This is a genomic window from Verrucomicrobiota bacterium, from assembly GCA_016200005.1.
Lineage (GTDB): Bacteria > Verrucomicrobiota > Verrucomicrobiia > Limisphaerales > PALSA-1396 > PALSA-1396.
Genome location: JACQFP010000070.1, coordinates 1 through 40668, shown reverse-complemented (window position 1 = coordinate 40668; position 40668 = coordinate 1). Strand labels below are relative to the sequence as shown.

General features: G+C 57.9%; 33 protein-coding genes, 1 tRNA gene and 2 pseudogenes. 18 read left to right on the top strand and 18 right to left on the bottom strand.

Annotated features, from left to right (window positions below; all coding sequences use genetic code 11):
- A partial coding sequence (locus tag HY298_23880) for a UbiD family decarboxylase (GenBank protein ID MBI3853299.1) occupies positions 1 to 537 on the bottom strand: 537 nt, incomplete at its 3' end.
- A 299-nt stretch (positions 538 to 836) separates the two neighbouring features.
- Here HY298_23880 and HY298_23875 point away from each other — a divergent pair.
- Positions 837 to 1019, top strand: a pseudogene (locus HY298_23875) (type II secretion system protein).
- Between the two features lie 985 nt (positions 1020 to 2004).
- Positions 2005 to 5472: a DUF2339 domain-containing protein gene (locus HY298_23870; GenBank protein ID MBI3853298.1), complete on the top strand. Its 3468-nt coding sequence runs from the start codon at positions 2005 to 2007 to the stop codon at positions 5470 to 5472.
- Between the two features lie 45 nt (positions 5473 to 5517).
- Here the strand turns inward: HY298_23870 and HY298_23865 are convergent, their stop codons facing one another.
- Complete coding sequence (locus tag HY298_23865) at positions 5518 to 6570, bottom strand: low specificity L-threonine aldolase (protein MBI3853297.1); 1053 nt, start codon at positions 6568 to 6570, stop codon at positions 5518 to 5520.
- 306 nt (positions 6571 to 6876) lie between these two features.
- On the opposite strand from HY298_23865, the gene HY298_23860 reads away from it, so the two are divergent.
- A complete protein-coding gene (locus HY298_23860) occupies positions 6877 to 7953 on the top strand; it encodes a Gfo/Idh/MocA family oxidoreductase (protein ID MBI3853296.1) in 1077 nt (358 codons plus the stop codon).
- On the opposite strand, the gene HY298_23855 is transcribed toward HY298_23860, so the two are convergent.
- Positions 7950 to 8504 (bottom strand): hypothetical protein, encoded by a 555-nt coding sequence (locus HY298_23855; GenBank protein ID MBI3853295.1) that lies wholly within the window; start codon positions 8502 to 8504, stop codon positions 7950 to 7952. The two genes, HY298_23860 and HY298_23855, sit on opposite strands and share 4 nt — an antisense overlap.
- Before the next feature lie 147 nt (positions 8505 to 8651).
- Positions 8652 to 9420: pseudogene (locus HY298_23850) on the bottom strand (SDR family oxidoreductase).
- Positions 9421 to 9667: 247 nt separating this feature from the next.
- Here HY298_23850 and ruvX point away from each other — a divergent pair.
- From ruvX to HY298_23835, 3 genes are all read left to right on the top strand, one after another.
- Positions 9668 to 10093, top strand: a complete 426-nt coding sequence (gene ruvX, locus HY298_23845; GenBank protein ID MBI3853294.1) for a Holliday junction resolvase RuvX — start codon at positions 9668 to 9670, stop codon at positions 10091 to 10093.
- Positions 10083 to 10937 (top strand): tRNA pseudouridine(38-40) synthase TruA, encoded by an 855-nt coding sequence (truA, locus tag HY298_23840; GenBank protein MBI3853293.1) that lies wholly within the window; start codon positions 10083 to 10085, stop codon positions 10935 to 10937. Before ruvX ends, truA begins: the two co-directional genes overlap by 11 nt.
- 87 nt (positions 10938 to 11024) lie before the next feature.
- The gene (locus HY298_23835) at positions 11025 to 11489 is read left to right on the top strand and encodes a tRNA (cytidine(34)-2'-O)-methyltransferase (protein MBI3853292.1); all 465 of its coding nucleotides are present in this window, start codon (positions 11025 to 11027) and stop codon (positions 11487 to 11489) included.
- A gap of 44 nt (positions 11490 to 11533) precedes the next feature.
- Here HY298_23835 and HY298_23830 read toward each other — a convergent pair whose 3' ends face one another.
- Entirely contained in the window at positions 11534 to 12025 is a 492-nt protein-coding gene (locus HY298_23830) for a PTS sugar transporter subunit IIA (GenBank protein ID MBI3853291.1), read from the bottom strand.
- 93 nt (positions 12026 to 12118) lie between these two features.
- Here HY298_23830 and HY298_23825 point away from each other — a divergent pair.
- From HY298_23825 to HY298_23795, 7 genes are all read left to right on the top strand, one after another.
- A tRNA-Val gene (locus HY298_23825) sits at positions 12119 to 12194 on the top strand.
- A 45-nt stretch (positions 12195 to 12239) separates the two neighbouring features.
- A complete protein-coding gene (locus HY298_23820) occupies positions 12240 to 16292 on the top strand; it encodes a PAS domain-containing protein (protein MBI3853290.1) in 4053 nt (1350 codons plus the stop codon).
- 18 nt (positions 16293 to 16310) lie between these two features.
- Complete coding sequence (locus HY298_23815) at positions 16311 to 16964, top strand: response regulator transcription factor (GenBank protein ID MBI3853289.1); 654 nt, start codon at positions 16311 to 16313, stop codon at positions 16962 to 16964.
- A 424-nt stretch (positions 16965 to 17388) separates the two neighbouring features.
- Positions 17389 to 17790 (top strand): response regulator transcription factor, encoded by a 402-nt coding sequence (locus HY298_23810; GenBank protein ID MBI3853288.1) that lies wholly within the window; start codon positions 17389 to 17391, stop codon positions 17788 to 17790.
- Between the two features lie 307 nt (positions 17791 to 18097).
- Complete coding sequence (locus HY298_23805) at positions 18098 to 19381, top strand: hypothetical protein (GenBank protein MBI3853287.1); 1284 nt, start codon at positions 18098 to 18100, stop codon at positions 19379 to 19381.
- A gap of 12 nt (positions 19382 to 19393) precedes the next feature.
- The gene (locus tag HY298_23800) at positions 19394 to 19846 is read left to right on the top strand and encodes a response regulator (protein MBI3853286.1); all 453 of its coding nucleotides are present in this window, start codon (positions 19394 to 19396) and stop codon (positions 19844 to 19846) included.
- Positions 19843 to 22524: a PAS domain S-box protein gene (locus tag HY298_23795; protein ID MBI3853285.1), complete on the top strand. Its 2682-nt coding sequence runs from the start codon at positions 19843 to 19845 to the stop codon at positions 22522 to 22524. The genes HY298_23800 and HY298_23795 overlap by 4 nt, the downstream gene beginning before the upstream one ends.
- Before the next feature lie 407 nt (positions 22525 to 22931).
- Here HY298_23795 and HY298_23790 read toward each other — a convergent pair whose 3' ends face one another.
- The 4 genes from HY298_23790 to HY298_23775 all read right to left on the bottom strand — a co-directional run bounded on the left by HY298_23790 (position 22932) and on the right by HY298_23775 (position 28840).
- The gene (locus tag HY298_23790) at positions 22932 to 24110 is read right to left on the bottom strand and encodes a hypothetical protein (GenBank protein MBI3853284.1); all 1179 of its coding nucleotides are present in this window, start codon (positions 24108 to 24110) and stop codon (positions 22932 to 22934) included.
- Positions 24111 to 24271: 161 nt separating this feature from the next.
- Positions 24272 to 24646 carry a metallopeptidase family protein gene (locus HY298_23785; GenBank protein MBI3853283.1) on the bottom strand — a complete coding sequence of 125 codons (375 nt, stop codon included), beginning with the start codon at positions 24644 to 24646 and terminating at the stop codon, positions 24272 to 24274.
- Between the two features lie 240 nt (positions 24647 to 24886).
- Positions 24887 to 26371, bottom strand: coding sequence for a hypothetical protein (locus HY298_23780; GenBank protein MBI3853282.1), 1485 nt, complete (start codon positions 26369 to 26371; stop codon positions 24887 to 24889).
- A 78-nt stretch (positions 26372 to 26449) separates the two neighbouring features.
- Positions 26450 to 28840 carry a beta-galactosidase gene (locus HY298_23775; protein MBI3853281.1) on the bottom strand — a complete coding sequence of 797 codons (2391 nt, stop codon included), beginning with the start codon at positions 28838 to 28840 and terminating at the stop codon, positions 26450 to 26452.
- 264 nt (positions 28841 to 29104) lie between these two features.
- Between HY298_23775 and HY298_23770 the strand changes: the two genes are divergently transcribed.
- On the top strand, positions 29105 to 29815 hold the full coding sequence (locus HY298_23770; GenBank protein ID MBI3853280.1) for a sel1 repeat family protein: 711 nt from the start codon (positions 29105 to 29107) through the stop codon (positions 29813 to 29815).
- A gap of 52 nt (positions 29816 to 29867) precedes the next feature.
- On the opposite strand, the gene HY298_23765 is transcribed toward HY298_23770, so the two are convergent.
- Together HY298_23765 and HY298_23760 are read right to left on the bottom strand one after the other, a co-directional pair.
- The gene (locus tag HY298_23765; protein MBI3853279.1) at positions 29868 to 31193 is read right to left on the bottom strand and encodes an amidohydrolase; all 1326 of its coding nucleotides are present in this window, start codon (positions 31191 to 31193) and stop codon (positions 29868 to 29870) included.
- A 28-nt stretch (positions 31194 to 31221) separates the two neighbouring features.
- Positions 31222 to 31686 (bottom strand): GNAT family N-acetyltransferase, encoded by a 465-nt coding sequence (locus HY298_23760; protein MBI3853278.1) that lies wholly within the window; start codon positions 31684 to 31686, stop codon positions 31222 to 31224.
- 73 nt (positions 31687 to 31759) lie between these two features.
- Here HY298_23760 and HY298_23755 point away from each other — a divergent pair, with 73 nt between their 5' ends.
- Positions 31760 to 32038 carry a Smr/MutS family protein gene (locus HY298_23755; GenBank protein MBI3853277.1) on the top strand — a complete coding sequence of 93 codons (279 nt, stop codon included), beginning with the start codon at positions 31760 to 31762 and terminating at the stop codon, positions 32036 to 32038.
- Between the two features lie 2 nt (positions 32039 to 32040).
- On the opposite strand, the gene HY298_23750 is transcribed toward HY298_23755, so the two are convergent.
- Positions 32041 to 32700 (bottom strand): class I SAM-dependent methyltransferase, encoded by a 660-nt coding sequence (locus HY298_23750; GenBank protein MBI3853276.1) that lies wholly within the window; start codon positions 32698 to 32700, stop codon positions 32041 to 32043.
- A 12-nt stretch (positions 32701 to 32712) separates the two neighbouring features.
- Positions 32713 to 33276: a DNA-3-methyladenine glycosylase I gene (locus HY298_23745; protein MBI3853275.1), complete on the bottom strand. Its 564-nt coding sequence runs from the start codon at positions 33274 to 33276 to the stop codon at positions 32713 to 32715.
- An 880-nt stretch (positions 33277 to 34156) separates the two neighbouring features.
- Between HY298_23745 and nrdR the strand changes: the two genes are divergently transcribed.
- From nrdR to HY298_23730, 3 genes are read left to right on the top strand one after another with little or no spacing between them, the layout of a single operon-like run.
- The gene (nrdR, locus tag HY298_23740; GenBank protein MBI3853274.1) at positions 34157 to 34612 is read left to right on the top strand and encodes a transcriptional repressor NrdR; all 456 of its coding nucleotides are present in this window, start codon (positions 34157 to 34159) and stop codon (positions 34610 to 34612) included.
- Positions 34609 to 35166: a hypothetical protein gene (locus tag HY298_23735; protein MBI3853273.1), complete on the top strand. Its 558-nt coding sequence runs from the start codon at positions 34609 to 34611 to the stop codon at positions 35164 to 35166. The genes nrdR and HY298_23735 overlap by 4 nt, the downstream gene beginning before the upstream one ends.
- Positions 35167 to 35182: 16 nt before the next feature.
- On the top strand, positions 35183 to 35527 hold the full coding sequence (locus tag HY298_23730) for a histidine triad nucleotide-binding protein (GenBank protein MBI3853272.1): 345 nt from the start codon (positions 35183 to 35185) through the stop codon (positions 35525 to 35527).
- 17 nt (positions 35528 to 35544) lie between these two features.
- Here the strand turns inward: HY298_23730 and HY298_23725 are convergent, their stop codons facing one another.
- The 5 genes from HY298_23725 to HY298_23705 form a co-directional block, all read right to left on the bottom strand.
- On the bottom strand, positions 35545 to 36312 hold the full coding sequence (locus HY298_23725; protein ID MBI3853271.1) for a hypothetical protein: 768 nt from the start codon (positions 36310 to 36312) through the stop codon (positions 35545 to 35547).
- 6 nt (positions 36313 to 36318) lie between these two features.
- On the bottom strand, positions 36319 to 37212 hold the full coding sequence (locus tag HY298_23720; protein MBI3853270.1) for an alpha/beta hydrolase: 894 nt from the start codon (positions 37210 to 37212) through the stop codon (positions 36319 to 36321).
- A gap of 187 nt (positions 37213 to 37399) precedes the next feature.
- Positions 37400 to 38158, bottom strand: a complete 759-nt coding sequence (locus HY298_23715) for a hypothetical protein (GenBank protein ID MBI3853269.1) — start codon at positions 38156 to 38158, stop codon at positions 37400 to 37402.
- Between the two features lie 17 nt (positions 38159 to 38175).
- On the bottom strand, positions 38176 to 39411 hold the full coding sequence (locus tag HY298_23710) for a serpin family protein (protein ID MBI3853268.1): 1236 nt from the start codon (positions 39409 to 39411) through the stop codon (positions 38176 to 38178).
- A gap of 130 nt (positions 39412 to 39541) precedes the next feature.
- Entirely contained in the window at positions 39542 to 40459 is a 918-nt protein-coding gene (locus HY298_23705) for a transposase (GenBank protein ID MBI3853267.1), read from the bottom strand.
- Between the last annotated feature and the right edge of the window lie 209 nt (positions 40460 to 40668).

Sequence of the window (40668 nt, the reverse complement as noted above, 5' to 3'; positions counted from 1 at the left end):
GACCCTAACATCGGATGTCGGGGCTCGCCCACGCTCGGAGGGAGAAACGTTCGCCGTTGCGGGCGAGTTCGAAGCGTTGATATTTGGCGCTTTGGGCCACGGCTTGGTGCGGGTGGGCGGGGCGTCGAACTTGTGAATCACTTCCTTGCACGGGCCATCTTTCACGAGCTTTGGTTTGGCGTGGCGCAGATCCATTGCCTGACCAAGCAGCTTCATCGTTTCGCGTAGCGAAGTAGGCGGCTTGGCTTTCATTAGTGAGCCAAGCTCAGCGGCAGCTTCATCCATAGAATTAGTACCGAGGCTCATCGCCATTCGCTTGTGCGAACCCATCGTGTTGATCGCAACGGGAAACGGGGACAGGACGCCGTTCACCGTGGGCTGCTCAATCAACAGCGCCTTCCCGCCGCCGGGCGTCTTCATTTCGCGGTCGGCCAGTTCGGTGATTTCGAGTTCGGTGGCGACAGGTTGGGATATGCGTTTGAGTTCGCCCGCGCGGTCGAGTTGCTGAACGAAGTCACGGAAGGAATCGAATGCCATGCGGGCAGATTAACAAAATAAATTTGATGTCCAAGCTCAAGCTGACCTTGTGGCAGATTGGTGTTTGGGTCGAGCGATCGAGACGAGAGGTTGAAGCCAGGTTTGCGTGAGATTCACGCAAGTTGCGTGGAAATTTACACGCAGATGGCGTTGCCGGACACGTCGAGCTGCGATTTCAGGCCGAAAAACGTCATGGCATTGCGGCTGCTAATTTTTTCTCAAATCAGGTTGACAGAGCGGGCTGGTTCAATACAGTTCGCGGACTGCTGACCAAAAAAAAACAAACAACCATCGCGTTTATGAATAAAAATCGTAAGAACAAATCCGGGGCTTTCACTCTTATCGAGTTGTTAGTCGTCATTGCCATTATCGCCATTTTGGCGGGGTTACTGTTGCCGGCGCTGGCCAAGGCCAAAGCGAAAGCGCAACGCATCAAGTGCGTCAGTAACCTCAAGCAAGTCGGTCTTTCCTTCCGCCTTTGGGGAGGGGACAACGGCGATCGCTATCCCCAAAGCGTGGATATTGCCAACGGAGGGTCTTTGCCAGGCGCAGGTTGGACAACAGCTACTGTGGTCTCAAACTGGGTGACGTTTCAAGTCATGTCCAATGAGTTGAGCACGCCCAAGATTGCCATCTGTCCGAGCGACGAGCGTACGGAAAGAACCAATTTCTTTTCTGCGGATGTCGGAACGCAAAAGGCGGATTTCAAGGACAACCTCGCCATCTCATTTTTCGTGGGCAAAGATGCGGATGAGAGCAACCCTCAGATGCTGCTTTCGGGGGACCGCAATATTGGTGATTATACGGCCGTAAACGGCGTTCCGGTGGCCACCGGAAGTCCTTACGGTTATTCCCCAGCGAGTCCGAACAAGGCCGGAGCGTATAAACAGCTTGGCAACAACCCCACGATCACCCAGCCTTGGCCCGGTTGGACGGATAAAATGCACCAGCGGCAGGGCAACTTGGCGATCGCGGATGGTCACGTTGACCAGTTGACGACGCCCAGATTTCGGGAGGCGGTAAAAAATTCAGGCGACGCTGCCGCTACTTCTCCAACGGTCGGCAACATCCTCCTTTTCCCGTAAGCTCATTTTCCAATGAAGTCACAAAGGCATCCGCAAGGATGCCTTTTTTGTTTTAAGGCGACGCGACGATAATCATCAATGCCGAACCCGGCCAGTGCGTATCCGACCAGTGACTTCGTAGCGTAGGTTTCCAAACCGGCTGTATCGCCAATTTCCTAATCGGCAGCGCACTGAAACCTGAGCGCCCGTTTAGTCTTCCACGCTTCGCGGATTTAGAAATCCGCCACACCGCCGACTTGGAAGTCGTCGCCATGGGGGCAGTGTTAGGATGCGACTACCCGGCCATCCGGCCATCCAAGTCAAGGGACGGCTTGCGTTTTGCCGCTGAAAAGGCTAGTCACCTCGGAATCGGCCCGGACAATCCAAAACCTGACAGCACTTTATGCCCTTCTTGATTGCGGTTCTGGTCATTGTTGGGTTCGTCTGGCTATTGCAAAAAGTCAGCCGCCTCTCTGACCAGGTGGATACCCTGAGCCGGATGTTGAATTATGTGCAACTGGAGGCTCGACGTTTAAAGGAACGTCTCGACGAACTTCAAACTGGTGCCCCGCCGGCTGCTGCCGAATCGCCAACGCCGGAGTCCGGTGAGCAACTCTCAAGTAAACAGGCCGAAGCTGAAGCCGCAACCCTGCTTGCCTCCGCGCCGAATGTCCCGGTCCAGCAAGCCGTCGCGCCACCGTTGCCCTCGCCCGAAACGATCCCCGTCGCGCCGCCAATTCTGCAGGAAGTCAAACGAGCCGTGATCGAGCGCGTTGACATACCTCCCGTCGGTGAGACGCCACCGGTGATATCGTTCACCGCGCCATTTGCAGCCTCAACGACCGGACCCAAACCCGAGACAACCGAACCCGCGTCACCCACTCCACAGCGCGCACCGGCAAAAGGTTCGTTCGAAATGCGGCTGGGCACTTACTGGCTGGTGCGCGTGGGCATCGTGATGTTGCTGACGGGTCTGGTCTTCTTCGGCAATTACGCTTACCACAATTTCATCGGCAGAATTGGAGCGGCGGGAAAAGTTTCGCTGCTCTATTTGGCGAGCGCGTTGTTGCTTGGTGGCGGCGCGTGGTGGCAGCGCAAGGCGTCGAAAGAATCGCTGCGCAATTACGGGCAGGTGCTTTTCGCCGGCGGCCTGGCGTTCGTTTATTTCACCACTTACGCGGCGCATCACATTGACCGACTCCGGATCATTGAAAGTGCGGCGCTTGACGGTATGCTGCTGCTGGCGTGGGCGGGCTTCATGGTGTGGATTGCCGACCGCCGGAAATCCGAAGTGCTGGCGTTGTTCGCGGTCGGACTTGCGTATTACACCTCCGTCATCACACAGGTCGGCGACTTCACGCTTTACTCGAACCTCGTGCTGACGCTTGCCGCGGTGTTCTTCCTCGTCCGCAATCGCTGGGCGTGGCTCTCCTTCGCCAGTCTCGTGGCCACTTATGCCGCGTATGCGTTCTGGCGGTTTTTCCACGGCGGGGAATGGCGCTGGGCGACGCCCGAAGAGGGGCTGTGGCACGGCGCGTATTTTCTGATGAGCTACTGGGCGGTGTTCACGGCGGCGGTGTTTTTGTCGAAACACGAAAAGCTTGCGGGTCAAAACCGTGCCGCGTTTCTCACGTTCAACAACGGTGCGTTCTTCACGCTGTTTCTGCCGACCATGCTGCAGGTCCACTCGGGAAAATTCTGGCAGTTCTCGCTGATCTACGGCGCTGTGCTGCTCGCGTTGGTGGAAGTTTCGCGGAGAATTTTCCCCAATGAACCACTTACGAAACATTCCTATCTCACGCAAGGCCTGCTGCTGATCACGCTTGGTTTCATCACGAAATATTCCGGCCTGCAACTCGCGCTGGTGCTCGCGGCAGAAAGTGTCGTGCTGTTCGTTCTCGGCACGGCGCGCCGCAGTCTCATCCTGCAAATCGGCGCTTATCTCGCGGGCGCAATATCAATCGTCTGTGGCTTCGACGGCGTGGAGCGCTTCGACACTCACGGGCTTTGGTTGGGCGCGGCGCTCGGCGGCATGATGGTCGTCAACTCATTTTGGGCGCATCGTCAGGAGCCGGCAACAGAAGCCGCACCGGTTCGGTCCGTCCCTGTCTATTTCACCGCGCTGGCTTTGCTGGTCTGGTGTTTTACCACCTGGCAGAACACCACTCACGCCAACTTTGGACTGGTGCTGACCCTTGAAGCGCTGGTGATTGCACTTTCGATTTATCTGCTCCGTTTTCCGGAACTCGCGCTGATGGGACAGGCTTACATTGTCGTGGCCCAAGTGGCGTGGCAATTCGATGTCCCGAAATCCACCGCGCAATTGACCGCGCTCGTGCTGGCCGTTGAGTGCCTCGCGTTGTTGCGCGTGGGCTGGCAGCGAAACAATCAGGCGTGGCGAATCTGCGGTTACGTAGCGGCTGCGCTCGCCGTCGCGTGGGGGATCGAAGGCCTGGAAAGAAATCAGACAAGCGGTCTGCTCACCGGTGTGGCGCTCACTGCAAGCATGTTGCTTAGCGCGTTTCTCACTCACCGAAAGACGGACCAGGCCAACAAATCCACGTTACGACCGGAGCCAACCTATTTCAGCGCGCTGGTCGTGGTCCTTGCTGGGGCAACGACGTGGTTCAATACTGCGCAGGACAATTGCCCGCTCCTTTTTGCGGCCGAAGCCATCGTGTTGACCGCCTTGGTTTATTTCCTTCGTGTGCGCGAAGTCGCACTTGTGGGCCAGACGCTGCTGCTCGCGGCGCATTGCCTCTGGCAATTCAACCTGCTCGAACGCGGCACACCGCCGTGGTGGAATCCGGTGTTGTTGGTCGCGATGACGCTTGGCCTCGGGCACTGGTGGCAGAAACAAAGAATTGTGACGGTGGAGAAACGCTTGCCACTGGTCTTTCAATTGATGTTGTCGGTGCTGTTCGTTCTGCTGGTTTGCCGCTGGCTCGGAAGGGAATGTTCGGACGCAACCTGGCTCGCGCTTTCGTGTTTGCTGGCTGCGGCAGTCACGGCTTACGCGGTGGTCACGCGCGCGTGGTTGCTGGCGGCCTGCGCGCAACTTTTTCTGCTGCCCGGCGCTTGGTTGTTCGCGCAACAACTCCTTCATGACGGCGAACCACGTTTCGCGGCGCTCGCGCCCGTCGCTGCGCTGGCAGTGCTTTCGTTCGCCACTGTGCAGTGGTTCAAACGAAAGCCGGACGAACTTGTGCAGGACCCGCTGCTCAAGCTGGCCATGGCGTATCGCTGGGTTGCGCTGGCGATGTCGCTTTGGTGGGTGATGGAATACATCCCGAACCGCGAACAAATCTGGACGCTGATGTCGATTGGCCTGGCGGTGTTTGTGTTTGCGGGCTGGCGTAGGAACCGCGAAGCGTTGATGTTCGGCGCGGTGTTCACGGGACTCGCGCTGGTGTTGCTTTGGACGCGTGCTTACCAGCGGGGCTACGTTTATTTGCCCGATGCGCTGGCCATTCTGGCGCTCCTTGGCCAGCAGCAAATCGCCCAGCGCCTCCCCGCGCGCTATGCTCTGGATCAGCGGGCGCACGCCATCGTGATTGCATCGGGCGGATTGAGCTCATGGCTTTTCGTATCGCGGTGGGTCCTGCAGAGCGCCAGTGGATTTTATCTCACTGCAAGCTGGTCGGGTTTGGCCTTGATCCTTTTCGCCGGTGGAATGGCGCTGCGCGAGCGGATGTATCGCTGGCTCGGCCTCGTGGTGCTGGCCGGTGCGCTGGGCCGCGTGGTGGTGTTCGACGTGTGGAAACTGGAAACGCTTTACCGGATTCTGAGCTTCATGGCGCTGGGCATCGTGCTGCTGGTGCTGGGCTTCATCTACAACAAGTATCAGGAAAAAATAAAGGAATGGTTGTGATCCTGTCGTTGCATAATGTCCGGGATCAAACGTCACCAGGATGGATCAGGCAGGAGAGAGCAACGACTTCAAATCCGCTGCGAACTGATCCACATCCTCCGTCGTCGTGTCCCAACTGCACATCAGGCGGCAGTCATCCTGGCTGACGTGCGTGTAGAACTTCCAACCGCGCTGGTGCATCGCAGTGATGACCGGTTCAGGCAAACGCACGAACACCGAGTTGGTCTGACACGGGAATTGAATCTTCGCGCCGGGCAGCCCGCGAATGGCCGCCTCGAGACGACGTGCCATATCGTTCGCGTGCCGGGCGTGTCGCAGCCACGCGCCGTCCTGCAACATGCCCACCCACGGCGCCGCCAGAAACCGCATCTTGGAAGCCAGTTGCCCTGCTTGTTTGCAGCGGTAGTCGAACTCCCGCGCCAGTTCGAGATTGAAAAACACCACCGCCTCGCCAACGGCGATTCCATTTTTCGTGCCGCCGAAGCAAAGCACATCCACGCCCGCCTGCCAGGTGATTTCCTTGGGTTTCACACCGAGCGCAACGACAGCATTGGCGAACCGCGCTCCATCCATCTGGACGCGCAGACCAAACTGCCGCGCAGTGTCGGTCAGGGTCTTCAATTCATCAACGGAATAAACAGTTCCAACTTCGGTCGCCTGCGTCAGGCTGATGGCGCGGGGTTTTGGGTAGTGAATATCGGTGCGTTTGTTGACCATCCGGTCGATGGCCGTGGGATCAATCTTCCCATTTGCTCCCGGCATCAAAAGGACTTTAGTGCCGTTGGCAAAAAACTCCGGCGCCCCGCACTCGGCCACCTCGACGTGCGCCGTCTCGTGGCAGAGAATGCTGTGGTAAGACTGGCAGAGCGAAGCGAGCGAAAGGGAATTGGCCGCGGTGCCGTTGAAGACGAAGAACACCTCGCAGGGCGTTTCAAACACCTTGCGGATTAGATCAGCCGCCTTCTCAGTCCACGGATCGTCGCCGTAACTGACCGCGTGACCTTGATTCGCCTCGACCATCGCCGCGAACGCCTCCGGGCAGATACCCGCGTAGTTGTCGCTGGCGAACTGGCGTTTGTTTTGGATGACCGCTGTCATGTTTGATGGTTTTGCCTGTTGATGATTCGGATTAAAGCCAAAGGTGACGGAAAACAAAAGCTGGAATTGCATTTTATGGCGATGCACTTGATTCCCTTTTATGCATGCTGGGCCAACCTAAAGGTTGAACTCCAACGGAGCCGGCGTCGCGCGGTGTTGGAGTTCACGCTTTAGCGTGTTCGATGGGCCAAGGGGAATCAATAGGATGCCCCAATTGCATTTTGTGCTTTCGCGGCCAATCCAGCCGTGAAATGAATAGCCCGCAAATTCTACGGCACGCACAATGACGTCAACGAAAACGAACCCATGAAGAACGAAATCGGCGTGGCCATGATCGGCTGTGGTGGAATCGCTTTGGCAAACCATCTTCCAGGCCTGGCGCTTTGTCCAAATGCAAAAGTTGTCGCGCTGTGCGATAACGACCCGGCGGTTTTGCAACGCGCCAGTCAACAAACTGGCATCGCCACTACTTCCACCAAGTACAAAGAGATCGTGACGCGCGATGATGTTCATGCCGTCATCATTGCCACGCCGAATTCTGTTCACGCGCCGATTGCGCTGGCCGCCATCGCTGCCGGCAAACATGTGCTGTGCGAAAAGCCAATCGCCATGAACCACGCCGAGAGTCTGGCGATGTTGCGGTCAGCGGAAGAGGCCGGCGTCCGACACATGACGGCGTTCACCTATCGCTTTGTTCCGGCGATGCGTTACATGGCACATCTGGTGAAGCACGGCAACATCGGCCAGCCGTATCATTTTCGCTCGTGCCGGTTGCAGGACTGGGGAACGCGCGCCCTCGGCTGGCGGCAGGTTGCAAAGCTCGCGGGCACCGGCGAACTTGGCGATATGCTGTCGCACCGGATTGATTACGCGCACCTGTTGGTCGGCCAGATCAATCGCCTCGTCGCCGACAACCGCCGATTTCACGACGTTCGCGATGGGCAGGTTTCGGATTTGGAGGATTGGGTGACGATCCTCGCTGAGTTCGCCAACAACGCCACCGGAGTTTTGGAAAGCAGCAAAGTGGCGACCGGTCGGGGCGAAGGCGGACGCAGTCAGGACTATTGTGAAGTCAATGGCAGCGAAGGCACGATTGTCTTCCAACTCAAGCGCCCGCTCGAATTACAAATCGCCAAGCGCGGCGGCAAGAGTTTGCAAACGGTCCCATTGCCAGAAGACTATTTGAAATGGCCCGGTTCACCGCGCGACCCGCGCGAAGGCGATCCGCTCGTCACTTTCCGTTACGATCAAGACGTGGAATTCATCGACGCCATTCTGAACCAACGTCCATGCGTCCCGTCCTTTCTCGAAGGTGCGCAAGCGCAAGCAGTCATGGATGCGGCGGTGTTGTCCGTGATAGAGAAGCGTTGGGTTAAGTGTTAGTGGATAAGCCCTTTTCGAGGCTCGGCAACTGGTGGCAGATGTAATTCTTCCCTCTTTTGCTTTATGTAAGTTACACCCTTCTCGCCAATCTTTGTGTCAAAGCGGGTAAGTTCAAATCTTATTCGCCAATAGTCAGGCCAAGTCTTCCCTTCGAGAGCGGGGGGCGGAAGACCTTGTGCTTCGCGTTCAATTGCTGGATCTGTGGCACTTCTAAAACACTCCCATGCCGTCCGAAAATCGCGATTTATGATTTCTGGAATGTCAGGCAACCCCGCCTCACGACGCTGATCAACAATGTACTGAACGTATGGATCTCCCATTCCCTGACTGTGATAAACTTGTTCACAACGCCTGATCCAGAATGCTCGCCATGTTGGACTATTCCAAGGTTGTTCAGATTTCAATTCTGCTTTAATGTCCTGTTTGACCGAAATGGCAAACATGGTGTGGTAAGTCTTCTTTCGCTCGGAGGGAATCATGTCGGTCCAAAAAGCAGTAGTGCAGCCGGCGAGGCAAACGGCAATAAAAGGAACGAAACGTAGCGTTTTCATTTTGCGTAGCTGGAAAACTAAAACATGTCAGCCAATGGTATTGACATACTTATTCCCACAGTAATCTGCGCGACCGGGTTGCCGTAATTTCCCTACAACTTACCCAGCCGTTCGAATAAAATTTCAAGCGCCCGTTCGCCAATGTGCTTACTTTCCCGCACTCAAGCCGCCGTCGATAATGAACGCAGTGCCAGTAATGAACGCGGCTTCGTCACTCGCTAGATAAACGGCGGCGGCGGCGATTTCCTCCGGCTTGCCCATGCGGCCGAGGGCCTGGGAGTCCGCCATTTCTCGATACGCCTTTTGCGGGTCGGGATATTCCTTGAGCCGCGCGGTGACAAACGGAGTTTCCACCCGGCCCGGACAAAGGCAGTTGACGCGAATGCCGTCACGCGCGTGATCGAGCGCCATGCTTTTTGTCATACCGACGACCGCGAACTTGGTCGCGCAATAAGCGAGCCGATCTCGCAGGCCAACCACGCCACCGATGGAGGCGAGACTGAGGATCACGCCGGATTTGCGTCCGACCATTCCCGGCAGAAAAATCTTGGTCATGTTGAAAACGCCGCGCACATTGACGGCGTACAAACGGTCCAGATCGCCGCCGGTTGTGGTCAACATCGTGCCGACGTGGCCGATGCCGGCATTGTTGACGAGCACATCGAGGCGGCCTTGGCTCTGTTCGACCTGTTTGGCAACCTTGGCGCAATCACTTTCCTTCGACACATCAAGCGGGAGAAACTCAGCTTGACCGTTGCTGGCCTTGATTCTCGCTGCGGTTTCCCGCCCGCTTTTATCGTCGCGGTCGGTGACAAACACATGAGCGTTGGCTTGGGCAAAGGCTTCGGCGATGGCGGCGCCGATTTCCCGATCCAGCGCCCGTGACGAGGGCGATTTTATTTTGGAGGTTGAACATACGGGTTGATTTGTATCAGGAAGGGTTCGGCGAATAAAGTAGTTCTCGAAAATAATCTCCGGATGGCCTCTCACCCGGTCCCTCCCGGTGGACCTTGCAGCAGCAGACGTGAGTCCGCTCCATCAGAATTCGAGGAAAGTCAGAGCCGACTCACGTCGGCTGCCACGGTCCAGTGGTGATTGCGAGCTTGTTTCCAGTGATTTACTGCGACACAGTAAGGCGTTTGCGTTTGGACAAGGTAACCAGTATGCGCATTCTCGCCATAGACCATGGAACGAAACGGATCGGCATCGCCATCAGCGACGAGTTGAAGATGATTGCCCAGCCGTTGGAGTTCATTCCTGCGGAACCGTTCACCAAGTTTCTCGCGCGCTTGAAGGAACTCATGCGGGAAAAGGAGGTCGAGTTGATCCTGGTCGGTTTGCCGCGCAACATGGACGGCAGTTACGGACCGGCGGCGCTCAAGGTGCAGGAATTCGTGGCCGTGCTGAAGGATGCGGTGGCCATCCCCCTCAAGACGCTCGACGAACGGCTGACCACCGTGCAGGCGCAACGCTTTTTGATTCAAGGCAACGTCCGCCGTGACAAACGCAAGGAAAAGGTGGACAAGACCGCCGCGGCGATCTTGTTGCAGAGTTATCTGGACAGTTTAGGCGTAAAACGTGAAACGTGACCGGACCCTCTTCACGTTTCACGTTTCACGCACCACGATGATCAAATTCAAACTCACCATCGGCTACGACGGCACGGCCTATCAAGGCTGGCAGGTGCAGAAAACCGGCACGGGCGTGCAGGAAAAAATTGAGGCGGCGCTGGCGAAACTGTTCCCCAGCCGGCCGCGCGTCCACGGTTCGAGCCGCACGGACACGGGCGTTCACGCGCTGGGCATGGTGGCGCATTTTGAAGCGCCGCGCGCCGAGTTCCAGATGAGCAACGCCAAGCTCGCGCTCGCGCTCAACGCCTGGCTGCCGGCGGACATCCGGGTGATCTCCGCCCGCCGCACGCCCGCAGAATTCCACGCGCGCTTCGACGCCGCCGGCAAGCAATACCGCTACTTCGTCTGGAACCATCCCGCGATGAACCCGCTGCTGCGTCACACGGCGTGGCACTTGCCGCGCCCGTTGAATCTGGCGGCGATGCGCGCGGCGGCGCCGCTGTTTGTCGGGCGGCACGATTTCAAATCCTTCGCCGGCACTCGCAACTACACGATGGAATCCACCGTGCGGACGTTGACGCGTTGCGAGATCAGGAAGAGCGGCCCGCTGCTCACGTTTTTCATCGAGGGCGACGGGTTTCTCTACAAGATGTGCCGCGGCATCGTGGGAACGCTTGTGCAGGTGGGGCAAGGAAAGATTGCGGTGGATGACATAAAAAAAATCCTGGCCAGCAAAGATCGTCGCGCGGCAGGCATGACCGCACCGGCGAAGGGATTGGTGTTATGGAAAGTTTTCTATGGGGAAGCTCCAAAATCCAAGCACCAAGCACCAGAGAAATTCCAAACATCAACACTCAAATGAGCCGACGACAATCATCCGTTCTGAATTGGCAACTGGGAGCCTGGTTGTTCTCTGGAGCTTGAAGTTTGGAGCTTGGAATTTGAATTCATGCACATCGTCCTCGTCGAACCGGAAATTCCGCCGAACGCGGGCAACGTGGCGCGGCTCTGCGCCGCCAATACGACCACGCTGCATCTCATCGAACCGTTCGGCTTCAAGCTGGACGACGCGCAGCTCAAACGGGCCGGGATGGATTACTGGCAACACGTCGTGTGGCATCGCTGGGCGAACTGGAAGGTGTTCATGGAAAAGCTTCCGGCGACTGCGCGGCTTTGGTTCGTTGAATCGGGCGGGCCGAGACTTTACACGGACGCGCGATTTGCGCCGGATGATTTCCTTGTGTTCGGACGCGAGACGGCGGGACTGCCGACGAACCTGCTCACAGCAAACCAAGATCATTGGCTGCGGATTCCGATGTTTAATTCGAAGTCGCGCTCGCTGAATCTCTCCAACTGCGTGGCGCTGGTTTTGTTTGAAGCCTTGCGGCAACAGGGATTCAGGGGTGAAACGTGATGTGTGTCGCGTGTTGCGTAACTCAACCCAAACCGCTGCTCGTGTCACATTTTGGCCTCCGCTTCACGAATCAGGGAGAGGATTTTTTCCGGACGGTCGGCGGTGAGAAGATGCTGGCGGAGTTTGGGGTCGCGCAGCAGGCGGCTGAGGCGGGCGAGAATGGCCAGGTGCTGGGTAACGGTTGGGGCGACCAGCAGAAAAAACAGCCGAGCGGGAATGCCGTCGAGCGCGTCATACGGAATGCCATGAGGATGGCGGCCAAAGACAATCACCGGGTGGTCCACCAACCCGACGAGCGCGTTGCGCGCATGGGGCAGGGCGATGCCCTCGCCGATGCCGGTGCTGTGAAGTTGTTCGCGCTCCTGCAAGGCCCGCAACAAAGTCTCGCGCGCCTTCGGCTGGCGGGCGATTTCCGGGATTTGCGCGACCAGTTCGCCGAGCACCTCGTCCCGCTGCGTGCCGGTCAGGTTGAGTTGGATGGCCGAAAGCGAAAGCAATTCACTTAAAGCGATACGGCCCGGATGGTTGCTGCTCATGCACGCGCATGGTAAACCGCGGACAGGCGAGGTGAAGAAAAATGTTCGCCGTTGCCAAGCGCAGATGAAAATCATAACCTGCCGCGCAGGGTTGGGCGATTGGCGCAGTGGCTAGCGCATCTGCTTTACACGCAGTAGGTCGGGGGTTCGAGTCCCTCATCGCCCACCAGATTTCCGGCGGTGGAAGCAGTCCGGCCACAAATTGCAGCGAGCCATGCGTAAGAAGAAATCGGTGCCGAAAAACGTTGCCGCGACGGTCGCCAACCGCACCCCACGCGGCCCAACCCATTTGCGCGCAAGAAAAAGCCAGTGGTCCCTCAACGCCCCGCCGTCCCCATCCGCCACCGCCCGTCCACGCCCACCGCGGCTCGCCGCTCCCGGCAACGGCGAGGAGCCACCGGCGCAAAGCAGCCTCCGGCCCGGCGGGACGCGCCACCAGTCTGACCCGCCCTGTGGAGTAGGGCTGGAGACTCCACGGGCCGAGGAAACCGTCGAGCCGCCGGCGTGCGAACCGGCCGATGCCTTGGCCGACGCCCCCGTTAGTGTGCATTGGGTCGGGCCGGACGGAGTCATCCTGTCGGCGAATCAGGCGGCGTTGGAACTCTTCGGAGGCATGCGGGCGCAATTCGTCGGCCACCACATTTCCGAACTGTATGCCCCGACCCCGACAGCCGATGTCGGGGGCGGGGCGGATATGTTCCAACGATTGCGGTGCCGGGAACCGTTGCGCGATTATGAAACGCAACTGCGCTGCCCGGATGGCGCCCTGAAGCAGGTCTGCATCACGGCCGACGCGCACTGGGAGGACGACCGGTTCGTGCGCGCGCGTTGCTTCACCTGGAACATCAGCCCGACAGCCGGTGTCGGGGCGAGGGAAGAAGGGCTGAAAGCCCGCGCGCGCCAACACGCGGCGGTGGCCGAACTGGGGCAGCTCGCGCTGGCCGGCACCAACCTGTCCGCCTTGTTGCAGGAGGCAATTGCGCTTCTGGTGCAAACGCTTGGGGTGGAGTTCTGCAAATTTCTGGAACTGCTGCCGGCGGGCGATGAATTTATTTTACGGGCCGGCGCCGGTTGGAAAAGCGAAGTCGTAGGTCAGGCCAGAGTGGCTGCCGGAAACAACTCACAGGCGGGCTACACCTTGCAAGTCAATGAGCCGGTGGTGGTGGCGGATTTGCGGACGGAGACGCGGTTTGGCGCGCCGGCGTTATTGCTGGAACACGGAGTGATCAGCGGGATGACGGTCATTATTCCCGGCCGTAACCGGCCGTTGGGTGTTTTAGGAGTCCACACCGCGCGCCCGCGCCAGTTCACAACGGATGACGTCAACTTCCTCCAAGCCTTTGCCAATGTGCTGGCGCAGGCGATCGAGCGGAAGCGGGCGGAGACGGAGTTGCGGCGGGCGCGCACGGAACTGGAGCAGGCTTTGCAGGAGCGGAGGGCTGAGTTGCTGCGGGCCAACCGAGCCATGCAGATTGAAATCAGCCAGCGTCAGGAGGCGGAAGCGGAAATGAAGAGACGCGAAACGCAACTTAGAGAGGCGCAAAGGCTGACGCATGTGGGCAGTTGGGAGTGGGAGGTGACGACCAACAAACTCTGGTGTTCGGATGAGCTTTACCGGGTGTTGGGCCTCTCGCACAACCAATTCACCCCGACAGCGGTGGTCGGGGTTCAGATGACGTTTGAGGCGTTTCTGGGCCTGGTCCATCCCGAGGATCGGGCGCGGGTGAAAGAGAACGTGGAAAAGGCGCTTGTAGATCACGAGCCGTTCGTGTTTGAGCAGCGTATCGTGCGTCCCGATCGCGGCGTCAGAACCCTGCACACCCGGGGACACGTCGCATTGGATGCGGCGGGCCGGGCGGCCAAGATGCTGGGCGTGTGCCTGGACATCACCCAAGACAAACAGACGGAGGAGGAAATCAAGAAGCGCGAATTTCAACTGGTGGAGGCCCAGCGGCTCGCGCGCCTGGGAAGCTGGGAATGGCACATCGCGACGAACAAGGTAATCTGGTCGGCTGAACTGTGTCGGCTCTACGGAATCGAGTGGCAAGTGTTGCCAACCGACCTCGATGACTTTTTGCGTCGCGTGTATCCAAGCGATTACAGCGCCGTTCAGCGGACGATTGAACAGGCCTACCAGGACCAGCGACCGTTCGAACTCGAGTATCGCGTCCTGCTTCCCGACAACAATCTCCGCTGGCTTCACGGGTTGGGCCGAGTGGTGGCAGATGCAAGCGGCCGTCGATTGCGCATGCTCGGAACGGCCCAGGACATCACCGAGCGCAAGCAGGCGGAGGAGGCGCTGCGCGAAAATGAATCGCGCAAGAGCGCCATTCTGGAAGCCGCCTTGGATTGCGTCATCACCGCGGACCGGGAGGGACGGATCATTGATTTCAATCCCGCGGCCGAAAGAACGTTTGGTTACAAGCATTACGAAGTCGTGGGCGAAGAACTGGCGGCGAAACTCATCCCGCCCGCCTGGCGTGAGCGGCATCGCCAAGGTCTGGCGCGCTATCTGGCGACCGGGGAAACGACAATGCTGGGCAAGCGGATCGAAATCACCGCGATGCGTGCAGACGGTTCCATTTTTCCCGTGGAACTGTGCATTACACCCGTCCGTTTGAAAGGAAACACGGTGTTTATGGCCTGCCTGCGGGACATCACGGAGCGCAAGCGGGCCGAGGCCTGGGTCGCGGGACAGAAGCAGGTGCTCGAAATGATCACGACAGGTGCGACTCTTGCCGAAGTGCTGGAGACGCTGCTGCGAGCGGTCGAGGCCGAATCTCCGGGGATGACCTGTTCCGTTTTGCTGCTGGATGAAGATGGAAAACGTTTGCGGCATGGCGCGGCGCCAAGCCTCTCCGAAGCCTACAACCAGGCTGTCGATGGTCTGCCCATTGGTCCCCAGGCCGGATCGTGCGGCACGGCGGTCTATCGGCGTGAAACCGTGATCGTGGCCGACATCACGCGGGACCCGCTTTGGTCGGATTACCGGGAGCTGGCTGACTGTCATGGGTTGCGCGCGTGCTGGTCAACGCCCATCAAAACCACCCAAGGAAAAATATTGGGCACACTGGCCATGTTATACCACCAACCGCATACCCCCAGTGCGCGCGACCGGGAACTGATTGAGGTGGCCACGCACCTGGCCGGCATCGTCATCGAACGCCACCGCGCCGAGGAGGCGTTGCGCAAAAGTGAACTGGGGCTCGCGCGCGCGCAAAAGATAGCACATCTGGGAAATTGGGATTGGGATCTGGTCACCAATAAAGTGCGATGGTCAGATGAGATTTATCGCATCTTCGGTTTGACACCCGAGCAATTCGGCGCGACCTATGAGGCCTTTCTGAACAGCGTTCATCCGGACGACCGGTCAATCGTCAATGAAGCGGTGCAGGATGCGTTGAAACGAGGCCGACCCTACAACGTGGATCACCGGATCATTCGGCCGGACGGCGCGGTGCGTATCGTGAGTGAACAGGGCGAGGTGGTTTTTGATGAGGCTGGCAAGCCGGTTAGATTTCTCGGCACAGTATTGGATGTCACCGAACGCAAAGAAGCCGAGAGCAAACTGCAGGATTATTCCGAACGGCTGCAAACGCTTTCCCGCCGCTTGCTGGAGGCGCAGGAAAGCGAGCGCCGTCACATCGCCCGGGAACTGCATGATGAAATCGGCCAATCCTTGACCGCCCTGAAAATCAATTTGCAGGCCGCCCAACGCCAGTGCGAAGCGGCCGGCGCGGTGACGGCCCTGGAAGAGGGCATCGGGATTGTTGATCAAGTGTTGCAGCAGGTGCGCAATCTGTCGGTGGACCTGCACCCTTCGATCCTCGACGATCTGGGCCTGGTCGCCGCGCTCCGCTGGTACTTGGATCGTCAATCACAATTGGCGGGATTCATCGCGCAATTTGAGGCCGTGCGATTCAACAGTCCTTTGTCCCCTGAGTTGGTGACAGCGTGCTTCCGCATTGCCCAGGAAGCGTTGACCAATGTGGTGCGACACGCCAAAGCAAAACAGGTGCGGCTCGAGTTGCGGCAACAAGGTGAGGAATTGAAGCTGGCCGTCTGCGACGACGGGGTCGGGTTTGATGTGGTGGCCGCGCGCAAACGCGCCGTGCGTGGAGCGTCGAGTCTGGGGTTGTTGGGAATGGAGGAACGCGTTTCCCTGATCGGCGGCCGGATCGAATTCAAATCCACGCCCAAAAAAGGCACTGAAGTCTGTGCCTGGTTTCCTTTAAGGGAAGAAACCCATCGCCCACAGGAGGGGTGACGCGGCATGACCAGTTCAATGAAAGCGATCCGGGTTTTACTGGCTGACGATCACACGCTCCTGCGCGCGGGAATTCGCTCCCTGCTGGAAAAAATCCCGGAGGTGCAAGTGGTGGCGGAGGCGGAGGATGGCCGCTCGGCCCTGAACCTGACCAAATCGCATCGGCCCAATGTCGTTTTGATGGATATTGCCATGAAGGGCTTGAATGGTCTGGACGCGACCGCGCGGCTCGTCAAAAACTTTCCGGGCGTGCGCGTGATCATTCTGTCGATGCATGCCAATGAGGAATACGTGGTCCAGGCGTTGCGAGCAGGCGCTTCCGGCTATCTGCTCAAGGACGCCGCCACCGCCGAACTGGAACTGGCGATTCAAGCCGTGGCCCGTGGTGCCACCTACCTCAGCCCCGTCATCTCCAAACGGGTCATTGATGATTACCTGGGCCGGGTCAACAGCGCCCGGATTCCCTCGGAATTATTGACGCCCCGTCAGCGGGAAACCTTGCAGTTGATTTCCGAAGGCAGGAGCACCAAGGAGATTGCGTCCCTGTTGAAGTTAAGCGCCAAAACGGTGGAGACGCATCGGGCGCAATTGATGCGTCGCCTGAACATTTATGATGTGCCGGGCCTGGTGCGTTATGCGATGCGGATCGGGCTGGTGAGTCCAGAGGCTTGAATCGGAAACCCGAAGGTCGAAGTCCGGGATCGAAAGGAAATCCGACGCCTGCGGCCCGAAACCTCCCATTCCAGCGGTTGGCCCCGGAGCAAAGTTTCCGCTCTTGATCACCAGTTCATTTTGGCCTTCGGATTTCAGCCTGCGTTCGGGTTTTGGCAATGCGGATTCAGGTTGAGCGCCCCTCGACTGGGTTTTCATCCCAAGGCCCATCTTGCGCCGATTTTTGCAACTGCATCAGGTTTTTTCCCCTCTCAACTCAGGAAATGCCTTATGGCTGATCTTCGCACGCTTTGGCAAACTCCCGGTAGCGGAGCCTTGGAATGACAACCGGGCGGACGTGAAGCCACGGGTGAAAAGTCAATCCGGCGCGGCAAACCGTGCTTCCGTTTGAGCAGCAGCTTGTCGCCACAATGCGAACCCGACGATGGACAAATTGAAAATTCTTTTGGTGGATGACAGTCCTGGTTTTCTGGAGGCGGCCGATGGCTTCTTGTCGCGCCAACCGCTGATGGAAATTGTCGGACGCGCCTGTTCGGGTTCGGAGGCGATCCGGCTGGTGAAGCAACTGCCGCTGGACTTCGTGCTGATGGATTTATCGATGCCAGACATGAGCGGCTTGGAAGCAACGCAACGGATCAAGGCGCTGCCATTTCCGCCGCGGGTGATCATGGTCACCCTGCACGACAATGTAGCCTACCGGAGGGCGGCGCTGGAGGCGGGAGCGGAGGGGTTTGTTTCGAAGCAGGAATTTGTCGAAGTGGTGTTGCCGCTGATTTATCAACTTTTGACTCCAGCTAGAGAGGAGGTGGTCGATGAGGTTGCATAAATGTCTGCGGATGATCACGCAGTTCGGCCGTCTCCCCCGCTCCCTTTGCCCAAGTCAGGCTTCGGCTTGGCGGCTCAAGGTGACGTTCCGGCTTGGGAAACCATTCGCTGTGCAAATCGCCGCGCGTTCGGACCGGCGTCGGGTTCGCGGCGGTGCCGCCAAACGCGCCCGGCAGTCACGCGATCCCAATCGTTTCCGCGTCCCCGCTCTTTCCGTTCCCAAGGGCTTCGCGCGGGCAGACTGCGCGAATCGCTTCTTGAATCCAAAACGACATCATCCTCGCAACCGGCATTAGAACTTGAATTTTATGAAACAACTTTTTTCGCCTGACGGTTTCATGCCGCATGGGCAATGTTACATGTGGGATTGGGGGTTGATCTGGCTGCATGTGGTATCGGACGGGCTGATAACGCTGGCGTATTATTCCATACCGTTCACGTTGGTTTACTTCGTTCGCAAACGCAAGGATCTGGCGTTCGACTGGATGTTTGTGTGTTTTGCGGTGTTCATCGTGGCGTGCGGCACGACGCATCTGCTGGAGGTCTGGACGTTATGGCATCCGGGTTACTGGCTGTCGGGGGGTGTCAAGGCGTTGACGGCGCTGGCGTCGGTGCCGACGGCGGTGCTGCTGGTGAAGTTGCTGCCGGCGGCGCTGGCGTTGCCCAGTCCGGCTGAGTTGGAGCGGGCCAATGCGTCCTTGCAGAAGGAGATTGCGGTGCGTCAGGCGGGGGAGGAGACGATTCGGCGGTTCAACGCGGATTTGGAGCGGCGGGTGGCGCAGCGCACGGCGGAACTGGCTGCCGCGAACGCCCGGTTGCAAAGCGAGATCGAGGAGCGCCAGCGGGCCGAGGGGGCGGTTCACCAGTTGAATGCGGAGTTGGAGCAGCGGGTGGCGCAGCGCACCGCGGAATTGCTGGTGGCCAATCAGGAGTTGGAGGCGTTTGCGTATTCGGTGTCGCACGACTTGCGCGCGCCGTTGCGGAGTGTGGACGGGTTCAGCCAGGCGTTGCTGGAGGATTGCGGGGCGGGACTGGGCGAGGTGGGTCGTCAACATGTGCAGCGGGTGCAGACGGCGAGCCGGCGGATGGGGCAGTTGATTGACGATCTGTTGAATCTTTCGCGGGTGACACGGGCGGAATTGCGCCGGGAGCAGGTGGACTTGGCGGTGCTGGCGCAAGCGGTCGCGGGGGAGCTGGCGCAGGGGGCGCCGGGGCGGCGGGTGGAGCTCGTCTCGGCCGCGCGTTTGCCGGTCCATGGGGATCCGCGGTTGCTGCGTGTGGTGTTGGAGAATCTGCTGGGCAATGCCTGGAAGTTCACCCGGAACAAGACGGATGCCCGCGTGGAGTTGGGCACGAAGGAACAGGAAGGACAAAAAGTTTATTTTGTGCGCGACAATGGCGCCGGCTTCGAGATGGCCTACGTGAATAAATTGTTTGGGGCGTTTCAGCGGCTGCATCCGATGGCCGAGTATGAAGGGACGGGGATCGGACTGGCGACTGTGCAACGAATCATTCACCGGCACGGCGGTCGCGTTTGGGCGGAGGGGAGTGTGGATCAAGGCGCCAGTTTTTATTTCACTTTACCGGCATGAAGAATAAACCTTATGAAAACCAAAAGCATTCTGCTCATCGAAGACAACCCTGATGATGAGGAACTGACGCTGCGGGCGCTTAGGAAAGGTGGCGTCCTGAATGACGTGGTGGTGGCCCGCGACGGGGTGGAGGCGTTGGAGTTCCTCTTTGCCAGCGGCAAGCACGCCCAGCGCGATCCAAGCCAGCAGCCGGCCGTGGTCCTGCTGGATTTGAAGCTGCCCAAGATCGACGGGCTGGAAGTGTTGCGCCGGATGCGCGCCAATGCCCGAACACAACTCTTGCCGGTGGTTATCTTTTCGTCTTCCTTGGAAGAGCAGGACGTGATGGAGGGCTACCGTTTGGGCGCCAATAGCTTCATTTCCAAGCCGGTGGACATGGATCATTTCCGCGAAGCGGTGAGCAACTTTGGACTTTACTGGCTGCGGCTTAACGATGCGCCGCCTCAACTGATCGAATCCAAATGAGTAAACCGCTGCGGATTTTGCTGCTCGAAGATTCGGAGGACGACGCGGCGCTGGTGCAGCGCGAACTGCAGCGGAGCGGTTACGAGCCAACGCTGCTGCGCGTCGAAACCGCCCCGGCGATGGCCGCCGCGCTCGAACGCGAAGCGTGGGACATCATCATCTCGGATTATTCCATGCCACAGTTTAATGCGCCGGCCGCGTTGGAGTTGCTGCATCAAAAGGGGATTGATCTCCCGTTCATCGTGGTCTCCGGTACGATTGGCGAAGAGGTGGCCGTGAACAGCCTGAGCCAGGGCGCCACCGACTACATGCTCAAAGACCGGCTGGGACGACTTGGTGCTGCCGTCGAACGGGCGCTGGAGCAGAGAAAACTGCGCGATGAAAACCGCCGGGCGGCGGAGAATTTGCGCCAAACCGAAGAACTCTATCGCCGGGCCATCGGTGCCGTCGGCGCGGTGCCGTATCTGTGCGATTACAAAACCGATGCCTACAGTTTCGTGGGGGAAGGCATCCGGCAGTTGACGGGTTACTCCTCGCAGGAAATCAAGCCCGGACTCTGGCGTCAGCTTATCAAGGACTCCGTGCCGCATGGTGAGGCCGCCGGTTGGAGCGAGGCGGAGGCTCGTCAACGAACGCTGTCAGGTGAAATCCGCCAGTGGCAGCGCGACAACCTCATCGTCACGCGGGCAGGGGAGTTGCGTTGGATTTCCGACACTTCCGTTCCGATTCTCGATGAGCAGGGAAAACTGATCGGCTCCATCGGCATTCTCCTGGACATCACGGAGCGTAAACGGGTGGAGGAGGAATTGGCGAGGGCGTTGCGCGACCACAAAAACATCATGGAGACCATCCCCGAAGTCATTTACACTTTGGATTTGAATGACCGACTGGTCAGTTGGAATCGCAAACTGGAAGCCGTCACGGGTTACTCCGCCGAGGAAATCCTGAACAAACCCGCGCTGGAACTCTTCCCGCCGCCCGGGCGCTCCACCGTCAGCGAAGCCTTCCGGGTGGCCTACGCCAACGGTTTCAATCAAGTTGAAACCTGTCTCCTGAGCAAGCACGGCGGCCAGACTCCCTATCACTTGACGGCCGCGCCGTTGAAGGATGAAAGCGGTCGGGTCATCGGTTTGACGGGCGTGGGCCGCGATATCACGGAGCGCCGGCTGGCGGATCTGAAACTTCGTGAACAGGCCGCGTTGCTCGATCTGGCGCACGACGCGATTTGTGTCACCAACATGGATCAAGAAGTCATTTATTGGAACAAAAGCGCGGAGCGGCTCTACGGCTGGTCGGCGGCGGAAGCCCTGGGCCGCAACGCCAACGAACTGCTCTTCAAGAGCGATTCGGCGCGCCCAGGCGAGGCGCTCAAGAGCTTGATTCGGAACCGCGACTGGCAAGGTGAACTCCATCAGGTCAACAAGTCCGGCGGTGAAGTCATTGTGGAAAGCCGGTGGACGCTCGTTCGCGATGCGGAGCAAACTCCCAAATCCATCCTGATCATCAACAGCGATGTCACGGAAAGAAAAAAACTGGAGGCGCAATTCCTCCGCGCCCAACGGCTGGACAGCATCGGCACCCTCGCCAGCGGCATCGCCCATGATTTGAACAACATTCTGGCGCCCATCCTCATGTCCGTCACCATCCTGCGCGAGTCTGCCACCGACAATGACACCCGGAAATTACTGGCGAGCATTGAATCGAGCACCCAACGCGGCGCGGACATCGTCAAACAACTCCTGACCTTTGCCCGCGGCATCGAGGGCGAACGCGTGTTGCTCCAGCTACGGCACCTGATCAAGGAATTGGTCAAAATGGTCCGGGCCACCTTTCCCAAAACCATCACGCTCAAAACCCAGATCTCCAGCGACCTGTGGACGGTTACTGGGGATGCCACCCAATTGCATCAGGTGCTGCTCAATCTGTGCGTCAACGCGCGCGATGCCATGCCCGATGGCGGCACCTTGCGCGTGGCCGCGGAAAACGCAGTGTTGGACCAGCAGTATGCCGACATGAATCCAAACGCAAAACCCGGCCCGTACGTTGGACTGGAGGTCAGCGATACCGGCGTAGGAATCCCGCCTGCCATCATCGATCAAATCTTCGATCCCTTTTTCACGACCAAAGAAGTCGGCAAAGGTACCGGTCTCGGACTTTCCACCGTTTTGGGAATCGTGAAGAGTCACGGGGGCTTCGTGACGGTCCAGAGCGAGGTCGGACGCGGCACCACTTTCAAAGCACTCCTGCCAGCCAAACCCAACGCCACGGCCAGGACCGGCGACACCGCGGCCATCGCCTTGCCGGGTGGACGCGGTGAACTGGTGCTCGTGGTCGATGACGAGGCGCCCATTCGCAAGGTCACACAAAAAACTCTGGAACGTTATGGCTACCGTGTGGAAACCGCGGCCAACGGCACGGAAGCCATGGCGATCTTCGCGCAAAGAATGGGCCAGATCCATTTGGTATTGACGGACATTTCGATGCCGTTGATGGGCGGCGTGGCCCTTACCCGCGCCTTGAAACAGCAGGACCCAAAGGTCAAAGTGATTGTTTCCACCGGCCAGGGCCAGGATGACAAAGTGGCGGAACTCAAAGCGCTTGGCGTCACCACGTTCATGGACAAGCCGTATAATACGGAAAGATTATTGGTCACCTTGCGCGACGCCCTGGCCGGGTAGATTGTTTGCCATAAGAGATTTTCGGAAAGAAAAGTGGATAGCCACTCAGCCGGCTTTCGGCCACCCTCTTTTGAAGTGGAGAGGGCCGCGTGAGAATTTTCCGAAAAAGAATATCGCGCCTTGGTCCCCTGAACCCACCCCCAGCCCCTCTGCGGAGGGGAGCGGCCTCCCGTGGATTGTTCCCCTCCTCGGAGGCGATTCCGACATATTTCATGGATGGTCTCCACAGTCTCCTAATCGCGCATCGGAGCCATGAACCACGCAAGACAACTTCATGTTGCATATGCAACAGAAAGTTGTCTCGCGTGGTTGGGCCGGTTCGTGGAAAAGGGACGTTCTTCGGTGCGTCCTTTCCGCACAGGATTCGAACTGACATTTCTGAATCGCGCCAAAATATAAACCGCTCTTCATTTTTCAATCTTCAACAAAACTCCCTGACCGGGCGCAAGCCACGCCTGCTCACCTTCGAAGCTTGTCAACTGTCCGGAGTATGGCGACACCATCAACACGCGTTTGGGCGGCGTCTGGTATTGCAAACTGCAATGGCGCGACTTTTTGAAATCCTTGTTGACGACCATCACATAGCGCGAACCGTCTTCGTGCGTAAAGTCGCCACAAACAAATTCCGCGGTGCCAACTGCTTTGACCAAACTCTTTTCAGTCGGGCCGTGACTTCCCTCCGGCACTGTGCCGAAATGATAGACGTCGTCTGAATTCAGCCGCAGCAACGTGGGTGCGAGTTGGAGGACTTGCAGATTCTCGGTGCGCATGGACTGCCACGTCGCCGTTTCGTTGCCGAACTGGTCGATGGGCGCCATGCGGAAGTTGCCGACTACCGGCGTGAAATAGGTGAAGTAACTGATGCCGCGCCCGCCATACGCCAGCGTCGTGTAAGCCTGGAAACGAAAATCCGCCGCGCTGACTTCTCTATAACTCAAACAACCCACCGAAAGGACGATGTTCCAGAACGGAATCCTGTTCTTCTGCGCCGCGGCCCGCATCTGTTCCAGGTTCAGCCAATACGCCTGGCGAAAGCCGCCGTCCTCCATCAGCGCGTAATGATCGTAGCTCAGAATGGTTGGGTGACACGTGGCGATGAATTTGTCGAGATGCTCCGTGTAACTGGCCGTGCCAAGTTGTTCCGAGTTTGCGTAATTTGGAAACAGGTTGATGTAAGCCCATTTGCCCGGATCGAGTTCGTGAATCAGAGAAGAGATCTTTCCCAAGCCTGGAAAATGACTGGCGGACGGTTCATCGCGCAGGTAGTAGCCGAACACAGCCGGATGTTTTCCGACTTCCGCGACGAGGCTCGTGACTCTTTTTCGTACGGCAGCTTCATCCACGTTCGCCCAGTCGTAATCCGACACACGCGCATCGGAGACAATCGCCTTGAGACCGGCGGCGTGAACGGCGTCGAGATCGCGCGGCGCGACGAACCCGGCCACGGTGAGGCCGCAGTCGCGCAACTTTTTCAACACAGCGGGATCGCTCGGCGCGCCATTCCACGCCATGATGGGGAAGAAGTTGGTTTCGGCAGAAAGACCGATTGTGACGAACGACAACAGATCAAGCAAAACAAGTCGCATGGTCGCAGCATAGCTGCATCTGGGCCTGCAACCAAGCTCTATTGGAACGGTGGAGAGGAAAGGGGAAGTGACGGAGACAAACTTCTGACGCGGGGACATTTTCCAAGGCGAACAATCAACCTCGAACCCACAAGATATTTTTCACACAGGTCCGCGTAAATCTAGGCCAGTCCTCGCTTTTCAAGCTCGCCTTCGTCCCAGCCAAGATGATGGCCAAACTCGTGCAAGTACGTCTTCCGAACTTCCTCTTCAAAGTCCAAACCGTTTTCCGTGCAGTACTCCTGTATCGCACCGAGATAAAGGATTATAGGCCCATTACACTCCGAAAGCCGACCAATCTCAAATCCGATGTAGTGGCCCAAAGTGCTGCCGGAGGTCTTTGCCTCGGCCCAGTTCTTCAATAAGCACGGGAGCTTTTTGGCCTCTCCCTTGAGCTCATCAGGGAAACGTTCGATCGTGCTTTGGACCGTCCTCTCGGCTTTCGCAAAAAGTTCCTCCCGCGGAAGTTGAGCCAACGAATGTCCATCCGTCCTCACAGCACTTTCCGCAGCGCAGGAATTTGTCGCTTGATGGCTTCGAGGATTTTTCACAGGTCCTGCAAACCACGCAGACGAGTCGTAGAAATGCCACGAAGCAACCGTGATGATGGCGAACGTGAGCAGAGCTGCCTCGAGCGAATATCCGGCGAAACCGACAACGGTGGCTGCAACAACGGCTGCGATGATGATGTAGTCGATAAACTTCACAGAATATCACTGCACGGCTAAATGCCGCGTCTACGCCGACCCGACCAGATTCTTCAAATCCGCTCGGACGGTCTGGTAAGTCGTTGAATAGGCCAACACGGATGGCTCGGGTTCGACGTTCCAATGTTTGCAGGCATCGCGATAAAGTTCCGGCCACCAGTTGCGATGTTGGGTCAGTCCCTTCTGCCGCCAGGCTTCCCAGTTCATCAGCACGCGCGACCAGCATTCGTCGCCGTAACGGACGGCCTCCTGCGCGTTCTTGAAATCCTTGAGATACCAGTCGCGGCCGATGCGCGCGTGGAGAACTTCATCCGCCCAATCGTAATCCTGAAACAGCGCGGAGAGCGGATTGTGCGAGGCGCGGCCCACTTCCCATTCAAACCGTTTGCCCGTCTTCGGCATCAACCCCTGCTCGATGAAGTAAAGGACGGCGTGGCGTTCAATCGGTGTGAGCTGTGTGTTGAGCGCAAGCGACCAGGTGAAGTTGATCATCACCTTGCTCGGCCAGTCGATGCCGAGGTTGGCGAACCCGACTTCGCCCATCATCGCGTGGCGGGCTTCGTCCCAGAGCTGGCGGGTCATGTCGCGGTAATAATCCCACGGTTTGTCCGGCGTCTCGGCGATGATGCTGGCCATCATCTCCGGCACGTCGATTTCGCGAAGGCGTTTGTAAAACATCATCAGCGTCTTTGGCTCGGGCGGGAATTTTTCGTCGTAAAGGAAAACTTCGGCGTTGACGCCCATGTTGTAAGGATCAGGAAAACGTTCGTCGCGCTTCGGGACGGAATCGTATTTGTAAGGCTTGGCGGAATGGAGTCGATTGATTTTCTTGGCGACTGGTTGCGCGGTGCTGTCAAGACCGCCGGCGGCAGCCAGACAATCGTCGAGGAGCGTCAGCCACTTATTTGTAGCAGCCGACGTGAGGAGGCTCTGACTGTCTTCCGACTGTGAAGTTTGATCCTCGTTACCTCGGCTGCCACGATCATCAACGAGCGAAGCGACTGCTTGCCTCCCAAATGTCAGCATGTCGTCCACCTCCAACAAGGCAAAGCGGCAGAGGCGCAGCGACGGTTGGTCGACAAGGGGGTTGGCGTCCGCTCGATGACGTTCCAGCGCCGATCTGAGGGCAGGCAAAGCTTTTTCGTACAGGCCCAGAAGAAGCTCTTCAGTTGTTGGTGAGGCTAGAATCTCGTCAAATAAAACCTCCAGGTTGGCGTCGGGAACAACTTCGAGACCCAAGGGCGGTTCGCGCATTTCACCGACGCGTTTGCGCAGCGCGGTGACGTGCTCGGCGCAAAGATGAGCGTGCAAACTGAAACCCATCTTGAGTTCGTAGATCGGCTCGGCAGTGATGCGCGCGGTAAAAATCTGGTGCAGCCGTTTGAACGCGTAATGATATCGTTTGAGGCGGGCGACGCATTGTTCGACCGACAACCCGGGCTTCATTGCGTCGGTCAGCGAGCACAGGCCGGCCAGCGTCGGGACGTTGCGATAGGATTTATAGGTGGTGTTCATGGTCAGCGTGTTTCAGCAGCAACTTATCATTACCATCGAAAAACTCGAAGGGAATTTTGTGGTCGCGCACGGTCGTTGCTATTGGCGGAGGCGAATCCGCGCGATGCCGTAAGACTCAATCGTCTCATCGAATTGACCGGCCAGCTTAACACGAGCGGGTTTGTCGTCGTAGTTCAGCGCCAGCAAATGCCCGTCCTGTTGCACGCTGAAGAAAACGCGGTCGGGATGCGTCACCGCGAGAGCTTTGCGGGTCAGCGGATGCAGCACGGTAGTTTTGCGCAGCACGGATTCCGCAAAGTCTCCGTAACAACTGAGCGGCTCGACGTCGCCTTCGAATTTGTAGAACGTGCCCCGGCCCGTGTCACCTTTCATCCAGCGCTGAAAGATCGTCGTGTCGCCTTCAATCGTTTCCTGAGGTTGGCGGGGATAAGAAGGATAGATGACGGTGCCACCTTTCCGTAGCCACGCATCAATGATCTTCTGCACGTCGGCTTCGATGCGATTGCCCCAGGTGAACACGAGGACTTTGTAGCGGTCCAAGAAACCGTCACGGATCAGCCGCTCGTCCAGATAATCCACGTCCACGACCCGGCGGATTTCGCGCGCGATCGGATTGAAGCCCCACGCGTAGAGATAACGAAACGGCGCGTCGCTCAACTGGTTTTCTGTTTCGGGATAATACACCGCCACATCGATGATCGTGTTCTGGCGGCTGTCCAGCACGGGCAGGTATTTCAACCACTTGGCGATGGCCAGTTGGTGGTTGAACACGTTGCCGTGATAGGTGAAGAGGTGATCGCCCTTGGTGGCGGTGGTGTTGAAAATGCGAGCGACCGTGCCCCGCGCCGTGTGCGAACCAGCCGGTTCATAGCCTAGACTCGCGCCGTAGAGTCGCGCCGCCGTGGCCGCAAGATGCGTGGCGTAAAAGTTTTGCTCGTAACTGTCCGTTTCATTCGTGAGCCGGACACCGCCGTTGATGTCTTTCATGGCTTTGGTCTGCGCCGAGTAATCCGTGCCTGCCTCACGAAAACCCCAGCCGCCGGCGGATTGGTAGATGCGCGTCTTGGGCATGGCGCGCCGTGCTTCGCGCGCCCACCATTCGCACCACGCGGACATGGAGTCCGTGTACCACGCGGCAAAGTCCACCCGCTGCCGGCGGGAAATGATTGTGATGGGCAGCACCGGGTTGATTTCATCGAATGAATGGAAGTTTGATTCCCAAGCCTGGTTCAGCGCGTCCACCGTTTTGTATTGTTTCTGCATTGAACGCCGAAAATCCTCGCGCCCGTAAGTGTCGCCCGCCCACCAGCCGACGTGAATGTGCATCTTTTCATTCTTCGCGCCCCAGCTTCCACTGGCGGGATATTGGGACTCGCCGTAATTGCCGCTCGGGCCTAGCCGCACGCCTTCCAACACGCCCATCGGCTCGTAGTGTTGGCCGAAGGCCTGGAGAAATCGTGTGACGTGACGGCGTTGATACGGACTCCAGATGCTTTGGATGGAATTCGTCAGGCCGTGCTCCAGGCAAACGAAGCCGACGTACTCCTTGCTCTCCAAAAACCAATCCGGCAACGCGTAGCCGGAGCCGACGATGAGCAGTGGAAACCATTTCAATTTGTATTCCGCGAGCCGCTTCACGATCGCGTCGTAAAAACTGAAATCAAATTCGCCTTCGCGACGCGGCTCCAGACGTTTCCACGTCACGTAACTTTCGATGGAAGTGAAACCGAGCACGCGGGCCAGTGGTGCGAGATCGTTGAGGGCGTCGAGTGAAGCCGACAAGGCGGACATGTCGCCCAGCACGTCCACGCCGGCGGTGGTGACAAGTTCCATCGGTTTCTTTAGCTTGACCATGGGCCGAACATCCTTCGGCACGGAGGACCTCATGGCGTTCCACGCGGCTTCGGATTGCTGCGGCAACAGGCGGATGCCTTTCAAGTGTTGGAGGCCAGTGATGCGGAGTTCAGATTTGCCAGGAGCGAGGTTGCTCTGCGTCGGAATTTGAAATTCGAACCAGCCCCGGCGCAACTGGAGTGTGTTCAGACGGGTGTAGGAACTTTTTCGGGCGGGCTGAAGCGCGGGCTCGGAAACGCCGGGCGCGATCAGTAATCTCGGCTCGATTACACCCGCCCCCTGGTCGAGGAATTCAATCTCCAGCACCACGCTCTGACCGGCCAGCGGAGTCAATTCACAGAATTGAATGTGCCATTCGACTTTGGAGTAGGCGTCCGTGTCCGACTCGATCTGCAGGCAGCGTTGCTTTTCGACGGTCACGACGCGGCACTGGGCGCGGTTCAGAATCCAACTGGGAGTGGTGCGTGAATCATTCAAGGTGAGGGCGAAGATTTCCTGGCTGGGCGCGCCTCCCGCGTCCGTTGGCGCTTCAACTGATTGCACTCCGCCGGCGGTCGGCTTCGCGATCATTGCCATCAGCAGGAGGGTGACGGCTGCGAGTTCAGCACGTTTCATGGGGCAGGGTTGCAGACAGGGACATGTTTGTTCCGGGCTTAAAATCAACTGGATTGGATATATCCAAGATTGGCGGGGCGGCCAAGCTTTCAATTGCAGAGGTGGCTGCTGGCAAACCGGGGCTGAGGGTGAAGCAAAACGCAACTTGATTTTAAGGCCGCCATCCTTATGCTGTTGGCGTAACCCAACGAGCGCCGCTGCGTTACAGGTTGTGTGCTTGTTGATTTTAATTATTCAGGACTGATCGGCCGGCTGCGCGTTCAAATGCGAAAGAAGCATCAAATACCGCAAACGTTTGAGGAAATCAAACAGGCTGCTGAAGAAGGCGACGCCGATGCCCAGTGTTATCTGGCCATCTGTTATGAAAACGGGCAGCACGTTCCGCAGGATTACGAAACTGCGGTGCTGTGGTTTCGCCGGGCCGCCGACCAGGGGAACGAACTGGCGCAATGTCACCTGGGAGTTTGTTATCAGATCGGACACGGCGTCCCACAGGAACACGGACTGGCGGCCAAATGGTTTCGGGAAGCGGCGGAGCAGGGCGATGCGGCGGCGCAGTTTAATTTGGGAGTCTGTTACGAGACCGGGCAGGGCGTTTCGCAGAATTACGCGGAGGCATTCAAATGGTATCTCGCCGCCGCCGAGCAGGGCGAACCACAGGCCCAATTCAACGTGGGCGTCTATTACGAAACGGGCCAGGTCGTGCCGCAGGATTTTGCCGAGGCCGCTAAATGGTATCACGCGGCGGCGGAACAGGGCTGCGCGCCCGCGCAATGCAACCTGGGACTTTGTTACGAAACCGGGCGCGGTGTGCCGCAGAGTCTCTCCGAGGCGCTCAAGTGGTTTTGCAAGGCCGCGCAGCAAGGCGATAAAACCGCCCAACACAATCTCGGTCTTTACTACGCGTCAGTGGAAGCCGCGCAAGCCGCTCAAACCACGCAGGCGGCCGGTGAGGCGACGGCTGGAGTTCAGTGACTTCTCATTTTGGTTGGTTTCGATTTCCCAACACCGCTGAAACTTCTTCGACTCATCGCTTGGCGGCCAATTCCAAAACCGCCACCGTCATGGCCGTGATGCCGGTTTTGATCGTCGGTTCGGGAAACGGCGCCCACAGCGGCGAGTGAAGGGAAGGGAGCGGCTTGCCGGCTTGTTCGTGTTCTTTGACCGCGTCGGGATTCACCCCACCCACGAAAAACATGCAGATGGGAATTTTGTGTTCAGTGCGACCGTATTCGCCGAAGTCCTCGCCACCCATCACCGGTTTCCGTTGAATGACGTGCTCCTTCCCAAGCCAGGACCGAAACACACCGACCACCCGCCCCGTCAACGCTGGATCATTGTAAGTGGCGGGCGTGAAATCGTCGCCGAGTTGAACCACTGGCAGCCGGTCTTCCGGCATTCCGGCAGCGATGGCCAGACCGCGCGTGATGCGCTTGATGGCGTCAAGGGTCTGCTTGCGGACTTCGTCGGTGTAGGAACGCACGGTCAATTGGAGCCGCACTTCGTCAGGAATAATGTTGTGTTTGGTGCCGCCATGAATCGAACCCACCGTGACCACCGCCGGTTCACCGGGTTGGATTTCACGGCTCACGATGGTTTGGAGCGCGAGCACGGTTTCCGCTGCGAGCACGACCGGGTCTTTCGTGGTGTGCGGGTAGGCACCGTGACCGCCGACGCCGCGGATGGTCACGTCCACTGAATCGACGTTGGCCATGGCGTAACCCGGCGTGAAGCCGATGCTGCCGGCTGGCAGTTCCGCTTCGTCATGCAGTGCGAGACAGAAATCCGGTCGCGGAAACCGCTTGAACAGACCATCGGCCAACAGCTTGCGCGCGCCGCCGCCGCGTTCCTCGGCCGGTTGGCCGATCATCACCAGCGTGCCGCGCCAATGCTCCTTGATTTGCGCCAAGGTGCGCACCGTGCCGATGAAGCACGTCATGTTCGCGTCGTGACCGCAGGCGTGCATGACCGGGACGTCATTGCCTTGTTCGTTCTTGGCGGTGACGGCGCTTGCGTAGGGCAGGGCGGTCTGCTCCTTGACGGGCAACGCGTCCATGTCCGTGCGCACCAGAATGGTCGGGCCGTCACCATTACGCAGCACGCCAACCACGCCATAGCCGCCGACGTGTGTGGTGACTTCAAAGCCGGCCTGCTTGAGTTCTTGCGCGATCCGCTCGGAAGTCTTTTCTTCGTGAAAAGAAAGTTCCGGATGCGCGTGCAGATGTTTGTAGAGGTCGAAGAGGCTGGGGTACTCCTGCTTGACACGCGTCTGGACCAAATCGCGCAATGCGGTAACGGCTTGCGCGTTCGCGGCCAAGGGCACGAGCGACGCCGAAAGCAGACAAAGCGACATTGGGAATGATCGTTTCATATTCTTCCTTTCACTTGGTGAGCACAAATTCCAGCTCGAACAGTTCGTAGTTCGTCTGTTTGAGGCCCAACCGCTCGTATGTTTTCCGGGCGGTTGCATTGTGGGCGTCCATGTAAAGGCGAAGCCCGCAAACGTCCTTGCGCGCTTTCGCCAGCTTCTGCACGTGCGCGAACAGCGCGCGGAAAATTCCACGACTGCGCAATGCTTCCTTCACATACACGCTTTGAATCCACCAGAAATGTCCGTTCCGCCAGTCGCTCCATTCGTAAGTGATGAGCAACTGGCCGACAACCTCGCCGTCCATCTCGGCCACGAAATACGTGCCTTTCACCGGATCGCTCAACAGCGCACCGACGCCTTGCGCAAGTCGTGCGACATCGAGCTGGCGATGTTCCGTCTCCTGCGCCAGCCGCGCATTGAAATCGGCAATGACGGCAACATCGGATGGTCTGGCTTGTCGGATGTTTAGGTTGATGGCTGAGTATAAAATGCTTTCTACCTAAATCAATTCTTCCCTTTCCTCAAAGCCAACCGATCATGGCGCCCGCATGGACGAGCCGATTGAACTGCCCATCGATGGTGTGCTCGATTTGCACACGTTCAAACCGCGCGAGGTGAAGGACCTGGTGCTGGATTATCTGGCAGCGTGTCAGGCGCGCGGCATCCTGCGGGTGCGAATCATTCATGGCAAAGGGATCGGCAATTTGCGACGAACGGTTCACTCCGTTCTTTCGAAACATCCGGCAGTGATTTCTTACGCGCTCGCGAGTGAACATTTTGGCGGTTGGGGCGCAACGATTGTGCACCTGAAACCGAATCTGCGATGACGTCACCGCTTTCGAGACAGTTGAATACCGTCGGCCACCGGCAGCAGCACTGACTCAACGCGCGGATCGTTCGCCAGTTTGTGGTTCAACTCGTCGATGGTGCGACCGGAAGCGTTTTTCACGCGGCCACGGCCCAGGTGTCCACCCCAGAGCATGTTGTCGAACAGGATCAGACCGTTTGGTTTGACGCGCGGCAGAATCAATTCGTAATAGGTGTCGTATGCAGTCTTGTCCGCGTCGATGAAGGCGAAGTCAAACTTCACGCGCGGCTTGAGCTTCCTTAAAGTTGATATGGCGTCGCCCAGCCGAAGTTCGATTTTCTTTTCCACTCCTGCCAGCTTCCAAAACTTTCGCGCGATGGCCGTCCATTCTGAGTTGGCGTCCAGACACAGCAACCGACCCGTCTTCGGCAACCCGCGCGCGATGCAGATGGAACTGTAACCGGTGAAGGTGCCAACCTCGATGGCAGACTTGGCGCCGATGGCGGCGACCAGCAGGGTCATGAAACTGCCTTGCTCGCGGCTGATTTGCATTTTGGCAACGTCGCCCAACGCCTCGGTCTGCGCGCGCAAGGCGTCCAGAACCGGATCGTCGGCGTGACTGCGGGATCGGCAGACGTAGCGATAGAGCGGGTCGTTTAGCGAGAGATATTTGAGTCTCATGTCTCCTTGAGGTCAGCGGCCGACTTCCCGATGGCGAAAGCAACTCACGAGATGATCGTTCACCATGCCGGTCGCCTGCATGTGCGCATAACAAATCGTCGAGCCGACAAACTTGAAACCGCGCTGGATCAAATCCTTGCTCAGCGCGTCGGACTCCGGCGTGCGAGCAGGAATCTGTTTCGAGGTTCGCCAGTGGTTGACTTTCGGGCGGCCATCAACGAACCGCCAGATGTAGGCGTCGAAACTGCCGAACTCCTCCTGCACGGCGAGGAAGCGCTTGGCGTTGTGAATCGCCGAAGCGATTTTGAGGCGGTTGCGGATGATGCCGGGGTCGGCCAGGAGTTGTTTCACCTTGCGTTGATCATAGCGCGCCACAACTGCCGGATCGAAGTTGTCGAATACTTCGCGGTAACGCGCGCGTTTCAGGAGGATGGTGTTCCAACTCAGCCCGGCCTGCGCGCCTTCGAGCACGAGAAACTCGAAGGTCAGCCGGTCATCGTGGACAGGCACGCCCCAATCCTCATCGTGATAGCGGATGGCCAGTTCGGTGGTGGCCCAATGACAGCGTTGCTTCATACACGTGGTCGTATTTCAGCATGAAGACCATCGATTGAAAACTGAATAAGTCAGTTCAAGCTCCAGATTGTCCCAATCCAGAATCCCGTTTGCACTCGGTTTATGTTGTGGGCCAATGTTCGATTCAAGCGTCACCTCAAATTGTTTCACCTCGCGAGTTGTTTATCGTTCGAACTGATCGCCCAAGGCCAGACCAACAGCAATCCCATCACGCGCAGCGGTCCTCAATGTTGAGATACTCATCGGCCTGAGCTTTTCGGAAGCCAGGATCGATTTGAGTCGGCCGGATTTGAAGGAGCAGTTGGATCAATCCGAACGCATTCGCAAAGTCCCGCTCCCGAACCACCTCCGGTCCGCGATTTTGTTCAATCCGATTCCCGTGGGGCTGAAGTTTGAGTCGGCGCGGAAAAATCTCAGATTGAGTTCACGGGGCAGGGTCTGGTTGCCGGCAAACCCGGACGAACTGGCGTGAGACGACATCTGGTTTGGCGGAATGAGCGCAATCCATGTAATTCTCAAGCAAGGTTCAAGCAGTCCATCCGCTGGCTCGGCGGCGGCAAACGCAGCGCGGCTGGTTGCTTTCGGCATCGGTTCGGAAACTTGGGATGCGATTGTCTCGACGTGCGATTCTGTCGGTGTGACTGGTTTGCGTCCGAGTTGTGGCCGGCATTACGGTGGAGGTGTCCTTGGGGGTCAGGGCTGGAGTCGCTCGCGCAACGCAACCGCGGAACTCCTCCCCTCAAGATCAATCCGCCGATCCTCAATGCCCCATCCAGCACCACCTGGCGGAATCCGTGTTCTTTTAATACTTCGCTTGACGCCACAATATTTGGTGTGCTAACAAATGCATGCCACATTGCGCAGTAGCAAATTGCTTATTATGCGTTGCCCCAAATGCGGATGTCAGGACGACAAAGTGATTGATTCGCGCGGCTCGCGCGAGGGCGCAACCATTCGCCGCCGCCGGGAGTGCATCAAGTGCGGGCATCGGTTCACCACCTATGAAGAAATTGAGCACCAAGGCCTCATGGTCGTCAAACGCGATGGCCGGCGTGAGGAGTTCTCGAAGGAAAAGTTGCTCGCGGGTTTGAAAAAGGCCTGCCAGAAACGGCCCATCAGCCCCAAGGTCATCGAAGACCTCGTCGAATCCATCGTCGATCGCATCACCGACAAGCATGAGCGCGAGGTTCCCGGCGAGGAAATCGGCAAGCTGGTGATGGAAGGTTTGCGCGAGATCGATGACGTGGCCTATGTCCGGTTCGCCAGCGTGTATCGGCGCTTTCAGGAAGCCACCGACTTCGTGCAGGAAGTCAAAAAACTGGAGAAAGAATCATGATTCAACTCGCTCACGATTATCTGATGTTCGAATTGAACAACGGCGAAAGTATTCCCTGTTCGGCCAAACTCGTTTCCATCGAGTTGATGGGTGAGAGTGCCGCATTGTTGGACCGGGAATTTGTTGAACACGCGGCCACCGCCGTTCTGCATTACTTCAAGCAGGAATTGGGGCGCGACTCTGTCACCGTCGGTGAGTTTTCCCTGGCGTTGGAACGGGTGCTGCGCGGCTTCGGTCTTTCTGTCATCCCGTCGGAATCGGCAAACCCGGTGGCGCGCGTCGCCGCAGCCGATTTGCGGCAGCTCGCGAGTGATTCGGGAAAAGGCTTCGAATTGATTTTCTTTCCGCGCCTGCGCGAGGAACTTCACAACCAACTCCGGCAATCGCCCCAGTTGCTGAACTTTCACGGGCTGCGGAGTTGTGTGAAGCAACTCGTCGGCGCGCGGCGCTGGAGCAGTCGCTGCCAAATTCTGGAGGAACAGATCGTGGATTTTTTGCGCACGTGCTTACGCACTGACTATCTCGGCACGAAATGTGCCCTCATCGTAAAGTGAATCGCACCTTTCGGCCATGAGCAAAACCCTGTTTGAAAAAATCGTCGCCCGCGAAATCCCGGCCACGATTGTCTATGAAGATGACCTCGTGCTCGCCTTTCGCGACATCAAACCGCAAGCGCCCACGCACGTCCTGATTGTCCCGAAGAAACCGATCGCGCGAATCGCCGAGGCCAAGCCGGAAGATCATCAGGTGCTTGGCCATTTGCTGCTCAAAGCTGCCGAGGTCGCCGCCCAACTGGGACTGAAGGAATCCGGGTATCGGCTCGTGTTCAACAACGGCCCCCACGCCGGCGAAGCGGTGCCGCACCTTCACTTGCACATTTTGGGTGGGCGGCCAATGAGCTGGCCGCCGGGTTGAATTCAGCCGTGGCTGAATTATGCCGGGCGGGTTTTTGCCAGTTGCCACAGCAGCCAGGTGATTTCCTCAACGAATGCGTTCCGGCTCGGATAAGAAAAGATTTGGTCGGATTTCTCCCGCAGGTAATAAGCGCCGCGATTCACCGCCGCATGCGGCGCGCCCTTCACCAAATCTTGAACCAGCAAGGCAAAATTCTCCGGCAGGTTCGTGCTCCGGCGCTCACCCAGATAATCGAAATTAAATCTATCGGCCGTGATGCTGTAGCGCAGCACGGCGCGGCTGAGGACGATCTCTACAAGCAGGTGATCATTCAGCTGCTCCTTGGATTCATACTCGACAACTTTTTCGTATTGCTCGCCATATTCACTCCAGACTCCTTGCCGCGGAACCATGCGCTCCTTTCTGACCTGCTTGAATTCATCCAATCGGACACATCCCGCCGCGACCAACATCACGTAGGGCCACTCGACCGGGAATGTGTGACCTGCCGGATCGTAAATCATCAAGGCGTCCGGCCCACACTCCGCGCGCATCACAAATTTGGCCGGCGGCAGCGTGGGCAAAGCGGTTTCCGGCGCGATCTCGGTTTCAACACATTCAGCGGCCAGCGCGGATTGCAACGCAGCGGCACTTTCGTCGGAAAAGTTTTTGACCAAAATGCCAAAGGCATCCTTGCCGAGAATATGTGCATCCGCCGCAGTGAGTCCGTTCACTCTGCTAAACGCCCGTTGAAGTTGCTCGGCGGTGGGCGGCTCCAGACTTTTTTGCATGACGGCGTAGCGCATAAGACTTCAATTCTTCAACTCCCGCGGCCCATTTCCCGGAGACGGCGAATTGTGCGCCGCCGCACGGTCGAGGGATGACAGGAATTTTTCCATCCCTTCAAGGAAATGCTCACGGCCGGCTTCGAGATAGTCGTTATGGTCGCCCTTGAGTTCCCAGAACGTCTTCGGCTCATTCGCGGCGGCAAAATTCCTTTCCGCGTGGCGGTACGGAATCAGCGTGTCAGCGCGGCTGTGCATGACCATCACAGGCAGCTTCAAGCTCGGGAGTTTGCTGCGCGTGTCGTATTTGATGGTGTTGATCCAGCGCACCGGCAGCCACGGAAACAAATCCGCCCCAATATCTGGAATGCTCGTGTACGTGCTGTGCAACACCAAGCCACCCAACTTCTCGCGTAACGCCAGTTCGCTGATCACTCCGCCGCCCAGCGATTCGCCAAAGGCAACGATGTTCGCGCCCGCGAACCCTTTTTTTCGCAGCCATTGATACGCCGCCTGGGCATCGCGGTAAGTTCCTTCCTCGCCTGGCGTGCCTTCGCTTCGTCCGTAACCACGATAATCAAAGACGAAAACGTTGACGCCGGTTTCCAACAAGGCTTCGCAAAGGCCCAGGCGATGACTGATGTTGCCCGCGTTGCCATGGCAAATCAGCATGGCCAGCCCCGCCCAGCGCGAGTTTGTGTTCGCGGGAAAAAACCAGGCGTGAAGCTTGACGCCGTCGCTCGCCGTAAAATGCACGTCTTCAAAGGGGCGCCCCAACTCGTCCGCGTTCGCCTCCAGCGTGGCGAAGGGCTGATACACTTGATGATGTTCGAACCAGCGCAACACAAAACAAATCAACAATGGCCACACCAGCAGCCGGATCAAAATCTTGAACCACCGCTTGCGAGTTGCCGAAGTCACGCCTCATCTTGACAGGCGAAAGGGCGAAAGACCAGTCTGTGATTGCGAGAAGGCGGTGGCACCATCCAGCAACACGATGGTGAAAGCTGCACTGTCGAAACAGCAAGGGATTGGGCGCTACATTGCACAACTTACTTTGCACGCCTGGGCTTGCGCTGCTCGGTCGGCACGAGGGAGACAAGCATATCTATCTTGTAGCGGGGGTGTTCGTTTGTGACAGCAGTTTATCAAGATCCAAAATTTCCAAAGGCCTTCTGAGGATGTACTCCGACTCCGTGACATGCAACTGCCGAACCGTCTTGGTGGGCAGAAGCAATTCGATGGATGCTACGCTGCCTTCGCCCCCATTTCCCTTGACCCAATCGACCCAATAGACGGGGACAAAGTGCGCCCCCGTTTTGCCTTCCGGAGTAAACGCAGCGATGCGAACGCCACAATCACGGTTTAGCGCTTTGACATCCATGGAGACCGCAGCGAGAAGTTGTGTCGCCACTGCGTAAGCAGCGTTCGTGTCCATTCGGCCCACGGGCCAAAGATACTGCGACTTCAATTGCGCATATTCCTCAGCCAGGTGCGTGCGAGTCAGAAAAGAGAACTTCCTCCCAACTGACACGTAGTAAACGTAATTGCTCGTGGTTATGTTCCCAATGGCGCCGATGTATTGAGACATGCTAGGCGGCGAAACATAGGCAGCCAACAAATTCTCCCGCGTGATTGGCAGTTTCTCTGGCAGATGGAGTTGCTCTGCAACGCGATTTGCCTCCGCAACCACCAAAGACAAGGCTTCCACCCGATACGCAGGGGGCGTGGCCATCAAAGTTTGGAATTTCTCCGTGATGCTCAACTTCTGCTCATTGGTCGCTTGGACATTTGTCCGCTCAAGTCCCAGAACTGAGATCGCAGCCACGGCAAGAATACTGACGAATACAAGAATGCCTCGTTTCATTTGTACGGGTTAGTTAGTCACGCAGACGGGTCAACAACTCTGCCAAGGAACAAGATGCAGCCCGTTTGATTCTCCCGAATCAAGAACAGGAAAGGATGGTTTGCTCTGAAGACGTCCCCCTTTGCCTTGCCTTCTGCGCGCACATGGGTCGTGGCGCCCGCCTTCGTTCCCGACTCGTCAACTTCGATAAACGCTTCCTGAATGGCATCGGAAACATAGAGATCACGCCTGCCGGTCATGCCTGACAGGTCAGCTTCGGCGACACTAAAGAGCGAACGCACTCCTAGCGCCGTCAGCGCCTCTTTCAGATCAAAGCATTGCCTGGCCTTAAAGCGTGGCAAGAATACCGCGTATTCTTCCGGCGCAACAGCGTCAAGCGCCGCCAACCAGCGGTGCAGGTTGGTCGCGCTCAACTCGCTCTCGAAGTCCGCGATCACCTTGAGGATGTCAGGCAACAATATGACCATGGATAGCTGGTTGCCTGCATAAGGCAGTTCCAGCAAACTCAAGCCATCCGTGTAAACGCATTTCCAGTGGGAAGCTTGTTGGTACATCATCGGAACCGGCACCGTCCGGTCCGGTGTGACATAGAAAGGCTCGGAGTGAGTGGCCTTGGCATCAAAGCGTGTTGCCCAAGTTGCCTTGAAATCCACCACGCTGCATATCATAAGGCGGGTGTCTGATTCCTGCGGCACGGAAATGGGCGTGCTGCGCTTGCCCGATTTCTGCGCAAGCCAAGCATTGACTTGGGCAAATGCGGCCTCGGGCTGGTTCTTGAAGTCAACTAGGCGCGCGTCGGCCCGGTAGCCATCGCGGACGGTGTTTAGAAAACCATCCGCAAACGCGTAGTCTTTCTGACACCACAATGAGTTGACTGCGGTAAGCCTCACCCGGTTCGCGGACTGGCAGCCCGCCAAGCGCGACGCCAGAACAGCGTAAGCCCGGTGGACATCCTCTCGCGGCACAGGGTAGCGTAGAGCCTGGGCTATCTCCGCGCGGGTTTGCCCGCCAGCTCCCGCGTAAAGCATCCCCAGCGCCGAGGAAATGCCGTATGGCGAAAAGATGAGGTTGGCATTGGTGCGGCCGAGCGCTCGATAGAGGTCAAGCGCCACCGCGGTGTCACTGGCAACAATTGGCCCGGCCACCCGCAGTTCAGCGGGTGGTGGAGACGACCTGCCACAGCCGGTTATAAGCGCAACGGTCGCCAAGCCCCCAGACAATACCACGCCCGCATATTCAAATTGCTTTTTCATAGTTCGAATCCACGTGTTGATAGACAACCCAACAAAAAGGAAAAGGTGTCAGTCCCAAAAGGTGTCAGTCCCGGCTATTGTAGAAAAGGTGTCAAAAAGGTGTCAGTCCCGGCTATTGTAGAATTTGCGCTCACCTTTTCAAACAATTGGCCACCGTATGCCGACAACCCATTTGCAAGCGTTGGGCAATCCAATCCATCGTCATCACGCTCTCCGTTCGCAAGCGCGCCGCCAGCTTGACCTTGACCGGGTCCGTTTTGCGGCGCCCGGCCAAATCCTGTTCCGTCCACCGCCGTTTGCGCAACTCCGCCAACACCAAACGTTCCGCCTTTTGCTCATTCGTTGCGTGCCTTTCCTCCCCGCCATGATGGGTTCCCATGACGCCACCCATCCGCTCCAGGAGTTGTTCCTTCACCGGCCCGCTGCCTAAAAACCAGCCGCGCCGCACCGCCTTCCATTCCCCCGGCTGGTCTTTCCCACGCCGTTCTTCCATCGCCGCGGCAAACCGTTTGCGGCCGGCCGCGTCATCGCGCTGGATTCCCAGTTCACCTAACACTCGCTCCACCCGCAGCCAACCCAAGCGTTGGCCCGGGCGCTTCAAATACTCAGGATAACTGCTCCACCGATACTGTTCCAGCGGCGCTGCGGGCGGGAGCAAACTGGCTCGTACCGGATTCAGGTGAACGTAATCACAAACGGTTCGCAAATATCCGTCGCTACTTCCATCCACGATCAGGGATTTGTAGCGACCGCTGAACAGATGACCAAAGAGCTTGTGCCGCCGGTTGAACCGGGAAGTATAGACGCCCAAAAACCATTTCATCCCGGCCACCAGGTTCGCCTGCGGGGTTTCCACCACCAGATGAAAATGGTTCCACATCAAACAATAGGCATGTACTTGCCAGCCGGTCTTCCCACACGCCTCCCCCAAGGTTTCCAAAAAACGCTGCCGATCCGCATCGTCCTTAAAAATCGGCTCCCGCCGGTCGCCCCGGTTCATCACATGATAGATCGCTCCCGGATATTGCACTCTCAGCTTGCGCGCCATGCGCCAAGTCTCTCCGTCGGGTCTAAAGCGTCAAGCCATTTCTACAATGGCCGGGACTGACACCTTTTCGGAAAATGCGCCGCCAACTCTGGGAGGACTTGTTGTCGAACCTGGTGCAGGATTTGGTCCGCAAACGGCCCCAGCGCACCGAACCGCGCGCCGTCAAACGGCGGCCCAAACCCTACCCGTTGCTCAACCAACCCCGACGG

What these genes read in the sequence shown, in the direction of transcription:
- HY298_23870 (MBI3853298.1), top strand. Translation starts at nt 2,005, where the DNA reads ATGCCCTTCTTGATTGCGGTTCTGGTCATTGTTGGGTTCGTCTGGCTA.
- HY298_23865 (MBI3853297.1), bottom strand. Translation starts at nt 6,570, where the DNA reads ATGACAGCGGTCATCCAAAACAAACGCCAGTTCGCCAGCGACAACTAC.
- HY298_23860 (MBI3853296.1), top strand. Translation starts at nt 6,877, where the DNA reads ATGAAGAACGAAATCGGCGTGGCCATGATCGGCTGTGGTGGAATCGCT.
- HY298_23855 (MBI3853295.1), bottom strand. Translation starts at nt 8,504, where the DNA reads ATGAAAACGCTACGTTTCGTTCCTTTTATTGCCGTTTGCCTCGCCGGC.
- ruvX (MBI3853294.1), top strand. Translation starts at nt 9,668, where the DNA reads ATGCGCATTCTCGCCATAGACCATGGAACGAAACGGATCGGCATCGCC.
- HY298_23835 (MBI3853292.1), top strand. Translation starts at nt 11,025, where the DNA reads ATGCACATCGTCCTCGTCGAACCGGAAATTCCGCCGAACGCGGGCAAC.
- HY298_23830 (MBI3853291.1), bottom strand. Translation starts at nt 12,025, where the DNA reads ATGAGCAGCAACCATCCGGGCCGTATCGCTTTAAGTGAATTGCTTTCG.
- HY298_23820 (MBI3853290.1), top strand. Translation starts at nt 12,240, where the DNA reads ATGCGTAAGAAGAAATCGGTGCCGAAAAACGTTGCCGCGACGGTCGCC.
- HY298_23815 (MBI3853289.1), top strand. Translation starts at nt 16,311, where the DNA reads ATGAAAGCGATCCGGGTTTTACTGGCTGACGATCACACGCTCCTGCGC.
- HY298_23810 (MBI3853288.1), top strand. Translation starts at nt 17,389, where the DNA reads ATGGACAAATTGAAAATTCTTTTGGTGGATGACAGTCCTGGTTTTCTG.
- HY298_23805 (MBI3853287.1), top strand. Translation starts at nt 18,098, where the DNA reads ATGAAACAACTTTTTTCGCCTGACGGTTTCATGCCGCATGGGCAATGT.
- HY298_23800 (MBI3853286.1), top strand. Translation starts at nt 19,394, where the DNA reads ATGAAAACCAAAAGCATTCTGCTCATCGAAGACAACCCTGATGATGAG.
- HY298_23795 (MBI3853285.1), top strand. Translation starts at nt 19,843, where the DNA reads ATGAGTAAACCGCTGCGGATTTTGCTGCTCGAAGATTCGGAGGACGAC.
- HY298_23790 (MBI3853284.1), bottom strand. Translation starts at nt 24,110, where the DNA reads ATGCGACTTGTTTTGCTTGATCTGTTGTCGTTCGTCACAATCGGTCTT.
- HY298_23780 (MBI3853282.1), bottom strand. Translation starts at nt 26,371, where the DNA reads ATGAACACCACCTATAAATCCTATCGCAACGTCCCGACGCTGGCCGGC.
- HY298_23775 (MBI3853281.1), bottom strand. Translation starts at nt 28,840, where the DNA reads ATGAAACGTGCTGAACTCGCAGCCGTCACCCTCCTGCTGATGGCAATG.
- HY298_23770 (MBI3853280.1), top strand. Translation starts at nt 29,105, where the DNA reads ATGCGAAAGAAGCATCAAATACCGCAAACGTTTGAGGAAATCAAACAG.
- HY298_23765 (MBI3853279.1), bottom strand. Translation starts at nt 31,193, where the DNA reads ATGTCGCTTTGTCTGCTTTCGGCGTCGCTCGTGCCCTTGGCCGCGAAC.
- HY298_23755 (MBI3853277.1), top strand. Translation starts at nt 31,760, where the DNA reads ATGGACGAGCCGATTGAACTGCCCATCGATGGTGTGCTCGATTTGCAC.
- HY298_23750 (MBI3853276.1), bottom strand. Translation starts at nt 32,700, where the DNA reads ATGAGACTCAAATATCTCTCGCTAAACGACCCGCTCTATCGCTACGTC.
- HY298_23745 (MBI3853275.1), bottom strand. Translation starts at nt 33,276, where the DNA reads ATGAAGCAACGCTGTCATTGGGCCACCACCGAACTGGCCATCCGCTAT.
- nrdR (MBI3853274.1), top strand. Translation starts at nt 34,157, where the DNA reads ATGCGTTGCCCCAAATGCGGATGTCAGGACGACAAAGTGATTGATTCG.
- HY298_23735 (MBI3853273.1), top strand. Translation starts at nt 34,609, where the DNA reads ATGATTCAACTCGCTCACGATTATCTGATGTTCGAATTGAACAACGGC.
- HY298_23730 (MBI3853272.1), top strand. Translation starts at nt 35,183, where the DNA reads ATGAGCAAAACCCTGTTTGAAAAAATCGTCGCCCGCGAAATCCCGGCC.
- HY298_23725 (MBI3853271.1), bottom strand. Translation starts at nt 36,312, where the DNA reads ATGCGCTACGCCGTCATGCAAAAAAGTCTGGAGCCGCCCACCGCCGAG.
- HY298_23715 (MBI3853269.1), bottom strand. Translation starts at nt 38,158, where the DNA reads ATGAAACGAGGCATTCTTGTATTCGTCAGTATTCTTGCCGTGGCTGCG.
- HY298_23710 (MBI3853268.1), bottom strand. Translation starts at nt 39,411, where the DNA reads ATGAAAAAGCAATTTGAATATGCGGGCGTGGTATTGTCTGGGGGCTTG.
- HY298_23705 (MBI3853267.1), bottom strand. Translation starts at nt 40,459, where the DNA reads ATGGCGCGCAAGCTGAGAGTGCAATATCCGGGAGCGATCTATCATGTG.